Annotated in this window: 58 protein-coding genes and 1 pseudogene (2 of these 59 running past the window's edge); 43 read left to right on the top strand and 16 right to left on the bottom strand. The window is 66.3% G+C overall.

Going from position 1 to position 56,687, the window contains the following annotated elements; all coding sequences use genetic code 11:
* Together A5658_RS07150 and A5658_RS07145 are read right to left on the bottom strand one after the other, a co-directional pair.
* Positions 1 to 468, bottom strand: the start of a protein-coding gene (locus tag A5658_RS07150) for a CocE/NonD family hydrolase (RefSeq protein ID WP_067332701.1). Its footprint begins 1,179 nt before the window's first position; 468 of the gene's 1,647 nt are visible here — the first part of the coding sequence; it begins with the start codon at positions 466 to 468; the stop codon falls past the left edge of the window.
* A gap of 35 nt (positions 469 to 503) precedes the next feature.
* Complete coding sequence (locus tag A5658_RS07145) at positions 504 to 1,085, bottom strand: DUF3558 domain-containing protein (RefSeq protein ID WP_067332698.1); 582 nt, start codon at positions 1,083 to 1,085, stop codon at positions 504 to 506.
* 199 nt (positions 1,086 to 1,284) lie between these two features.
* Here A5658_RS07145 and A5658_RS07140 point away from each other — a divergent pair, with 199 nt between their 5' ends.
* From A5658_RS07140 to truB, 3 genes are read left to right on the top strand one after another with little or no spacing between them, the layout of a single operon-like run.
* Complete coding sequence (locus A5658_RS07140; protein WP_067332696.1) at positions 1,285 to 2,253, top strand: metallophosphoesterase; 969 nt, start codon at positions 1,285 to 1,287, stop codon at positions 2,251 to 2,253.
* 5 nt (positions 2,254 to 2,258) lie between these two features.
* Entirely contained in the window at positions 2,259 to 2,933 is a 675-nt protein-coding gene (locus A5658_RS07135; RefSeq protein WP_067332694.1) for a 4'-phosphopantetheinyl transferase, read from the top strand.
* The gene (gene truB / locus A5658_RS07130) at positions 2,930 to 3,808 is read left to right on the top strand and encodes a tRNA pseudouridine(55) synthase TruB (RefSeq protein ID WP_067332692.1); all 879 of its coding nucleotides are present in this window, start codon (positions 2,930 to 2,932) and stop codon (positions 3,806 to 3,808) included. Before A5658_RS07135 ends, truB begins: the two co-directional genes overlap by 4 nt.
* A gap of 7 nt (positions 3,809 to 3,815) precedes the next feature.
* Here truB and A5658_RS07125 read toward each other — a convergent pair whose 3' ends face one another.
* Complete coding sequence (locus tag A5658_RS07125) at positions 3,816 to 4,193, bottom strand: helix-turn-helix transcriptional regulator (protein WP_067332797.1); 378 nt, start codon at positions 4,191 to 4,193, stop codon at positions 3,816 to 3,818.
* A gap of 152 nt (positions 4,194 to 4,345) precedes the next feature.
* Here A5658_RS07125 and A5658_RS07120 point away from each other — a divergent pair, with 152 nt between their 5' ends.
* The 13 genes and pseudogenes from A5658_RS07120 to A5658_RS28395 all read left to right on the top strand — a co-directional run.
* Entirely contained in the window at positions 4,346 to 5,425 is a 1,080-nt protein-coding gene (locus A5658_RS07120; RefSeq protein ID WP_067332690.1) for a sodium:calcium antiporter, read from the top strand.
* Between the two features lie 36 nt (positions 5,426 to 5,461).
* Positions 5,462 to 5,842 carry a DUF732 domain-containing protein gene (locus A5658_RS07115; protein WP_156751300.1) on the top strand — a complete coding sequence of 127 codons (381 nt, stop codon included), beginning with the start codon at positions 5,462 to 5,464 and terminating at the stop codon, positions 5,840 to 5,842.
* A gap of 79 nt (positions 5,843 to 5,921) precedes the next feature.
* A complete protein-coding gene (locus A5658_RS07110; RefSeq protein ID WP_067332688.1) occupies positions 5,922 to 6,578 on the top strand; it encodes a TetR/AcrR family transcriptional regulator in 657 nt (218 codons plus the stop codon).
* A gap of 101 nt (positions 6,579 to 6,679) precedes the next feature.
* Positions 6,680 to 7,870 carry a lipid-transfer protein gene (locus A5658_RS07105; RefSeq protein ID WP_067332686.1) on the top strand — a complete coding sequence of 397 codons (1,191 nt, stop codon included), beginning with the start codon at positions 6,680 to 6,682 and terminating at the stop codon, positions 7,868 to 7,870.
* A 2-nt stretch (positions 7,871 to 7,872) separates the two neighbouring features.
* Complete coding sequence (locus A5658_RS07100; RefSeq protein WP_067332680.1) at positions 7,873 to 8,313, top strand: SRPBCC family protein; 441 nt, start codon at positions 7,873 to 7,875, stop codon at positions 8,311 to 8,313.
* 11 nt (positions 8,314 to 8,324) lie between these two features.
* Entirely contained in the window at positions 8,325 to 9,185 is an 861-nt protein-coding gene (locus A5658_RS07095; RefSeq protein ID WP_067332678.1) for a MaoC/PaaZ C-terminal domain-containing protein, read from the top strand.
* 18 nt (positions 9,186 to 9,203) lie between these two features.
* Positions 9,204 to 10,073: an SDR family oxidoreductase gene (locus A5658_RS07090; protein ID WP_067332676.1), complete on the top strand. Its 870-nt coding sequence runs from the start codon at positions 9,204 to 9,206 to the stop codon at positions 10,071 to 10,073.
* A 14-nt stretch (positions 10,074 to 10,087) separates the two neighbouring features.
* Positions 10,088 to 11,332, top strand: a complete 1,245-nt coding sequence (locus tag A5658_RS07085) for an acyl-CoA dehydrogenase family protein (RefSeq protein WP_067332675.1) — start codon at positions 10,088 to 10,090, stop codon at positions 11,330 to 11,332.
* Positions 11,332 to 12,297 carry an alpha/beta hydrolase gene (locus A5658_RS07080; RefSeq protein ID WP_082992989.1) on the top strand — a complete coding sequence of 322 codons (966 nt, stop codon included), beginning with the start codon at positions 11,332 to 11,334 and terminating at the stop codon, positions 12,295 to 12,297. The genes A5658_RS07085 and A5658_RS07080 overlap by 1 nt, the downstream gene beginning before the upstream one ends.
* On the top strand, positions 12,294 to 13,880 hold the full coding sequence (locus A5658_RS07075; RefSeq protein WP_082992988.1) for an acyl-CoA synthetase: 1,587 nt from the start codon (positions 12,294 to 12,296) through the stop codon (positions 13,878 to 13,880). Before A5658_RS07080 ends, A5658_RS07075 begins: the two co-directional genes overlap by 4 nt.
* A gap of 8 nt (positions 13,881 to 13,888) precedes the next feature.
* Positions 13,889 to 14,719 carry a short-chain dehydrogenase/reductase gene (locus tag A5658_RS07070; RefSeq protein ID WP_067332671.1) on the top strand — a complete coding sequence of 277 codons (831 nt, stop codon included), beginning with the start codon at positions 13,889 to 13,891 and terminating at the stop codon, positions 14,717 to 14,719.
* Positions 14,716 to 16,182, top strand: a complete 1,467-nt coding sequence (locus tag A5658_RS07065) for an NAD(P)/FAD-dependent oxidoreductase (protein ID WP_067332793.1) — start codon at positions 14,716 to 14,718, stop codon at positions 16,180 to 16,182. Before A5658_RS07070 ends, A5658_RS07065 begins: the two co-directional genes overlap by 4 nt.
* A pseudogene (locus tag A5658_RS28395) lies at positions 16,179 to 16,274 on the top strand (short-chain dehydrogenase); the annotation flags it as partial. The gene A5658_RS07065 and the pseudogene A5658_RS28395, both read left to right, overlap by 4 nt.
* A 204-nt stretch (positions 16,275 to 16,478) precedes the next feature.
* On the opposite strand, the gene mntR reads toward A5658_RS28395, so the two are convergent.
* Entirely contained in the window at positions 16,479 to 17,183 is a 705-nt protein-coding gene (gene mntR, locus A5658_RS07055) for a manganese-binding transcriptional regulator MntR (RefSeq protein WP_067332667.1), read from the bottom strand.
* A 79-nt stretch (positions 17,184 to 17,262) separates the two neighbouring features.
* On the opposite strand from mntR, the gene A5658_RS07050 reads away from it, so the two are divergent.
* The 5 genes from A5658_RS07050 (at position 17,263) to A5658_RS07030 (ending at position 23,633) form a co-directional block, all read left to right on the top strand.
* Positions 17,263 to 18,237, top strand: coding sequence for a bifunctional riboflavin kinase/FAD synthetase (locus A5658_RS07050; protein ID WP_067332665.1), 975 nt, complete (start codon positions 17,263 to 17,265; stop codon positions 18,235 to 18,237).
* Positions 18,238 to 18,357: 120 nt separating this feature from the next.
* A complete protein-coding gene (gene rpsO, locus A5658_RS07045) occupies positions 18,358 to 18,627 on the top strand; it encodes a 30S ribosomal protein S15 (protein WP_067332662.1) in 270 nt (89 codons plus the stop codon).
* Positions 18,628 to 18,978: 351 nt separating this feature from the next.
* Positions 18,979 to 21,273, top strand: coding sequence for a polyribonucleotide nucleotidyltransferase (locus tag A5658_RS07040; RefSeq protein WP_067332661.1), 2,295 nt, complete (start codon positions 18,979 to 18,981; stop codon positions 21,271 to 21,273).
* Positions 21,251 to 22,606: a pitrilysin family protein gene (locus A5658_RS07035; protein ID WP_082992987.1), complete on the top strand. Its 1,356-nt coding sequence runs from the start codon at positions 21,251 to 21,253 to the stop codon at positions 22,604 to 22,606. The genes A5658_RS07040 and A5658_RS07035 overlap by 23 nt, the downstream gene beginning before the upstream one ends.
* Positions 22,607 to 22,610: 4 nt before the next feature.
* Positions 22,611 to 23,633 carry a nitronate monooxygenase gene (locus A5658_RS07030; RefSeq protein WP_067332660.1) on the top strand — a complete coding sequence of 341 codons (1,023 nt, stop codon included), beginning with the start codon at positions 22,611 to 22,613 and terminating at the stop codon, positions 23,631 to 23,633.
* Between the two features lies 1 nt (position 23,634).
* Here A5658_RS07030 and ald read toward each other — a convergent pair whose 3' ends face one another.
* Entirely contained in the window at positions 23,635 to 24,753 is a 1,119-nt protein-coding gene (gene ald, locus A5658_RS07025; protein WP_067332658.1) for an alanine dehydrogenase, read from the bottom strand.
* A gap of 68 nt (positions 24,754 to 24,821) precedes the next feature.
* On the opposite strand from ald, the gene A5658_RS07020 reads away from it, so the two are divergent.
* Genes A5658_RS07020 through A5658_RS07005 form a run of 4 tightly spaced genes read left to right on the top strand, consistent with a single transcriptional unit; the run spans position 24,822 to position 29,184 of the window.
* Positions 24,822 to 25,337 carry an Lrp/AsnC family transcriptional regulator gene (locus tag A5658_RS07020; protein ID WP_067332656.1) on the top strand — a complete coding sequence of 172 codons (516 nt, stop codon included), beginning with the start codon at positions 24,822 to 24,824 and terminating at the stop codon, positions 25,335 to 25,337.
* Between the two features lie 46 nt (positions 25,338 to 25,383).
* Entirely contained in the window at positions 25,384 to 26,304 is a 921-nt protein-coding gene (locus A5658_RS07015; protein ID WP_067332791.1) for a metal-dependent hydrolase, read from the top strand.
* Positions 26,305 to 26,318: 14 nt separating this feature from the next.
* Positions 26,319 to 28,100: an SDR family oxidoreductase gene (locus A5658_RS07010; protein ID WP_067332649.1), complete on the top strand. Its 1,782-nt coding sequence runs from the start codon at positions 26,319 to 26,321 to the stop codon at positions 28,098 to 28,100.
* A gap of 7 nt (positions 28,101 to 28,107) precedes the next feature.
* A complete protein-coding gene (locus A5658_RS07005) occupies positions 28,108 to 29,184 on the top strand; it encodes a 2Fe-2S iron-sulfur cluster-binding protein (protein WP_369830493.1) in 1,077 nt (358 codons plus the stop codon).
* Here the strand turns inward: A5658_RS07005 and A5658_RS07000 are convergent.
* Entirely contained in the window at positions 29,181 to 29,597 is a 417-nt protein-coding gene (locus tag A5658_RS07000) for a hypothetical protein (RefSeq protein WP_067332645.1), read from the bottom strand. The genes A5658_RS07005 and A5658_RS07000 overlap by 4 nt on opposite strands.
* A gap of 230 nt (positions 29,598 to 29,827) precedes the next feature.
* Between A5658_RS07000 and dapB the strand changes: the two genes are divergently transcribed.
* The 3 genes from dapB to A5658_RS06985 are packed head-to-tail and all read left to right on the top strand — an operon-like array spanning position 29,828 to position 31,478.
* Complete coding sequence (gene dapB / locus A5658_RS06995) at positions 29,828 to 30,565, top strand: 4-hydroxy-tetrahydrodipicolinate reductase (protein ID WP_067332644.1); 738 nt, start codon at positions 29,828 to 29,830, stop codon at positions 30,563 to 30,565.
* Positions 30,562 to 31,026 (top strand): hypothetical protein, encoded by a 465-nt coding sequence (locus A5658_RS06990; protein ID WP_067332638.1) that lies wholly within the window; start codon positions 30,562 to 30,564, stop codon positions 31,024 to 31,026. The genes dapB and A5658_RS06990 overlap by 4 nt, the downstream gene beginning before the upstream one ends.
* Positions 31,023 to 31,478, top strand: coding sequence for a flavodoxin family protein (locus A5658_RS06985; RefSeq protein ID WP_067332636.1), 456 nt, complete (start codon positions 31,023 to 31,025; stop codon positions 31,476 to 31,478). The genes A5658_RS06990 and A5658_RS06985 overlap by 4 nt, the downstream gene beginning before the upstream one ends.
* Before the next feature lie 3 nt (positions 31,479 to 31,481).
* Here the strand turns inward: A5658_RS06985 and A5658_RS06980 are convergent, their stop codons facing one another.
* From A5658_RS06980 to A5658_RS06970, 3 genes are read right to left on the bottom strand one after another with little or no spacing between them, the layout of a single operon-like run.
* Positions 31,482 to 32,042 (bottom strand): cupin domain-containing protein, encoded by a 561-nt coding sequence (locus A5658_RS06980; protein ID WP_067332634.1) that lies wholly within the window; start codon positions 32,040 to 32,042, stop codon positions 31,482 to 31,484.
* 9 nt (positions 32,043 to 32,051) lie between these two features.
* Entirely contained in the window at positions 32,052 to 32,729 is a 678-nt protein-coding gene (locus tag A5658_RS06975; RefSeq protein WP_067332631.1) for a cupin domain-containing protein, read from the bottom strand.
* A 32-nt stretch (positions 32,730 to 32,761) separates the two neighbouring features.
* The gene (locus A5658_RS06970) at positions 32,762 to 33,055 is read right to left on the bottom strand and encodes a hypothetical protein (protein WP_067332629.1); all 294 of its coding nucleotides are present in this window, start codon (positions 33,053 to 33,055) and stop codon (positions 32,762 to 32,764) included.
* A 156-nt stretch (positions 33,056 to 33,211) separates the two neighbouring features.
* On the opposite strand from A5658_RS06970, the gene A5658_RS06965 reads away from it, so the two are divergent.
* The 6 genes from A5658_RS06965 to A5658_RS06940 are packed head-to-tail and all read left to right on the top strand — an operon-like array spanning position 33,212 to position 41,277.
* Positions 33,212 to 36,418, top strand: a complete 3,207-nt coding sequence (locus A5658_RS06965; protein ID WP_067332627.1) for a carboxyl transferase domain-containing protein — start codon at positions 33,212 to 33,214, stop codon at positions 36,416 to 36,418.
* Positions 36,415 to 37,233 carry an SDR family oxidoreductase gene (locus A5658_RS06960; RefSeq protein ID WP_067332625.1) on the top strand — a complete coding sequence of 273 codons (819 nt, stop codon included), beginning with the start codon at positions 36,415 to 36,417 and terminating at the stop codon, positions 37,231 to 37,233. The genes A5658_RS06965 and A5658_RS06960 overlap by 4 nt, the downstream gene beginning before the upstream one ends.
* On the top strand, positions 37,230 to 37,991 hold the full coding sequence (locus A5658_RS06955; protein WP_067332624.1) for an SDR family oxidoreductase: 762 nt from the start codon (positions 37,230 to 37,232) through the stop codon (positions 37,989 to 37,991). Before A5658_RS06960 ends, A5658_RS06955 begins: the two co-directional genes overlap by 4 nt.
* Positions 37,988 to 39,172 carry an acyl-CoA dehydrogenase family protein gene (locus A5658_RS06950; protein ID WP_067332622.1) on the top strand — a complete coding sequence of 395 codons (1,185 nt, stop codon included), beginning with the start codon at positions 37,988 to 37,990 and terminating at the stop codon, positions 39,170 to 39,172. Before A5658_RS06955 ends, A5658_RS06950 begins: the two co-directional genes overlap by 4 nt.
* Before the next feature lie 5 nt (positions 39,173 to 39,177).
* Positions 39,178 to 40,275, top strand: a complete 1,098-nt coding sequence (locus A5658_RS06945) for an acyl-CoA dehydrogenase family protein (RefSeq protein WP_067332790.1) — start codon at positions 39,178 to 39,180, stop codon at positions 40,273 to 40,275.
* 12 nt (positions 40,276 to 40,287) lie between these two features.
* Complete coding sequence (locus A5658_RS06940) at positions 40,288 to 41,277, top strand: aldo/keto reductase (protein WP_067332619.1); 990 nt, start codon at positions 40,288 to 40,290, stop codon at positions 41,275 to 41,277.
* On the opposite strand, the gene A5658_RS06935 is transcribed toward A5658_RS06940, so the two are convergent.
* Positions 41,252 to 42,280, bottom strand: a complete 1,029-nt coding sequence (locus tag A5658_RS06935) for a TIGR03617 family F420-dependent LLM class oxidoreductase (protein ID WP_067332617.1) — start codon at positions 42,278 to 42,280, stop codon at positions 41,252 to 41,254. The genes A5658_RS06940 and A5658_RS06935 overlap by 26 nt on opposite strands.
* A 28-nt stretch (positions 42,281 to 42,308) precedes the next feature.
* Positions 42,309 to 43,283, bottom strand: a complete 975-nt coding sequence (locus A5658_RS06930; RefSeq protein WP_067332615.1) for a GlxA family transcriptional regulator — start codon at positions 43,281 to 43,283, stop codon at positions 42,309 to 42,311.
* 108 nt (positions 43,284 to 43,391) lie between these two features.
* Between A5658_RS06930 and A5658_RS06925 the strand changes: the two genes are divergently transcribed.
* Both A5658_RS06925 and A5658_RS06920 read left to right on the top strand, forming a co-directional pair.
* Positions 43,392 to 44,042: an HD domain-containing protein gene (locus A5658_RS06925; RefSeq protein ID WP_067332613.1), complete on the top strand. Its 651-nt coding sequence runs from the start codon at positions 43,392 to 43,394 to the stop codon at positions 44,040 to 44,042.
* Positions 44,043 to 44,059: 17 nt separating this feature from the next.
* Entirely contained in the window at positions 44,060 to 44,764 is a 705-nt protein-coding gene (locus A5658_RS06920; RefSeq protein ID WP_067332612.1) for a nitroreductase family protein, read from the top strand.
* Between the two features lie 6 nt (positions 44,765 to 44,770).
* On the opposite strand, the gene A5658_RS06915 is transcribed toward A5658_RS06920, so the two are convergent.
* Positions 44,771 to 45,508: a dienelactone hydrolase family protein gene (locus A5658_RS06915; protein WP_067332610.1), complete on the bottom strand. Its 738-nt coding sequence runs from the start codon at positions 45,506 to 45,508 to the stop codon at positions 44,771 to 44,773.
* Between the two features lie 98 nt (positions 45,509 to 45,606).
* Here A5658_RS06915 and A5658_RS06910 point away from each other — a divergent pair, with 98 nt between their 5' ends.
* From A5658_RS06910 to A5658_RS06885, 6 genes are all read left to right on the top strand, one after another.
* Positions 45,607 to 46,407 (top strand): thymidylate synthase, encoded by an 801-nt coding sequence (locus A5658_RS06910; RefSeq protein WP_067332607.1) that lies wholly within the window; start codon positions 45,607 to 45,609, stop codon positions 46,405 to 46,407.
* The gene (locus tag A5658_RS06905; protein ID WP_067332605.1) at positions 46,404 to 46,889 is read left to right on the top strand and encodes a dihydrofolate reductase; all 486 of its coding nucleotides are present in this window, start codon (positions 46,404 to 46,406) and stop codon (positions 46,887 to 46,889) included. The genes A5658_RS06910 and A5658_RS06905 overlap by 4 nt, the downstream gene beginning before the upstream one ends.
* The gene (locus tag A5658_RS06900; RefSeq protein WP_067332603.1) at positions 46,886 to 48,112 is read left to right on the top strand and encodes a winged helix-turn-helix domain-containing protein; all 1,227 of its coding nucleotides are present in this window, start codon (positions 46,886 to 46,888) and stop codon (positions 48,110 to 48,112) included. Before A5658_RS06905 ends, A5658_RS06900 begins: the two co-directional genes overlap by 4 nt.
* Positions 48,113 to 48,178: 66 nt before the next feature.
* Positions 48,179 to 48,931: an FAD-dependent thymidylate synthase gene (thyX, locus tag A5658_RS06895; protein ID WP_067332789.1), complete on the top strand. Its 753-nt coding sequence runs from the start codon at positions 48,179 to 48,181 to the stop codon at positions 48,929 to 48,931.
* A 70-nt stretch (positions 48,932 to 49,001) separates the two neighbouring features.
* Positions 49,002 to 49,904 carry a 4-hydroxy-tetrahydrodipicolinate synthase gene (gene dapA, locus A5658_RS06890; protein ID WP_067332601.1) on the top strand — a complete coding sequence of 301 codons (903 nt, stop codon included), beginning with the start codon at positions 49,002 to 49,004 and terminating at the stop codon, positions 49,902 to 49,904.
* Between the two features lie 18 nt (positions 49,905 to 49,922).
* Positions 49,923 to 51,599, top strand: a complete 1,677-nt coding sequence (locus tag A5658_RS06885) for a ribonuclease J (RefSeq protein ID WP_067332599.1) — start codon at positions 49,923 to 49,925, stop codon at positions 51,597 to 51,599.
* On the opposite strand, the gene A5658_RS06880 is transcribed toward A5658_RS06885, so the two are convergent.
* From A5658_RS06880 to A5658_RS06865, 4 genes are all read right to left on the bottom strand, one after another.
* Positions 51,586 to 52,023 carry a hypothetical protein gene (locus A5658_RS06880; protein WP_067332596.1) on the bottom strand — a complete coding sequence of 146 codons (438 nt, stop codon included), beginning with the start codon at positions 52,021 to 52,023 and terminating at the stop codon, positions 51,586 to 51,588. The genes A5658_RS06885 and A5658_RS06880 overlap by 14 nt on opposite strands.
* 64 nt (positions 52,024 to 52,087) lie before the next feature.
* A complete protein-coding gene (locus A5658_RS06875; RefSeq protein ID WP_082992986.1) occupies positions 52,088 to 52,960 on the bottom strand; it encodes an SAM-dependent methyltransferase in 873 nt (290 codons plus the stop codon).
* Position 52,961: 1 nt separating this feature from the next.
* Positions 52,962 to 53,795: a mycofactocin-coupled SDR family oxidoreductase gene (locus A5658_RS06870; RefSeq protein ID WP_067332592.1), complete on the bottom strand. Its 834-nt coding sequence runs from the start codon at positions 53,793 to 53,795 to the stop codon at positions 52,962 to 52,964.
* A complete protein-coding gene (locus A5658_RS06865; RefSeq protein ID WP_067332590.1) occupies positions 53,795 to 54,109 on the bottom strand; it encodes a putative quinol monooxygenase in 315 nt (104 codons plus the stop codon). The genes A5658_RS06870 and A5658_RS06865 overlap by 1 nt, the downstream gene beginning before the upstream one ends.
* 157 nt (positions 54,110 to 54,266) lie before the next feature.
* Here A5658_RS06865 and A5658_RS06860 point away from each other — a divergent pair, with 157 nt between their 5' ends.
* Positions 54,267 to 56,687 carry the 5' portion of a DNA translocase FtsK gene (locus tag A5658_RS06860; RefSeq protein WP_067332588.1) on the top strand. The gene runs 93 nt beyond the window's last position, so only the first 2,421 of its 2,514 coding nucleotides appear in the window; the start codon lies at positions 54,267 to 54,269; the stop codon falls past the right edge of the window.

Genomic DNA, 56,687 nt, shown 5'->3' with positions numbered 1-56,687 from the left:
CGGCGGATCTTGCAGCAGCGCGAACTGGGTGAAGCCCAGATACGAGATTCCGACGGTGGCGAAGCGACCGGTGAACCATGGCTGGCGGCGCATCCACTCGACGGTGTCGGCGCCGTCGGCGGCCTCGTTGACCATCGGCGAAAAGTCACCGCCCGACCCGAATGTCCCTCGCACGCTCTGCAGCACCACGCGATACCCGCGGGCGGCATGCAGGTCGGCGAACACCATCGAGAACGGAAATGCGCGACCGTAGGGGCCGCGGGCCAACAACGTGCCGACGACCTCTCCCGTGGGTTCGTAGACGTCTGCGACCAGCTCGACGCCGTCGCGCATCGGGATCTTGACCTCGCCGACGGTGTAGCTCGTGGTCGGCGATTCCAGTCGTAACGTCCGGGCGAGCGCGCGGGTGACCAGTCGTCGGGGCAGGGTGCGCAGCGTCGACGGGGCGGGCCGGTAGGCGGTTGTCACCGCATCAGGTTATGGGGGCGACGGCCGTCACGGGATTAGAACTTGTAGTACGGCGAGAGCTCGTTGGCGCGCTGCAGGTTGGTCGCCGGGCAGTCGACCTCCGGAGAGGAGTAGATCGTCGAGTAGAACAGCGACTGTTGGATGACGCCGTAGCTGGTCTTGAAGGCCACCATGCAGGAGAAGTAGAAGTAGCTGTTGTGGTAGGTCGGCTTGAGATTCCACCATTGCGCCGCACGATGGCCGTTGATGGTGGTCTCGATCGCGTCGGCCGGCAATGATTGCTCGTAGGTGCGCCAAATGATCGGCTCGACGGCCAACTGGTAGTTGCCCGCGTCGAAGTGGCAGCGCAGCCCTTCTTCGGGAATCGGCGGAGTGAAGCCCAGGCCCAACCGCTGGACCACGTCGAACGGGATGTCGCGACACGGGTCGAACGGGCTCGGATCGGTGGTCGCCACGATCGGGCTTTTCATCGTGGTCGGCGGATCCATCGGGGCCGCGGTGGAGCGAAGCTCGACGCTGGGTCGGCCGACGGTGGCCGGCGGAGCGCTCTGCCACGTCACGATCACGGCTGTGAACAGGGCACCGAACGCCGCAAGCAGACGAAGCTTGCCGACCATGACACCCCCTTCTGGGCCTGACAGCCCGACTCCTCCTTGGCCCGCTGTGCGGGCCCCATCGTCGTCGGACGTGGCTCCACTACTGCGGGGAGTTTACAAGTCACCCCCGTGCCGCCACAGAGTAAACGAGAACCTGTTCTAGTCCGCGCGCCGCCTCGCTGGCGGAGCCGATAGTGACCAGCCGTTAGGCTGGGGAGTCGTGGCTTGGCAAGAACACGGGCAGCAGCCCCCGACCGCGCGACAGCCGACGCTGTGGGCGGTATCGGATCTCCACACCGGCCATGTCGGCAACAAGCCCGTCACCGAATCCCTGTACCCGTCGACACCGGACGACTGGCTGATCGTGTGCGGCGACGTCGCCGAGCGGACCGACGAGATCCGCTGGGCGCTCGACCTGCTGCGGCGACGGTTCGCCAAGGTGATCTGGGTGCCCGGCAACCACGAGCTGTGGACCACCAACAAAGACCCGATGCAGGTCTTCGGGCGGGATCGGTACGACTATCTGGTCGACATCTGCGACGAGCTGGGTGTGGTGAGTCCCGAACATCCGTTCCCGGTCTGGACCGAGCGGGGCGGCCCGGCGACGATCGTGCCGATGTTTTTGCTGTACGACTACTCGTTCCTGCCGAGAGGTGCGACGACGAAGGCCGAGGGGCTGGCGATCGCGCGGGAGCGCAACGTCGTGTGCACCGACGAGTTCCTGCTCTCACCGCAGCCGTACCCGACCCGTGAAGCGTGGTGCCATGAGCGGGTGGCCGCCACCCGCAAGCGGCTCGACGAGCTGGACTGGATGAATCCCACCGTGCTGGTCAACCACTTCCCGATGGTGCGCCAACCCTGCGACGCGCTGTTTCTCCCGGAGTTTTCGCTGTGGTGCGGCACCACCGAGACCGCCGACTGGCACACCCGCTACAACGCGGTGTGTTCGGTGTACGGGCATCTGCACATTCCGCGGACCACGTGGTACGACGACGTCCGATTCGAAGAGGTGTCGGTGGGTTATCCGCGCGAGTGGCGCCGCCGCAAGCCGTACAGCTGGCTGCGGCAGATCCTGCCCGATCCGCAGTACGCGCCCGGCTATCTCAACGACTTCGGTGGCCACTTCGTCATCACCGCGGAGATGAAGGCGCAGGCACAGCAGCTCCGAGACCGGCTGCGTCAGCGGTAGCCGCAATGACATTGACTACCTTGATGTCTGCGGTGCTGCCCAGCATGCCAGACCTGGCCTGTGCCGAGTTGTATTCCGACCCACCGGGTTTGACACCGATGGCCGAAGAAGAGCCGTTGATCGAACGGTCGGTGGCCAAGCGGCGTAACGAGTTCATCACCGTCCGGTACTGCGCGCGAATTGCCCTGGGCGAACTTGGATTTCCTCCGGTGCCGATTCTCAAGGGGGAGAAGGGTGAACCATGCTGGCCCGATGGCGTGGTCGGCAGCATCACCCACACGGCCGGCTACCGTGGCGCGGTGGTCGGGCGCGCCGGGTCGGTCCGCTCCCTGGGTGTGGACGCCGAGCCTCACGACGTATTGCCCGACGGGGTGCTCGACGCGATCAGCCTACCGGCCGAGCGCACCGAGATCGCGGCCCTGCCACCGGCTATGCACTGGGACCGAATCCTGTTCTGCGCCAAAGAGGCAACCTACAAGGCGTGGTTCCCGCTGACCAAGCGCTGGCTCGGCTTCGAGGACGCGCACATCACCTTCACCGTCGATGGATCGGGCACCGCCGGCGGTTTCGAATCGACGATTCTGATCGACGGGGACACGCTGTCGGGTCCGCCGTTGAGCACGCTGGCCGGGCGGTGGTCGGTGGGCCGCGACCTGGTGCTGACGGCCATCACGCTATGAACCCGGGTCTCGTCATCGTCGACAAACCGCCGGGCATGACGAGCCATGACGTCGTGGGCCGCTGCCGACGCATCTTCGCCACTCGGCGGGTGGGTCATGCCGGGACGCTCGATCCGATGGCCACCGGCGTTTTGGTGATCGGGATCGAGCGGGCCACGAAGATCCTGGGCCTGGTGACCGAGACCTCGAAGTCCTACACGGCCACGATCAGGCTGGGCCAATCGACGTCCACCGAGGATGCGGAAGGCGAAATCACGCAACAGGTTTCGGCCCAAGGCGTGACCGACGACGCGATCGAGGCGGCGATCTCCGGATTGCGCGGCGACATCGAGCAGGTCCCCTCGGCGGTCAGTGCCATCAAGGTCAGCGGCCAGCGTGCCTACCGGCTCGCCCGCGAGGGCCGGGCCGTCGAGCTGTCCGCCCGGCCGGTACGCATCGACCGCTTCGACCTGCTGGCCGTGCGCCGCCACGGCCAACTCGTCGACGTCGAGGTCGAGGTGGACTGCTCGTCGGGGACCTACATACGTGCCCTGGCCCGCGATGTCGGCGCGACACTGGGGGTGGGTGGTCACCTGACCGCGTTGCGTCGCACCCGGGTTGGCCGGTTCGACGTCGCGCAGGCCCGCTCGCTCGAGGACTTAGCCGACCGACCCGGTGTGAGCCTGACCCTCGACGAGGCGTGCCTGCTGCTGTTTGCCCATCGAGAACTCACCGAGGACGAGGCGGACTCGGCTGCCAACGGCCGAACTCTGAATTCGGCTGGCATCGAAGGCGTTTACGCCGCACACACCGCCGACGGCCGGGTGATGGCCCTGCTGCGGGACGCGGGTTCGAAGACCAAGTCGATCGTCGTGATCCGGCCGGCCACGCTGTAACGGCGCCTCAGACGGCCGGTGGCGGGTCGGGTGCGAGGCTCCCGTCCGGCGCGATGTGGGCGAAGATCTGCTGGACCAGCGTCAAGATATGCGGGTCGTCGACGGTGTAGATGTGGCGCCGCCCTTCTCGGCGGGCGCTGATCAGGCCGGCCAGCCGGAGCTTGGTCAGGTGCTGACTCATGGTCGCCACTCCGAGGCCGGTGCGCTCCGCGAGCGCGGTGACGTCGTGGCTGTTCTGGGCTGCCAACCAGAGCACATGCAGCCGAGCCGAATTGCTCAGCAGTGCGAATGTGCTGGCCGCGGAGTCGAGCTGCGGCCTCGTCGGCTCGGCCGATAGCGCATCGCGCTGCACGGTTTCGGACGGCCGATCTTTTGGTTGCGCCATATCGGTATCCATTCTGACGCGTGCCCCACGGCGTGTTTCGCCATATCGAAATACTTTAACATTTGCGAAACTATCAAAATGAGGGCAGCATGGGCTAAGCCCGATCGCACGAGACTGCGTTCGCCCCGAGACGTGAGAAAGGCGGAGCTCACATGGTGCACATGGTGATCCTGCTCGCCTGCGCGGTCGCGATCTACGTCTCCTGCGAGTGGTTCGTCAACGCCGTGGAATGGCTCGGGCAGCGACTCAACCTCGGCACGATGGCGGTCGGAACCGTGCTGGCCGCTTGTGGCACCGCGCTGCCGGAATCGGTCGTCACCCTCGTCGCGGTGACGACTGGTCCAACGGCTGATGTCCGCAACATCGGCGTAGGTGCGGCGATGGGCGGCCCGTTGGTGCTGGCCACCGTCGCCTACGGCGTGACGGGGGCCGTGCTGCTTCTGCGCCGCCGGGCCCGCAGCCGAGAGAAAGTCTTGGTCGGCGTGGGCGCAGCGAGCCTCGTCAAGCGCTCCATGGTCGAGCCCGACGACGCGCAGGGGCCTGAGGCAGCATGGTTCACCGCTTCCCAGGGCGAGCGCCTGGCGCGCGACCAGCGCTGGTTCATCGCTGTATTCGTGGTCAAGGTCGCGCTGGGCCTGGTGGCATTCGCGGTGAAGCCGTGGCTGGGCGTGCTGTTCTTCGCGGTCTACGGGGCCTACTTCTGGCGCGAGATTCGCCGCGGTCAGGACGGCGACGCCGTCGAGGATCTCGAGCCGCTCAAGCTACAACCGCGCGCGACAAGGCCGGCCAACGCGGCCGTGCTGGTCCAGACGCTGGGCGCATTGGTGGTGATCTTCGTGTCATCGCAGCTGTTCGTCCACCAGCTCGACGTCATTGCCCCGATGCTGGGATTGTCCGGTGCGGTCACCGCGCTGCTGTTGTCCCCAGTCGCCACCGAGCTTCCCGAGATCATGAACGCGATCATCTGGGTCCGGCAGGGCAAAACCCAACTCGCGCTTGCCAACATCTCCGGCGCCATGATGATCCAGGCCACCGTGCCCAGCGGCCTGGGCCTGATGTTCACCGACTGGCACCTCGACCACGCCCTGCTGTGGTCCGGTGTCATCACCATGGCCGCCATCACCTACCTGCTGGTGACGATGCGCGCCAACAGCCTCACGCCCAAGCGGCTGGCCATGTCGGCGATGTTCTACCTAATCTTTGCCGCAGGCCTCGTTCCCATCCTCACCTGACATTGACCAAACACTCATCGGAGATCGGAGGCTGAAATGACATTCCTATTCGCACAGGCGCCCGCCGAGGTCGGTATCCCCAAAGCGCATTCGTTCAGCCTTGTGCGATCGATGCTGGCGGGCCTTGCCGTAGCGGCCGCGACGGTCGGTGTCGTGGGACCGCTGACGCCGGCCGCGTCCGCCGATGCCGACAACAGCACCAACTTCCTGGGAGCACTCACTGCGCGAGGCATCACCTTCACGTCCGGTCCGGCGGCGATCGCCGCCGGGCGCGAGGTCTGCAGCGAACTCGATCAAGGTAAGCAGGCGAGTGACGTCGCCAACGATGCGATGTCACAGACGAAGTTGGATGCCTATCACGCCGGGTTTTTCGTGGGAGCCAGCATCGCCGCGATGTGCCCACGCCATATGCAGTAGGGGATCACCGATTCATCCGGTGCACTCATCGCGACTCCGCTAACATAACATTCTGACTGGAATGTAAGTTGGCCGGAAGATGCAGGCGGTAGGCGAGGTGGCGGAAGTCAGCGAACGACGGATTCGGCGCACCCAGGCGGAACGCAGCGCCGCCATGCGCGCGCGCCTTCTGGACGCCACCATCGAGTGCCTGGTGACCTACGGCTATGCCGGGACGACCACGCCACGAGTCGCCGAACTTGCCGGTGTCACCCGCGGTGCGCAGATCCATCATTTTCGCTCCAAAGAAGATCTGGTGGTGGCCGCGATCGAACATCTCGCTCAGCAGCGTGTGCAGGGCGCCATGCGCGAGTTCGGCCGCATGGAGGCCAGTACCGATCCGGTCTCGACGGTGCTGGAGTTTTTGTGGGAGGCCCACCAGGGCCCGATGTTGGTTGCCACGGTTGAACTTTGGGTGGCGGCGCGCACCGACTCGGTTCTGGCCGGTCACGTCGAGCGGGTCGAGCCGTTGGTCAACAGCACGCTGGTTTCGGCGATCGCGCAGCTGGTGCCCGATCATGCCGCGCGCAAAGATCTGCGCAACTTCGTCTACACCGCGATGGACGCACTGCGGGGGATTTTGCTCGCGAGCTTCGTCGACAGCGACACCGACCGCGCGCGCAGGCGGTGGGACCGTGCCTGTGAGCACCTACGGATCGTCGCCGACGGCCTGCTCACCGCCGACGCCTTGGACTGATCACGCTCTTGTGGCTCGAAACGCTCAGTGCTGCCCCATTGCAAAGATACAATCAGGTGTGTATGTTTTAACACGAAGCTGACAGAGTTCAAGGGAGCGCTATGTCAAACAAGGTCTACGTCATCGGCGTGGGGATGACGAAGTTCGAAAAGCCGGGCCGCCGGGAGAATTGGGATTATCCCGACATGGCGCGCGAGTCCGGCACCAAGGCGCTCGCGGACGCCGGTATCGACTACGCGGCGATCGAGCAGGGCTACGTCGGCTACGTCTACGGGGAGTCGACCTCGGGTCAGCGGGCGCTCTATGAGTTGGGGCTCAGCGGTATTCCAATCGTCAACGTCAACAACAACTGTTCGACCGGGTCCACCGCGCTCTACCTTGCCGCGCAAGCGATTCGCGGTGGGCTGGCCGACTGTACGATCGCGCTCGGCTTCGAGAAGATGAAGCCCGGATCGCTCGAGTCGACCTACGACGACCGCGCCAACCCGATGGACAAGCACGTGATGGCGATGGCCGAGATCTCCGAGGTGCTCTTCCCGCCGGCGCCGTGGATGTTCGGGGCGGCCGGCCGCGAGCACATGCAGCAATACGGCAGCACCGCAGAGCATTTCGCGAAGATCGGTTACAAGAACCACAAACACTCGGTCAACAACCCGTACGCCCAATTCCAGGAGTCCTACTCGCTGGAGGACATCCTGGCCGCCCGGATGATCTACGACCCGCTGACCAAGCTGCAGTGCTCACCCACCTCAGACGGGTCGGGCGCTGCGGTCCTGGCCTCGGAGGCGTTCGTCGACAAGCACGACCTGGCGGGGCAGGCGGTCGAGATCGTCGGGCAGGCGATGACGACCGACTTCGCCAACAGCTTCGACGGCACCTGCAAGGGCCTGATCGGCTACCACATGAATGTGCAAGCCGCTCAACGGGTTTACGACCAGTCCGGTCTGGGACCCGAGGAATTCCAGGTCATCGAGTTGCACGACTGCTTCTCGGCCAACGAACTGCTGCTCTACGAAGCTCTCGGCCTGTGCGCCGAAGGCGAGGCGGCCAAACTCATCGACAACGGCGACGTCACCTACGGCGGACGATGGGTGGTCAACCCGTCCGGCGGCCTGATCTCCAAAGGCCACCCACTGGGCGCAACCGGTCTGGCGCAATGCGCCGAACTGACCTGGCAGTTGCGCGGTACGGCGGACAAACGACAGGTCGACAACGTCACGGCCGCACTGCAACACAACATCGGACTCGGCGGAGCAGCCGTCGTCACCGCATACCAACGAGCGGAGCGTTGAACATGGGACACATCGAGGCAACCCGCGAACTGTCGGCCAGCCCGGAAGCACTCTGGGGGACCGTCACGGATCTGGCCAACTGGGACAAGTGGTTCACCGTCCACGAGAAGTGGCTCGAGGGCCCGCCCGACACGCTGACCGAAGGCGCCAAGCTAACCGCCAAGATCGTGATGCTGGGGATGGCCAACAAGATCGAGTGGACGATCGAGTCGGTGGCGGCTCCCCGCACGTTGGTGCTCTCGGGCACAGGGATGGCCGGTGTCAAGGCCAAGTTCACCTTCACCATCGACTCGGCCGACAAGGGTTCGAATTTCACGGTTTTCGGTGACTTCGAGGGTGCGATGATCAAGGGGGCGCTGGGTAAGGCGGTCGAGAAGGACGGCGTCAAACAGCTCGCCAAGACGCTGGACCAACTCGACGCGCTCGCGTCGGCATCTGCATAGCGCCCGAATCCATGACCGAGACACTGGAATTCGACGACAGCGGCCTGGGTCGGTGGACCGAAGACGAGCGGTTCGAGGTGACCAGGGAGCGGCTGGCCGAGTATGCCGCCGCTACCAACGACCCAATCGACGCGCACCGCACAGGCGACGTTGCGCCTCCGGTGTTCGCTATCGTCCCGGTTTTCGAGGCGCTGCTGACCCCGGCGGTCGAGGTGATGCCGGTCGAGGCCATCCCGCGAATCGTCCACGGCGAACAGGACTTCCACTTTCATCGAGCGATTCGCCCGGGTGACAAGTTGGTCTCGCGCGGCAAGATGATCGGTTACCAGGGCCTGGAGAAGGGAACCCGTGCCGCGATCCTGCTCGAATGCCGTACCGAGGATGGCGAATTGGTCAACGAGCAGTACGTCACAACCTTCGTGCGAGGCATGACGGTGGGCAAGGCGATCGGCGATCTGAGCCCTGAACACAAGTTCGACGACGCATTGCGCGAACAGGCGCCGGTGGCGAAGGTCGTGCAGCACGTCGACCACGACCAGACCTTCCGCTATTCGCCGGCAGCCGGTGACCCGATGCCGATCCATCTCGACGACGAAATCGCCCGTTCCGCGGGTCTTCCCGGAATCATCGCGCACGGACTGTGCACGATGGCCTTCACCTCGTGGGCGGTGCTCACCGAGCTAGCCGGTTCGGATGTCAACCGGCTCAAGCGATTCGCGGTCCGCTTCTCCAAGCCGGTGATTCCCGGCGACGACCTCGAGACCAGGATCTGGAAGGTCGGCAGCAGTAACGCAGCGACGAGCTACGCATTCGAAACGGCCAGGGGCGAAGACTTCGTCATTACCGACGGCCTGGCCGTTCTGTCCCACTGACACAAGGAGTTTCAACCGATGGGTGCATTGGAGGGCCGGGTCGCGGTCATCACCGGCGCGGGCCGCGGTATCGGACGCGAACACGCACTGCTGTTCGCCAAAGAAGGAGCCAAGGTCGTGGTCAACGATCTCGGCGGCAGCAACGAGGGCGAGGGCGCCGATTCCGGGCCGGCCCACGAGGTGGCCGACGAGATCACCGCGGCCGGCGGAACCGCAGTCGTCAACACCGAGAACGTCTCGACCTGGGCGGGCGCGGAAAGCGTTGTGCAACAGGCCATCGACGAGTTCGGCGGGCTTGACGTCCTGGTGAACAACGCCGGCATCCTGCGTGACGCGTTCATCGCCGGTATGGAAGAAGCCCAGTGGGACGCGGTGATCGCGGTCCACTTGAAGGGACACTTCGCGACGCTGCACCATGCGGCGGCCTACTGGAAAGCGCAATCGAAAGCCGGCGATCAGCCCAACGCTGCGGTGATCAACACGGCCTCGGGTTCCGGTGTGACATTGCCCAATCCGGGCCAGGCCAACTACGGTTCGGCCAAGGCGGGGATTGCGGCGCTGACGCTGATCGCGGCCGAGGAACTCGAGCGCTACGGTGTGCGGGTGAACGCGATCGCGCCGATCGCCCGTACCCGGCTCACCCTGGCCACGCCTGGCATGGGTTCGCTGATGTCCGAGCCGGAAGAAGGCGAGCTCGATCTGTTCAGCCCGGCCAACATCTCGCCGCTGGTCGCCTACCTGGCCACCGACAAGTGTCCGATCACCGGCAAGGTGTATGCGGTTCAGGGCGGGGCGATTTCGTCCCTGTCCGGCTGGCATGACGTCGACACCATCGAGGCCGATGGTCCGTGGCTGATCGACGACATCGCCGCCCGGCTGCCGCAGTAACCCAGGAGCACAACATGTTCGAATGGTCTGACACCGACCTGATCATGCGGGATGCCGTCCGTGGGTTCATCGACAAGGAGATTCGACCACACCTCGACGCACTGGAAACCGGTGAGATCTCGCCGTATCCGATTGCGCGCAAGCTGTTCAGCGAGTTCGGCCTCGACGTGATGGCCGCTGAGGCGGTCAAGACGATGCTGGACAAGGAGCGGGCCAGGCAGGAAGGTGCCACCGAGAAGAAGTCATCGGGCGGGCTCGCCGGAATGGGTGCGCAAGCCTCGATGGCGGCCGTGCTGGTCTCCGAGCTCGCCGGGGTGAGCCTCGGGTTACTCAGTGCGGTCGGTGTCAGCCTCGGCCTGGGCGCGGCGACGATCATGAGCCGCGGCACGCTCGCCCAAAAGGAGCGCTGGCTACCGGAACTCATGACGCTGGAGAAAATCGCGGCGTGGGCGATCACCGAGCCGGACTCGGGCTCCGACGCCTTCGGCGGGATGAAGACGACAGTTCGGCGCTCCGGCGACGAAGACGGGGCCTACATCCTCAACGGGCAGAAGACATTCATCACCAACGGCCCCTACGCCGACGTGATGGTCGTCTACGCCAAGCTCGACGACGGCTCAGGTGACAAGCGCAACCGGCCGGTGCTGACGTTCGTGCTGGACGCCGGCATGGCAGGTCTGGTTCAGGGTAAGCCGTTCAAGAAGATGGGCATCATGTCGTCGCCGACCGGTGAACTGTTCTTCGACAACGTCCGCCTGTCACCCGACCGTCTGCTCGGCGAAACCGAGAACCACACCGGGGGAGACGGGCGGGACAGCGCGCGGGCCAACTTCTCCGCCGAACGGATCGGCGTCGCACTGATGTCGCTGGGCATCATCAACGAATGCCACCGGCTCTGCATCGACTACGCCAAGACCCGCACGTTGTGGGGCAAGAACATCGGCCAGTTCCAGCTGATTCAGCTCAAGCTGGCCAAGATGGAAGTCGCGCGGATTAACGTGCAGAACATGGTGTTCCAGACCCTCGAAAAGGCCCGGGCCGGCAAGATGCCGTCATTGGCCGAGGCCTCGGCCATCAAGCTGTACTCCTCGGAGGCGGCCACCGACGTCGCGATGGACGCCGTGCAGCTGTTCGGCGGCAACGGCTATATGACCGAGTACCGGGTCGAACAACTGGCCCGAGACGCCAAATCCTTGATGATCTACGCGGGCAGCAACGAAGTTCAGGTGACACACATCGCCAAGGGCCTGCTCGCCTGATGTCAGCGGCGGCGGCGGCAAAAGGGTTGCGGCGCGGCGCACTGCTCGCCGTCGACCGGGTCAGCTATCTGCCGATCTCGCGGCTGGGCTTCAATGCGATGCTCGACGTGCTGGTGTCGCAGCGGTGGCTGCTGGCGGCGTTGCGCCCGACGGCCGACTACGTGATCTCTCGCACCGCCCCCGTGGTTCCCGGTACGCGGATCAAGGCCGTTGCCGGGCCGGTGTCGGGGGAGTGGGTCCGGGCCCCAGAGGCCGACGATGCGCCCGGGGTGGTGCTGGTTCTTCATGGCAGCGGCTACTTGATCTGCTCGGCTCGCACCCATCGCGGTTTCGCATCGCACCTGTCCGAATACTCCGGCATGCCGACGTTCGCCATCGACTACCGGCTCGCGCCCGAGCATCCGTTCCCTGCCGCTGAGGACGACGCACTGGCGGCCTATCGCTGGCTGCTGTCGGAGGGCCACGATCCGGGAAAGATCGTGGTTGCCGGGGATTCGGCGGGTGGACACCTCGCGGTCGGGCTCGCGTTGCGGCTGCGCAGTGAAGGGCTACCCGCCCCCGCGGCGCTGTCGCTGTTCGGCCCGCTGATCGATCCGTCGTACCGGGCCTGCATCGCCGACAGGCGTACCCGGCGGCAACCGCTGGATCCACGTGCGGCCGCGCGTGCCGTCGCGCTGTATGTGGGCGATCATGACCCGACGGACCCCCGGCTGTGCCTGCTGAATGCGGAGCTGGCAGATCTGCCGCCGATCCAAATACACTATGGCTCAAGAGAAGTCATGCGGGCTGATGCCGAGGCATTCGCAGCACTCGTCACCGCGGCGGGCGGTCGCTGCGACGAGCAGATGTGGCCCGGCCTCATGCATGGATATTGGCTGTGGCCGCGCGACGGGGGGCTGACCAGCTTGCAAGTCGCCGGGCAATTCATCCGCTCATCGGTCGCCGAGGCGAACACCGCATCGTGAATCGGCCCGACGTCACCCAGATACGCGACCGACTGGCCGCCGCACGAGTGTTGGCGCGCCGCGGAATGATCGACCTACGCCGGCCCGACGAGGCGGTCCGGGCACTGCTCGCCATCCGCCGCTACGGAGCGTTCGGCGGGCTGATCGACCACACCGCCGCGCACTACCGCGACGCCCCGGCCATCACCGACGACCAGGGCACGGTCAGCTTTCGTGACCTCGACCAGGCCTCCAACGCGTTGGCACGTGGCTTGATGGCCAAGGGGATTCGGGCCGGCGGCGTCATCGCCACAGTGCACCGAAACAGCCGCGACGTCATGGTGACCATCAGCGCGAGCAACAAAATCGGGGTCCGCACCGTGCTGATGAACACGGGATTCGCCGCCCCGCAGCTCGCCGACGTATCGGCTCGGGAACACGTCAGCTGCATTCTGGTCGACGACGAATTCGAGGACATCCTGACTACGCTGCCGCCGCAGACCTTACGGTTCACCGGCAGCCGGCTCGGCGAGTTGACCGACAACCAGTCACCGTCGCGACTGCCCGCACCGCGACAGCCGGGCGGCCTGGCACTGCTGACCAGCGGTACCACCGGCACCCCGAAAGGCGTGCCCCGCAACCGGATCGATCCATCGCAGTCCGCGCAGCTGCTCGACCGCATTCCGTGGCCGCGTGACGGCGCGTATTACATCGCGGCTCCGCTGTTCCACGCGACGGGTTTGGCGACGTGTGCGCTGGGTCTGGTGCTGGGCAACCGCATCGTGATGGCACGACGCTTCGACCCCGAGGCGATGCTTCAGGCTATCGCCGAATATCGCGTCGGCGCAGTGGTGTTGGTGCCGACGATGCTGCAGCGCATCCTCGATCTCGGCCCCGATGTGCTGGCCAAATACGACACGTCGGCGCTGAAAGTGCTGTTCGCCGCTGGCTCTTCGCTGTCACCCGCGCTCTGTCGTCGTACCCACGACGCCTTCGGCTCGGTGCTGTACAACCTATACGGATCCACCGAGGTTGCGGTCGCCGCCGTCGCCACACCCGACGAACTGCACCGTGCCCCCGGCACGGTCGGTCGTCCGCCCGTCGGTTGCAGGGTGGTCCTTTACGACGAGAATCGGCGCCAGGTCACCGAACCGGGCAAGGTCGGAACGCTGTTCGTGTCAAGTGGTTTGAGCTTCACCGGATACACCGACGGTGGCAACAAGGAAATCGTCGACGGTCTGTTGTCGACCGGGGACACCGGGCACTTCGACGAGACAGGGTTGTGGTTCATCGACGGCCGCGACGACGACATGATCGTCTCGGGCGGGGAGAACGTCTTCCCGCTGGAGGTCGAGAATCTGCTCGCCGAACATCCGGACGTCGTCGAGGCGTCGGTGGTGGGCGTCGACGACGAAGACTTCGGGAAGAGGCTCGCGGCGTATGTGGTCAGCCGGCCCGAGTCCGGACTCGACGCCGATGCCATCAAGTCGCACATACGCGCCCACCTCGCTCGGCACAAGATCCCGCGTGACGTGGTCTTCATCGAGCGATTGCCGCGCAATGAGGCGGGCAAAGTCCTGCGAAGGCAGCTCACCGGCAACTAGGAGTCAGCATGAGGGTGAGTCGCAATCTGAGCAGCAAAGTCGTGGTGATCACCGGTGCGGCCCACGGCATCGGCGCGCAGGTGGCCCGCGACCTGGTCGGTGTCGGCGCGCGCGTTGCGGTACTCGATCGTGACGCTCTGGGTGCGCAGCGGCTGGTAGCCGAACTAGGTTCCGCCGCAGCGGCATTCGAAGTCGACGTGACGTCCGCGGAATCGGTGCAGACGGCGTGCGATGCCGCCGCAGCGCATTTCGGAGCCATCGATGTCGTGGTCGTCAACGCCGGTATCGCAGGTCCCGGCGTGACGGTAGCGGCGGTCGATCCGGCCGACTGGCGCCAGGTCGTCGACGTCAATCTGGTGGGTGCTTTCCATACCATCCGGGCCGCGCTGCCGCACCTGGTGGCGAGTCGCGGCTACACGATGGTGGTGGCCTCGATCGCCGCCGTGATACCGGGTCCGCTGGTGAGTGCCTACGTCGCGTCGAAGGCCGGCGTCGAGTCGTTGGCGCGTGCGGCACGCATCGAGGTCGCCGGCGACGGAGTCGGCGTAGGGATCGCGTATTTCGGGCTGATCGACACCGGGCTGGCCAACGACATGCTGGCCCGGTCCGGGCTGGGTGCCATCCTGCCTGGGCCACTCGGAAAGCTGGCCCCGGTCGAAGTCGCCGCCGCGGCCATCACCGCCGGGATCGCGCGTCGCGCGCGACGGGTCTACGCGCCGTGGTGGGTCGCGCCGATGCTCGACCTGCGACCGTTGCTGTTTCTGGCAGACCGACTCCTTGCGGTATTGCCGAGCACGCGCCGCGCGATCAGCGTGGCCGACCGGCGGGAGATCGACTGATGCAACGGCAACCGTCGGTGGGCATCATCGGGGCGGGCATGTCGGGGTTGGGTCAGGCCATCCTGCTGCGCGAAGCCGGTATCACCGACGTCACGATCTACGAGAAATCCCACGACGTCGGTGGAACCTGGCGCGACAACACCTATCCGGGGCTGTCCTGCGACGTGCCGTCGCGGTTCTATCAATTCACGTTCGCGATGAAACCCGATTGGACACAGCTCTTCTCGCCTGGCGCGGAGATTTTCGAATACTTCCGTCGGCTGACCGACGAGTACGCGCTGAGGGAGATCATTCGCTTCGGCGTCGAGGTCGTCGACGCGCGCTTCGCCGAAGGCCGCTGGCGGCTCGCGACTGCCGCTGGGGAGGCGATGACGCATGACTTCCTGATCGCGGCAACCGGTGTCCTGCGCGTGCCGCGCACCCCAGCGATCGAGGGGCTGGCCGAATTCGACGGCCCTGTCATGCATTCCGCGCGCTGGGATCACACGGTCGATATGACCGGCAAGCGGGTCGCGGTGGTGGGAACCGGATCCACCGGCGTCCAGATCGTTTGCGGCCTGGCCGGTTCGGCCGGACGCCTCGAGCTGTTTCAGCGCAGCGCACAATGGATTCTGCCGCTGCCCAACCCGCACTACCGCAGCTGGTCAGCCCCGGTACACCGAAGGGTGCCTGCGCTCAGCTCGATGGCGTACTACGGGTACCACTTGATGTTCGAGTGGTTGGCTCGCGCGTTGGTGAAGCCAGGCTGGCGTCGTCGCCTGATGGGCGCCGCTTGCCGGGCTAACCTGCGTTCGGTCCGCGACCGCGATTTGCGGCGCCGCCTCACGCCGGACTACCAGCCGATGTGCCGGCGGCTGGTCATGTCGGCGGGCTTCTACCCGGCCATACAGCGCGACAACGTGCACCTGGTCGATTCCGGCATCGATCACGTCGAACACCGTGGCATCGTCACCGCCGACGGCGAATTGCACGAACTCGACGCGATCGTGCTGGCCACCGGTTTCGATGCGCACGCCTTCATGCGGCCAATGTCGTTGGTGGGCCGCGACGGTCTGACCCTTGAGCAGCTGTGGAATGAAGGGCCCAGGGCGCTCTTGGGCGTGGCGTTGCCCGGTTTCCCGAACTTCTTCATGTTGATGGGCCCGCACAGTCCGGTCGGCAACTACTCGCTGACCGCGATCGCCGAGGCGCAGGCCAATCACATCCTCGGCTGGATCCAACGTTGGGGCACGGGCGAATTCGACAATGTCGCGCCGACCCGTCGTGCCACCGACGCCTTCAACGCGAGCATGCGGCAGGCCCTGCCCGGCACGGTGTGGGCAACGGGATGCACGAGTTGGTATCTGGGCGCCGATGGCCTGCCCGAACTGTGGCCGTGGACGCCGCACGAGTATCGGCGCCGACTCGCGGCGGTACCCGATATCAACGATTACGACATCGACACATTGGCGAGGACAGCATGAAAACGGATTTGCGCGGACGCGTCGTGGCGATCACTGGCGGCGCGCGGGGGATTGGCCTGGCCACCGCGAAAGCGTTTGCGGCCGTGGTGGCTGCCACGCGCAATCACCGCGCCGTGTCCTATGTGCCGCGTCGAATGCAATTCCTGTTACGGACCGCGCTTTTCACGCCGCAACGGCCGCGCAGATTCCTCGGCCGAGTGACCCGTACCGACCGGGTATTTCTCGCGATGGACCAAGCTACCCGCGATGCCTACCATGCCAGGGCAGTTGCCGCCGAGTAGGTGTCGCGGAATACGCTAGCGAGCGACCATCCAAATCGCTTGCGCGGCTGGGCTTCCCAAATCGACCGTGGTGGGTCCGCCGTCGGCCGACTCGACCGCGACCGAAATCATCCCGGCGAACTCGCGGCGGGTGAGCACCCGCAGCCGCGAGTCGAGGCTGATGCCGATGCTGTCGAAGTAGCGCAGCATCTCGGGATCCTTGTCCGATATCCGCGCCACGGTTCCCGCGTCGCCGTCGGCGCATGACCACAGCTGACGGGCCGGCGGGGTCGGCACCCGACCGTCGGAGCCCGGGATCGGATCGCCATGCGGATCGCGCTGCGGGAAGCCGAGCTTGGCGTCGATGCGGGCGATCAGCTGATCCGACACGGCGTGCTCGAGCACCTCGGCCTCGTCGTGCACCTCGTCCCAGCCGTAGCCGAGTTCGGTGACCAGAAACGCCTCCAACAGCCGGTGGCGCCGGACCATCGCCAATGCCGCACGGCGGCCCGAGTCGGTCAACGTGACCGCCCCGTATTTCTCGTGATCGACCAGACCTTGCTCGGCGAGTTTGCGGATGGACTCCGAGGCGGTGCTGGCCGATACCCCGAGCTTGTCGGCCAGCATCTTGGTGCTGACCTTCGCACGAGACCATTCCTGGGCGTTCCAGATGGCTTTGAGGTAGTCCTGGGCAACCGTACTGAGTCCGGACGGCTCCTCGGCGGCTGGTTCGGGGCGCACAACGGAAGTTTAAGCAATCCTCACCTGATCTGCGGCTCTCGCACGACCACGCGCTACCTCGCCCCGTACGCTTGTCGTTGTGCAACGGTGGCGCGGCCAGGACGAGATCCCCACGGACTGGGGCCGATGCGTGCTCACGATCGGGGTGTTCGACGGGCTGCACCGCGGCCACGCCGAGCTGATCGAACACGCGGTCAAGTCGGGTCGCGCCCGGGGCGTGCCGACGGTGTTGATGACGTTCGATCCGCATCCGATGGAAGTCGTGCATCCGGGTAGCCATCCCGCACAGCTGACCACCCTGACCCGGCGCGCCGAGCTGGCCGAGGAATTCGGCATCGACGTCTTTTTGGTGATGCCGTTCACCACGGCGTTCATGAAACTCACGCCCGAGCGCTACGTCCACGAACTTCTCGTCGAGAACCTGCACGTGGTGGAAGTCGTGGTGGGGGAGAACTTCACTTTCGGCAAGAAGGCCGCCGGAACGGTCGACACCCTGCGCAGTGCCGGCGCTCGGCTCGGGTTCGCGGTGGAAGCGATGTCGCTGGTGTCCGAGCACCACAACAGCGAGACCGTGACGTTCTCGTCGACCTACATCCGGTCTTGCGTCGACGCCGGTGACGTGGTCGCGGCCGCCGAAGCATTGGGTCGGCCGCACCGGGTCGAAGGCGTGGTGGTGCGAGGCGAGGGACGGGGCACCGAGTTGGGTTTCCCCACCGCGAACGTCGCTCCGCCGATGCACTCGGCGATCCCGGCCGACGGCGTCTACGCGGCCTGGTTCACCGTGTTGGGTCACGGCCCGGTAACCGGGGCGGTCGTGCCGGGCGAGCGCTATCAGGCCGCGGTATCGGTGGGCACCAACCCGACCTTCTCCGGGCGTACCCGAACGGTCGAGGCGTTCGTCCTCGACACCGCCGCCGACCTGTACGGGCAGCATGTCGCGCTGGACTTCGTCGCCCGGATCCGTCGGCAGAAGAAGTTCGGCTCGGTGAGCGACCTGGTCGAGGCGATGAACAAGGACACCAAGCGCGCCCGCAAGCTACTTTCCGCCGGCTGAGCTGCGTATTTCGGGCTCAAGCGACGCCCGCTGCTAGACTTCCCCGCGATACGGGCGTGCTGCAGTTCGCGGTGGCCGCACCTAGTTGAATGTTCGCGGACCTATTGATGGAGATACTTCGTGGCGCTTACCGCCGAGCAGAAAAAAGAAATCCTGGGCTCCTACGGCCTGCACGCGACCGACACGGGCTCGCCCGAGGCGCAGGTCGCGCTGCTGACCAAGCGGATCGCGGACCTGACTGAGCACCTCAAGCAGCACAAGCACGACCACCACTCGCGACGCGGACTGCTGCTGCTGGTCGGTCGTCGTCGTCGTCTGCTCAAGTACGTCGCTCAGGTCGACGTGGAGCGCTACCGCTCGCTGATCGAGCGGCTCGGCCTGCGCCGCTGATCCTGAGGCCGCGGTATGGCCGCGGCTTAAGGAATCGCCAGGTCGGCGTGTAGAGTCAAAGGCGTTTTGGGCCCATCGGCCCGAGCAAGGTGCGGCGCGCGCGATCCGCGCGCACCGTTCCAGCGAGGCACAACAGGACTACGAAGGACGACACGTCTGTATCGCGCGGTCTTCGGTAGTGGCTGCCGAGCTCCCCGAATCCGGGGTAGGTCGGCCGCTTCGATCGACGGCCGTCGCCGCTTCCAGACTGTGTCTTTCGACGGCCCCTCCGGGCCAGTCCCCGCAACCCTCCGGGTTGCGCGTGCCTGCGCGAAATAGCTGAACAAATCCAGAGAGGCTGCACGGACGCACATGTCTGCTGCTGAAATTGACGAAGGCGTGGTCGAGTCGACCGCCACCATTGACAACGGGAGCTTCGGCACCCGCACCATCCGTTTCGAGACCGGCCGGCTGGCCAAGCAGGCCGCCGGCTCCGTCGTCGCCTACCTCGACGACGAGACCATGCTGCTGTCGGCCACCACGGCCAGCAAGACCCCGAAGGAGCACTTCGACTTCTTCCCGCTCACGATCGACGTCGAAGAGCGGATGTATGCCGCGGGGCGCATCCCCGGGTCGTTCTTCCGCCGCGAGGGCCGTCCCTCCACCGACGCGATCCTGACCTGTCGTCTGATCGACCGTCCGCTGCGGCCCACGTTCGTGTCCGGGTTGCGCAACGAGATCCAGGTCGTCGTGACCATCCTGAGCCTGGACCCCAAGGATCTCTACGACGTGCTGGCGATCAACGCCGCGTCGGCGTCGACCCAGATCTCGGGTCTGCCGTTCGCCGGCCCCGTCGGCGGTGTGCGCGTCGCGCTCATCGACGGTCAGTGGGTCGCGTTCCCGACGGTCGAGCAGCTCGAGAACGCCGTGTTCGACATGGTCGTCGCGGGCCGCAAGGTGGGGGATGACCCCAAAGATATTGCGATCATGATGGTCGAGGCCGAGGCCACCGAGAACGTCATCGAGCTCGTCGCCGGTGGCGCGGGTGCGCCCACCGAGAGCGTGGTGGCCGAGGGCCTGGAGGCCGCCAAGCCGTTCATCGCGGCGCTGTGTACCGCGCAGCAGGAGCTGTACGACGCCGCGGGCAAGGAAACAGCCGACTACCCGCTGTTCCCGGACTACCAGGACGACGTCTACTACTCAGTGGCCTCGGTGGCCACCGAGGAGCTCTCCAAGGCCCTCACGATCGCCGGCAAGGAAGAGCGTGACGCGCGCACCGACGAGCTCAAGGGCGAGGTGCTCGAGCGGCTGGCCGGAACCTACGAGGGCCGCGAGAAGGAAGTCAGCGCCGCATTCCGGTCACTGACCAAAAAGCTTGTGCGCCAGCGGATTCTGTCCGACCACTTCCGCATCGACGGCCGTGGTATCACCGACATCCGCGCCCTGTCGGCCGAGGTCGCGGTGATCCCGCGGACGCACGGCAGTGCGCTGTTCGAGCGCGGCGAGACCCAGATTATGGGCGTCACCACCCTCGACATGGTCAAGATGGCCCAGCAGATCGACTCGCTGGGACCGGAAACCTCCAAGCGCTACATGCACCACTACAACTTCCCGCCGTTCTCGACCGGTGAGACCGGCCGGGTCGGCTCGCCCAAGCGGCGCGAGATCGGCCACGGTGCGTTGGCCGAGCGGGCCTTGGTGCCGGTATTGCCCAGCATCGAGGAGTTCCCCTACGCGATTCGCCAGGTCTCGGAAGCCTTAAGCTCCAACGGTTCCACGTCGATGGGCTCGGTGTGTGCTTCGACACTGTCGCTGCTGAACGCCGGTGTGCCTTTGAAGGCCCCGGTCGCCGGTATCGCGATGGGCCTGGTGTCGGACGACATCGAGACCGACGGCAAGACCGAGCGCCGCTTCGTGACGCTCACCGACATCCTGGGCGCCGAAGATGCCTTCGGTGACATGGACTTCAAGTGCGCGGGCACCAAGGAGTTCGTCACCGCCCTGCAGCTGGACACCAAGCTCGACGGCATCCCGTCGCAGGTGCTGGCCGGTGCGCTGGCGCAGGCCAAGGACGCGCGACTGACCATCCTCGAGGTGATGGCGGAGGCGATCGACGAGCCCGACGAGATGAGCCCGTTCGCGCCTCGCATCACCACGATCAAGGTGCCGGTCGACAAGATCGGCGAGGTGATCGGGCCCAAGGGCAAGATGATCAACTCGATCACCGAGGAGACCGGCGCGCAGATCTCCATCGAGGACGACGGCACGGTGTTCGTCGGCGCCAGCAACGGCGAGTCGGCGCAGGCCGCGATCGACAAGATCAACGCGATCGCCAACCCTCAGCTGCCCAAGACCGGCGAGCGGTTCCTCGGGACCGTCGTCAAGACGACCGATTTCGGTGCGTTCGTCTCGCTGCTGCCGGGTCGCGACGGGCTGGTGCACATCTCCAAGCTCGGTCGGGGCAAGCGCATCGCCAAGGTCGAAGACGTCGTGAGCGTCGGCGACAAGCTTCGTGTCGAGATCGCCGACATCGACAAGCGGGGCAAGATCTCGCTGGTGCTTGTCGACGAGGATGCCGCCGGTGATTCCGGCGGGGCTTCCGGCAGCGATAACGACGCCGCAAGCCCGGAGACCGCGCCCGCCGATGCCGCGACGGCCAGCAGTTAGTCCAGCGACGCGACCGCTGCGCCGCGGTCGGCAGGGTTCTGAGCCTTCCGCGGCGTTCCGGCGCACCACGCTTCCCGGCGGCCTGCGCGTCGTCACCGAATACCTGCCCGGGGTGCGCTCTGCCTCGGTCGGGGTGTGGGTCGGGGTCGGATCGCGCGACGAAGGTGCCACGGTCGCCGGCGCCGCGCACTTCCTGGAACACCTGTTGTTCAAGTCGACTCCGACGCGCACCGCTGTCGACATCGCGCAGGCGATGGACGCGGTCGGCGGCGAGCTGAACGCGTTCACCGCCAAGGAGCACACCTGCTACTACGCGCATGTGCTCGACAGCGATCTCGCACTGGCCGTCGACCTGGTCAGTGACGTCGTGCTCAACGGGCGTTGTGCCGCAAGCGATGTCGAGCTGGAACGTGACGTCGTCCTCGAAGAGATCGCGATGCGCGACGACGACCCCGAAGATGCGCTGGCCGACCAGTTCCTCGCGGCCCTGTTCGGCGATCACCCGGTGGGCCGCCCGGTGATCGGCAGCGTGCAGTCGGTGTCGTCGATGACGCGCGCCCAGCTGCATTCGTTCCATCAGCGGCGCTACACGCCCGAGCGGATGGTCGTCGCGGTGGCCGGAAACGTCGACCACGACGACGTGGTGGCCTTGGTGCGCGAGCACTTCGGGCCGCGGCTGGTCCGGGGCCGCCACGCGATAGCACCCCGCAAGGGTGCCGGTCGGGTCAGTGGTCGCCCCCGGCTGACTGTGGTCAACCGGGACGCCGAGCAGACCCACGTGTTTCTCGGCGTGCGCACCCCGGGTCGGCACTGGAAGCATCGCTGGGCGCTGTCGGTGCTGAACACCGCGCTGGGCGGCGGCCTGAGTTCGCGCCTGTTCCAACAGGTTCGGGAGTCTCGTGGGCTGGCTTACTCGGTGTACTCGTCACTGGACACGTTCTCCGATTCCGGCGCGATGTCGGTGTACGCCGCATGTCTGCCCGAACGGTTCGCCGAAGTAACGCGGGTGACCGCCGACGTGCTCGCGGACGTGGGCCGCGACGGCATCACCGAGACGGAATGCCGGATCGCCAAGGGCTCGCTGCGCGGCGGGCTGGTGCTCGGCCTGGAGGACTCCAGTTCGCGGATGAACCGCATCGGTCGTGGCGAACTCAACTACGCTGAGCATCGAAGCATCGATCGGACCCTGCAGGAGCTCGATGAGGTCACGCTGGACGAGGTCAACGCGGTTGCCCGTCAACTACTCAACAAGCCCTACGGCGCTGCGGTCCTCGGACCTCATCAGTCGACGGGAAAGTCACTGCCGCAACAGCTTCGGACAATGACAGGGTAGCGCGATGGTACTGGGCTTCTGGGATCTCGACGTGCCGATCGTGGGAGCGCCGATGGCAGGCGGACCCGGCACACCCGCGCTGGCCGCGGCGGTGTCCAACGCCGGCGGCCTCGGCTTTCTGGCCGGTGGCTACATCAGCGCCGACCGACTGGCCAACGACATCGCCGCGGCGCGCGCCGCGACCACCGGCCCGATCGGTGTGAACCTGTTCGTCCCTCAGCCCAGCGTCGCCGACGTCATCGCGTTGGACCATTACGCCGAGGCGCTCGACGAGCTGGCCGAGCACTACGACGTTCATGTCGGCTACCCGGAATTCGGCGATGACGACGGCTGGCAGCAGAAGCTCGAGGTGGTCGCCGATATGCGACCCGAGTTGGTGTCGTTCACGTTCGGCGCGCCGTCGCCGGATGTGTTGCGCCGCTTCGGCGCCATGGGCATGTTGCTCTACGTCACGGTGACGTCGGCATACGAGGCCGGGGTGGCTGTCGCCGCCGGCGCCGACGGCCTCGTCGTGCAGGGCCCGGACGCCGGTGGGCACCGCGGCACGTTCGCCCCGGACATGAGTCCGGGCACCGAGCCGCTCCACGCCCTGTTGGATCGCATCGGCCACGCCCACGATGTTCCGCTGATCGCGGCCGGCGGATTGTCCAGCACCGAAGACGTCGCCGCGGCACTGCGCAGGGGAGCGGCGGCCGCGCAGATCGGCACCGCGCTGCTGCTGTCCGACGAGGCCGGCACCAACACCGCGCATCGCTCCGCGCTCACTCATCCGCAATTCGACAACACCGTTGTCACCAACGCGTTCTCGGGCCGCTACGCCCGTGGCCTGGCGAATGACTTCACCCGGTTGATGGATCAGATCGCGCCGCTGGGCTATCCCGAGGTCAACCAGATGACGTCGCCGATTCGCAGAGCCGCGGTCGAAATGGAAGACCCGCACGGCACCAACCTGTGGGCAGGGACGGGGTATCGGAAGGCTCAGGCCGGGCCGGCGAAGGACATCGTCGACAAACTCGGCCACGTCTGACTCAGCGACTTAGCATGTCCGCGGGGTCGGTGTAGGGCAACGTCAGGTCGGCGGCAACCCGCTGACAGAGCAGCGCTCCGTTGTGCGTCGAAAGCCCCTTGGCAAGAGCAGGATTCGACCTACATGCCCCGCGCCAGCCCTGGTCGGCAAGCTCGAGCACATACGGCAGGGTCGCATTGGTCAGTGCGACCGTCGACGTGGCGGGAACGGCGGCGGGCATGTTGGCCACGCAGTAGAACACGGTGTCGTGAACTGCGAAGGTCGGGTCGTCGTGAGTGGTCGGCCGCGAATCTTCGAAGCAGCCGCCCTGATCGATCGCGATGTCCACCAGGACTGCGCCTGGCTTCATATGAGCGACAAGGGAATTCGATACCAATGTCGGCGCTTTGCCGCCGGGCAGCAACACCGCGCCGATCACCAGGTCGGCGGCCTTGACCGCTTCTTCCAGTCCCAGTGCGGTGGAGTAGCGAGTCTGCGCCCGGCCGCTGAACGCCTGGTCGACGTGTCGCAGCTTGTCGATGTTCACGTCGAAAACCGTGACGGCCGCTCCCATGCCGTGCGCGACCCGGGCGGCGTTGTATCCCGCGGTCCCGGCGCCGATCACCACCACCGAGGCCGGCTCGACGCCCGGCACCCCGCCCATCAGCACGCCGCGACCGCCGTGGGTGCGCATCAGGTGGTACGCGCCGACCTGAGCCGAGAGCCGACCCGCGACCTCGCTCATCGGGGCCAGCAGCGGCAAGGCGCCATCGGCCGTCTGCACGGTCTCGTACGCGATCGACGTGGTGCCAGACGCCAGCAGTGCCTCCGTGCACGTCCGTGACGCGGCGAGGTGCAGATAGGCGAACAGTGTCTGGCCGCGCCGCATGCGCGAATATTCAACCGGCAGGGGCTCTTTGACTTTGAGCAGTAGATCGGCGTCGGACCACACGTCCTCGGCGGTGGAGACTACTTGCGCACCAACGGCTTTGAAGTCGCTGTCGGCGATCGCCGAACCTTCACCGGCTCCCGCCTGTATCAGGATTTCGTGACCGCGGCGGGTCAGTTCGGCGACGCCGGACGGGGTGATCGCCACGCGGAACTCGTTGTTTTTGACTTCGGTTGGGATGCCCACACGCATACCGTTGATTGTGAAGAAACTTCGCCCAGCACGCAAAGATCCTGAAGACACAGCGATATCATCGCCAAATGAGCGAAGAAATATCGGGAGTTCTCGGGCATGCGGGTGCACCGCCGAAGGATCTTCGACCAGCCGATTTGGACCGTATCGATCGCAGAATCCTCGGCCTGCTGCACGCCGATGCCCGGATGACCAACAGCGCGCTGGCCGAGGAACTCGGGATCGCGGCGTCGACCTGTCACGGCCGGGTTCGTCGGCTGCAGGAGTCCGGCGTTATCCGCGGCTTCTACGCCGACATCGATCCCGCAGCGGTGGGTTTGCCTCTGCAGGCGATGATTTCGGTGAGCCTGCAGTCCCACGCCCGCGGCAGGATCCGCGACTTCATTCAGCAGATTCGGCGGCGACCGCAGGTGATGGACGTCTACTTCCTGGCCGGCACCGACGACTTCATCCTGCACGTCGCCGCCCGCGACACCGAGGACCTGCGTTCGTTCGTGGTGGAGAACCTCAACGCCGACGCCGACGTCGCCGGCACCCAGACTTCGCTGATCTTCGAGCACCTGCGGGGGGCCGCGCCGGTCTGACCGCGGCGTATTCCCGATACCAGCGGTACCGGGTATGCTGCTGCAGATGTTCACGGTCAACGACGAGGCGGTCGGTCCGCACCTGCAAGCCGGCGCGACCGGATTCGACCACGAACGACTGGTCCTCGAGGCGCGCGACGTCGCCTTCGACTGGACCAAGCTGCCGTTTCACTACGTGCCCGGTGAGCCGTTCACCACACACATGCTCAACGTGCTGCACCTGCTGCTGCCGGCCGGGGAAGAGTTCTTCGTCGACCTGTTCAAGCAGGCGCTCCCGCTGATCAAAGACGACGAGCTGCGCCTCGACGTGCAGGGCTTCATCGGCCAAGAGGCGATGCACGCCCAGGCTCACACCGGGGTGCAGGAGTACTTCGCCGCCAACGACGTCGACGTGACACCGTTCACCGACCAGATCAGCTGGCTGTTCGCCAAGCTGCTCGGTGACCGGCCGCGCTGGAGTGTGCGGCGTCAGCACAGCTGGCTGCTCGAACGCGTCGCGCTGGTCTCGGCGATCGAGCACTACACCGCGATCCTCGGCGAGTGGATCCTCGACACCCCGCAGCTCGATGCGATCGGCGCCGACCCGGTGATGCTGGACATGCTTCGCTGGCACGGCGCGGAAGAAGTCGAGCACAAAGCGGTGGCCTTCGACCTGATGAAGCACCTGCGGGCCGGCTACCTACGACAGGTTCGCACCCAGCTGGTTGTGACGCCGATGATGTTTCTGGTGTGGGTGCGCGGGCTCCGGTTCATGTACTCCATCGACCGGCAGCTGCCGCCGGGAACCAAACCGCGCTGGCGTGACTACTTCATCGCGGCCCGACGCGGATTGATGCCGGGACCGATGCGATTCATCCGGGTCATCGCCGCCTACTACCTGCCGCGCTTTCACCCGTCGCAGCTGGGCGGGGTCGAGAAAGCGGTTGACTACCTGGCGATCTCGCCTTCCGCCCGCGCCTCGCGTTGAGCCGAGAGGAACCCATGACCACTGCTTCGGCCACTAGTTGCCACGCGCCGACCCGCAGCACCGTAACCGCGTCCGACGGCATCGCTCTGGCTGTGCACGCCTACACCGACATCAATCCGCAACGGCCGACGGTGCTGGGCGTGCACGGCTATCCCGACAACCATCATCTGTGGGACGGAGTGGCCGAGTGTCTCGGTCACCGATATAACTTCGTGGCCTACGACGTTCGCGGCGCCGGTGAGTCCGAGCGACCGGCGAAGCGGTCGGATTACCGTTTCGCTCAATTGATTTCGGACATCGGCACGGTCATCGACAGCCTGGGTGTCGGTCGCGTGCATCTGCTGGCGCACGACTGGGGTTCGATCCAATCCTGGGCCGCGGTCACCGACGAGACGGTGATGAGCAAGGTGGCGTCGTTCACCTCGATATCCGGCCCACACCTCAACTACGCGGGCAAGTTCTTGCGATCGGCGCGCTCTCCGCGCGCTCTGGCCCACGTGATCCGGCAACTGTTCGCATCGGGCTACATCTGGTTCTTCCTGACCCCTGGCCTGCCCGAAGTGCTGATCCGGGCTAGGGTGGGCGTGAAAGTTATTGAGGCGTTTGGCCGTATCGGCAACTCGAGTACGCACAGCAGACCCGGTGATCCGGTCCGCACGACCGCGGATTACGTCAACGGTCTCAACCTTTATCGCGCCAACATGCCCGGGCCGTTCATGGCTCCCGGTGCAAAGTTGCCACACACTACCGTGCCGGTGCAGGTGCTGGTGCCGCGAATGGACATGTTCGTTACCCCGGCGCTACAACGATTCACCGGCTCGATCCCGTTGGGCAGCAGGGTCGTTCCGATTGAGGGCGGCCACTGGGTGGTCACCGCCCGACCGGACGTCATTGCGCGACTGGCCGGAGAGTGGATCGACCGGAACGTCGACGGTGCCGCACTGGCGATCGCCGGCACCGTGCAGCCCGGGCCACGCGACGTCCGGGGCAAACTCGCGCTCGTCACCGGGGCGGGTGCCGGCATCGGCCGGGCCACCGCCCTGGAGTTAGCCCGTCAGGGTGCTGACACCGTCGTGATCGTCGACCGCGATCTGGCCGCCGCGCAGCAGACCGCCGCGGCGGTTCGCGAAACAGGCGCCGGCGCGGCGGCCTACCAGGCCGACGTCAGCGACGAGGCTGCGGTCAATGCGCTTGCCGCACAAGTCAACAGCGACCACGGTGTGGTCGACATCCTGGTGAACAACGCCGGCATCGGAATGGCCGGCCGATTCCTCGAGACCACCGCGGAGCACTGGGACAACATCCTGGGTGTCAACCTGCGCGGGGTGCTCAACGGAAGTCGGGCCTTCGCGACGCAGATGGTCGACCGCGGCCAGGGCGGCACCATCATCAACGTGTCATCGGCCGCGGCTTTTCTGCCGTCGAAGTCGATGATCGCCTACGGCACAACAAAAGCCGCGGTGCTGGCGTTCAGCGAATCGTTGCGGGCCGACCTCGCCGACGACGGCATCACCGTCACCGCGGTCTGCCCGGGATTCGTCAACACGAACATCGCCAAGACCACCGTCTACGCCGGGATGACGGCCGGCGAGCAGGACACCGCGCGGCACAAAGCCGACGCGGCCTACCGCCGTCGGAACTACACCCCGGAAGCCACCGCGAAGGCGATCGTCAAAGCGGTCAAGAGCGGACCGCCGGTGCTGCCGATCGCGGCCGAGTCGCGGGTCGGCTACGCGTTGCGGCGGATCAGCCCGTCGTTGATCCGGCTGTTGGCCCGCTACGACATCCGGCCTTAGGGTGGTTGTGTCGCAAAGCATTTGGTCCAGCCGGCCCGCAGACATCTACGGCCGTCGCAAGCGCGACCGTCTCTACACCGCGGTCTGCGGTCTGGTCGCGGTACTGAACGGGTTTTCGCTGGCGAGCCGGTGGAAGCCGTCCCGCGTGGTCCCGGTCGGCCGCACCCACACCGCGGTCATCACCAAACGCGAACAGCTCAGCCCGGACGTCGTCGCGCTGACGTTCGCCGACCCCGACGGCGGATTGTTGCCGTCGTGGACTCCCGGCAGCCACATCGACGTGCAACTACCGTCGGGCCGCCGTCGCCAGTACTCATTGTGTGGGCCGCCCGGCCGGCGCACCGACTACCGTATTGCGGTGCGCCGCATCGCCGATGGTGGTGGCGGGTCGGTCGAAATGCACGAGGCGTTCGCCGTCGGCGACCCGCTGGTGTTCGAAGGTCCGCGCAATGCGTTCTATCTCGGTGGTGACGAGCGCGACGTGCTTTTCGTCATCGGTGGGATCGGGGTGACACCGATCCTATCGATGATGCGGGCAGCGCAGCAACGCGGAATGGATTGGCGCGCAGTCTATGCCGGCCGCAGCAGGGAATACATGCCGCTGCTGGACGAAGTCCTGTCACTGGATGCCGACCGGGTCACGGTGTGGGCGGACGACGAGCGCGGACGCATCGCCACCTCCGACGATCTGCTCGTCGCGGCGTCACCGACCACCGCGGTCTACGTCTGCGGCCCGACCGGGATGCTGGAAGCGGTGCGCATCGCCCGCAATGAGCACGCCAACGCGCCGCTGCACTACGAGCGGTTCAGTCCGCCGCCGGTCGTCGACGGCGTCCCGTTCGAACTCGAGCTCGCGCGCTCCGGGCGGGTGCTCGAGATCCCGGCGAATCGCTCGGCGCTCGACGTCATGCTCGACCACGACCCGACTGCCGCGCATTCCTGCCGGCAGGGCTTCTGTGGCACTTGCAAGGTCACCGTGCTCGGCGGCCAGGTCGAGCGTCGCGGCCGGACCGCAGAGTCGGACGGCGAGATGCTGGTGTGCGTCTCCCGGGCGAGGGGCGGTCGCGTGGTGATTGACGCCTAGGGCGCCGGTGCCAGGTGTAGCTTGTTGGTCTCCTGGTAGCCCGCCGGGTTGCCGCACGCCGCCACGTTGTTGGTGATCTGCACGTTGCCGTCCAGCGTGTTCGCGTCCCAGGTGTAGTGGAAGTTGATCGCGTCGTGCACGTCCCCACCCTGCTCACAGGACACGCCGCCCTTGCCATCCAGCGTCCAGGTGTTGCCGTCCAGATGCGCCTGGCCCAGGTGCTGGATGTCGGCGCAGCCGTCGCCACACGGGGTGATGTACCAGTCGCTGGGCGGGTCCTGGTGACCATCGGGGTAGGTCTCGGTCTCGATGTAGTGGCCGTTCAGCGGGTCTGCTGAGGACACGGGGGCCGTCAGTACCAGGGCGAGACCGGCGAACATCGCGCCAGCGGCCAGGCCGCTTGTGATCCTCATGTTCCGGGTCCTTTCGTCGAGCTGGTCAGTGGTTCGGTTGCTAAGTATCTTCAGCACGATTTCAGTTCGCGCAGGTTTGACACAAACCCATCCTCGGTGAACGTACGGTGACGAATGGGTGAGTGAATTCGACTCCTGACCTGCTGTTGTGGGGAAATCAATCCGGAGCGTAACAGTCGTGCCCATCGGCTAGTGGCGAGTTCAGGTACGCCAGGTTCTAGGGTGAAACCATGCGGGTGGCGGTGCTGGGATCCAAGGGCAAAGTCGGTACGACGATGGTGCAGGCCGTTCAGGCTGCCGACGATCTGACCCTGTCCGCGGAAGTCGACGCCGGCGACGCGCTGAGCCTGTTGACCGACAACAAGACCGACGTGGTCATCGACTTCACCCATCCCGACGTCGTCATGGGCAATCTCGAGTTCCTGATCGACCACGGCATTCATGCGGTCGTGGGCACCACCGGCTTCACCGACGAGCGGCTGCAGCAGGTGCGGGCATGGCTGGCCGCCAAACCCGGCGTCTCCGTGCTCATTGCACCCAACTTCGCCATCGGCGCTGTGCTGTCGATGCATTTCGCCAAACAGGCCGCCCCGTTTTTCGAGTCGGTCGAGGTGATCGAGTTGCATCATCCTCAGAAGGCCGACGCCCCGTCGGGGACGGCCGGCCGCACCGCCGCCTTGATCGCCGAAGCGCGAAAAGACTTGCCGCCCAACCCAGATGCCACCAGCACCAGTTTGCCCGGCGCCCGCGGTGCCGACGTCGACGGCGTGCCGGTTCATTCCGTTCGGCTCGCCGGGTTGGTCGCCCATCAGGAAGTGTTGTTCGGCACGTTGGGGGAGACCCTGACGATCCGGCACGACAGCATCGACCGCACCTCGTTCGTGCCCGGTGTGCTGCTGGCGGTCCGCCGCGTTGCCGAATACCCAGGCCTGACAATAGGAATCGAATCGCTGCTCAATCTGCAATGACCCAGAACGCGCGCGGTCTGCGCATCCAGATACTGATCGCGCTGATGTGCGCGGCGCTGCTGATGTACATCGTGCTGCTGGGCAGGACCGCCGTGGTGATGATCGGCTCCGGCCGCGGCGTAGGGATCGCATTGGGTTGCGCGCTGCTGGTCTTGCCCGCGATCGGGCTGTGGGCAATGCTCGCCACGTTGCGCGCCGGCTTCGCGCAGCAAAGGCTGGCCCGTCTTGCCGCCGAGGACGGGATGGAACTCGACACGACTAATCTGCCGCGGCGGCCGTCCGGGCGCATCGAACGCGACGCGGCGGACGCGTTATTCGCTGACGTCCGAGCCGAATTGGAGAGTGATCCGGACAATTGGCACCGCTGGTATCGGCTGGCGCGTGCCTATGACTATGCGGGAGATCGCGGCCGCGCCCGAGAAGCCATGAAGAAGGCCGTCGAGATGCAGGGGCGCGAATGAGCAAGACGCTGTTGATTGTTCATCACACGCCGTCACCGGCCACCCGTGAACTCCTCGAAGCCGTGCTGGCTGGGGCCAACGACCCGGAGATCGAGGGCGTGGACGTGATAGTGCGACCCGCACTGGCCGCGACCGTTCCCGATATGCTCGGCGCCGACGGCTACTTGTTCGGTACCCCGGCCAACCTCGGATACATGTCCGGGGCACTCAAGCACTTCTTCGACACGGTGTACTACCCGAGCCTGGACCACGTGGCCGGACGGCCGTATGGCCTTTGGGTGCATGGCAATAACGACACCGTGGGCGCGGTGTCGTCGATCGACCGGGTGGTCACCGGACTGGCGCTGGCCAAGGCTGCTGACGCGCTGGAGATCACCGGCGAGCTCGACGCCGGCACCCGTGAGCGTGCCTACGAGCTGGGCGGCACACTCGCCGCGACGCTCATGCAGTGACGATCAGTGCGCTCGCAGGATCGTGATCGCGCTGTCGAATTTCTTGAACTTGTCGAACGTCTCGGCGGGAACGCCGAAAACGGCCGACAGCGTTTGGGGCGGAAGCTGACTCAGTGACTCGGCGATGCCTATGTTGTCCTTGTCCTCGGCTGCGCTGGAGTTCTGGATGATCAGCACCTCTAGATCTTCCTTGCCCAGGTTTTCGAAGTAGTGCAACGAACCCTGCGGGGCGAACACCAGATCGTCGACGTGGGCATCGAAGCTTTCGTGGTTGCCGTTCCCGTCGATGAGGACCCAGCTCGCAACGCCTTTGGTGACGATGTTGATCTCCCACGCGCTGGGGTGCCAGTGCGGTTCGCGAATGCCGCCGGGCTGCAACGTGATCAGCTGGATGCTGGCCTCTTGACCGGTGAGGATCGGGAAGTTCTCTTCGTGCGCCTGTTGTTGTGACCCGCCGTCGTATGCGGCGGGTGGCAGGGCGCCGAGCCGGAACAGGTGCGAGTTGTTGGTGATCGTCTCGGCGGGTATGCGCGGATTGCCGAAGCGCTCGGCGTCATCGGTCATTGCACGTTCCTAATGCTTCCGCAGGATGATGGCAGCTTTGTCGTACTTTTTGAACTTGTCGAACGTCTCGGCGGGGACGCCGAAGATCGCGGACAACACCCGCGGCGGCAGCTTGCTGACCGACTCACCGATCCCGATGTTGTCGTCGGATTCGGCCGCGCTGGTGTTCTGCACGATGACGATTTTCATGTCGTCGGTGCCACGATTTTCGAAGAAGTGGAACGAGCCCTGGGGTGCGAACACCACGTCGCCGACCTTCTGGTCGAAGCTTTCGTGGTTACCGTTCCCGTCGACGAGGACCCAGTAGGCGACGCCTTTGGTGACGATGTTGATCTCCCACGCGCTGGGGTGCCAGTGCGGTTCGCGAATACCCCCGGGCTGCAACGTCAGCAACACGATGCTGGCCTCTTGACCGGTGAGGATCGGGAAGTTCGCTTCGTCCGCCTGCTGAAACGAACCTCCGTCGAAGCGGGTGACCGGCGAAGCCCCGAGGTGGAACAAGTGCGATTTGTTGGTGATCGTCTCGGCGGGTATCCGCGGATCGCCGAAGCGCGCCGCGTCGTTCGCCGACGACGCGTCCTTCTCGGTGCGGTAGCCGGAAACCAAGCGATCGACGCCGACACCGGTGGCCGCGGCCGCGCCGGCCAGGCCGGCGCCACCCAAGACCTTGCGACGGTTGATTGACACCGGCTGAAGTTACCGCAGCGGACAGTCCGGTGCTACGGGTCGATGTGTGTCGGCGGCGTCATCATGACCGGGTTCGCCTCCTTCGGAGGATTGCCCGCACTCATCGTGTCGCAGTCGACCGTAGCGGGGTTCAACGGACCACCCGGGTAGTCGGTCAGACAGCGTTCCCACCAGCCGTCGCCGTCGACGGGGCTGTCACACATCTGTGCCATCGGAGCAAGGCCAGGCGGGTTGACGCATCCGGCGCTGGCCGGGGCCGCCGTTGCGGTCAGTCCCGCGGTTGTCAGTAGTGCTCCCAGGGCTGCGATCAGGTAACGCTTGGTCATCGTGTCCTCTATTGGGTTGGTCAATCATCGACGCAGCAATAAAACTACTAGCTCTTCTATCAAAGAGGGGCCGATAATCAGGTAATCGCGGTGGCGGCATGATGAGATCGGGACGGACGCTGGGTCCATACTGGTCGACATCGAGAAGGACCGCACGTGACGCGACTGCTGATCGCTAACCGCGGTGAGATCGCGCTCCGAATCATCCGCACGGCAACGGAGTTGGAGCTCGGCACGGTCGCCGTCTACGCCGAAGACGATGCCGACAGTCCCCACGTCCACATGGCCGACGAGGCGATCGCACTCTCCTGCGCCGGCCCAGCGGCCTACTTGGACCACGCGGCGATCCTGGCGGCGGCCAAGAACGCCGGCGCCGAACTGGTCCACCCCGGGTACGGCTTCCTCAGCGAACAGCCCGAGTTCGCGCGGGCCTGTGCCGACGCCGGGTTGACGTTCGTTGGGCCCGACGCCGCCGCCCTCGACCTGTTCGGCAACAAGTCATCAGCCCGGCGTGCGGCGGTCGCGGCCGGGGTGCCGGTGCTACCCGCGATCGACGGGCCCGCCGACGTCGACGATATCCGTGCATTCGCCGAGGCCCAGGCCGGGCCGATCGTGATCAAGGCGCTGTCCGGCGGCGGTGGTCGCGGCATGCGAATTGTCCACAGCGCCGAGCAGATTGACAACGCCTACCGGCAGTGCGCCGCCGAGGCCGAACTCGGGTTCGGCGACCCGGCGCTGTTCGCCGAGGCGCACCTGGCCGACGCCCGGCACATCGAGGTGCAGATCGTCGCGACACCGTCGCGGGCGCTCGCGCTTGGCGATCGCGACTGCAGCATCCAGCGCCGCCACCAGAAGCTGATCGAAATCGCGCCAGCACAAGGTATTTCGCCGTCGTTGCGGCGTGACCTGCACCGAGCAGCGGCACTACTGTGTGCGCACGCCGACTACCGCGGAGTGGCCACGGTCGAGTTTCTGGTCAGCGGCGAGCAATTCGTGTTCCTGGAGGTCAACCCCCGGATTCAGGTGGAACACACGGTGACCGAAGAGGTCACCGGCGTCGATCTGGTCGCGGTGCAGCTGCGCATTGCCCAAGGTTCGTCGTTCCATCAACTGAGGCTGCCGGCGGGCATCGTTGCCGACGGCGACGACGTGGTCGGCGCGCTGGCCGCGGTGCGGGGAATTGCCATCCAGACGCGGGTCAACATGGAGACGATGGATGTCGACGGGTCGGTGCTGCCGACGGCCGGGACTCTCGCGGTATTCTCGCCGCCGAGTGGCCCCGGGGTGCGTGTCGACACCTTTGGCCGCGCCGGGCTCACGCCGAGCCCACGCTACGACTCGTTGCTGGCCAAGGTGATCACCCGGGTGCGCGGATCGTCGTTTTCGGCCGCCCTGCGCAAGGCGCAGACAGCGCTGGACGAATTCGCCATCGAGGGCATCAGGACGAACATCGGATTCCTGCGGGAAATCCTGTCGGACGGCCGCATTCATGCCGGTCCGGTCACAACGAGCTTTGTCGACGAGAACCTGCCGACTTTTGCCGGTGCCGCGCAGTCCCGCCGCCACGAGACGCGGTCGGCACCGCCGGAACTGTATCCGGGCGAGGAGGTGCTGCGGGCCCAGCTGGCCGGCACCGTGGTCGAGCTTGCCTCGGAGGGACAGGAGTATGCCGGCGGCGCGCAGCTCGTCGTGCTCGAAGCCATGAAGATGCAGCATGTGCTGACCGCGCCGGACGCCGTACGCGCGGTCCGGACTTTGGTGGCCCCCGGGCAGGTGGTCGGAACCGGTGAGCCGCTGCTGGTGTTCACCCGCACCGGTCGCAGCGCGCGGAGCGACGACGTGGCTTCACTCGACCTCGACCGGCCTCGCGACGATCTCGAAGAGGTTCGCCGTCGTCACCTACTGACCCTCGACGAAGGCCGTCCGACCGCAATCACCAAGCGGCACAATCAGAATCGACGCAGTGCGCGCGAGAACATCGACGACCTAGTCGATGCGGGAAGCTTCGTCGAATACGGCGCGCTGGCGGTGGCCGCGCAGCGCAGCCGACGCTCGGAAGAAGACCTGATCGCCAATACCCCGGCCGACGGCTTGATCGCAGGGGTGGCGACGATCGGCGGCGCCCAGGCCGCCGTGCTGTCTTACGACTACACCGTGCTCGCGGGTACGCAGGGCATGCGCAACCACGCCAAGACAGATCGTGTCTTCGAACTGGCGGCCCGACACCAGCTGCCGGTCGTCCTGTTCGCCGAAGGAGGTGGCGGCCGCCCCGGTGACACCGATGTGGCGAACATCGCCGGTCTCGACGTGCCGACGTTCCGGGCGCTCGGCGCACTCAGCGGTCGGGTGCCGCTGGTGTCGATCGTCTCCGGCCGATGCTTCGCCGGTAACGCGGCGTTGGCCGGAACCTGCGACGTGATCATCGCGACTCCCGATGCGAACATCGGGATGGGCGGGCCGGCGATGATCGAGGGCGGCGGGCTGGGCCAGTACCGGCCCGAAGACATCGGGCCGATCGACGTGCAGCGGCGCAACGGGGTGGTCGGGCTGGCCGCGCGAGACGAGGCGCACGCCGTGGCGCTGGCCAAGCAGTACCTGTCCTATTTCGGTGGCGGCCAGCACGAGTGGGAAGCCCCCGACCCGCGGCGGGCGCGACATGTGGTGCCGGAGAACCGGTTACGGGCCTACGACGTGCATCACGCGATCGACTCGGTGGCCGACGTCGGGTCGGTCATGGAGTTGCGGGCCGACTACGGAGTCGGCGCGGTCACCGCGCTCGTCCGCATCGAGGGTGCGCCGTTCGGGTTGCTCGCCAACAGCAGCCACCACCTCGGCGGCGCGATCGACGCCGAGGCGGCCGACAAGATCGCCGATTTCCTGACATTGTGCGAATCGGCTGGGCTGCCGATCATTTCGCTGTGCGATACACCCGGCTTCATGGTCGGCCCGGATGCCGAGGTCGACGCCGCCGTTCGGCGCTTCAGCCGGCTGTTCATCGTCGGCGCGCGACTGACCGTGCCGTTCGGGATGGTGATCCTGCGCAAGGGCTACGGGCTGGGCGCTATGGCGATGGCCGGCGGCTCTTTTCACGCGCCCGATTTCACTGTGGCCTGGCCCACCGGGGAGATCGGCGGCATGGGTCTCGAGGGCGCGGTCCGCCTGGGATTCAGCAAGGAACTGGCCGCCGTCGCCGATCCAGCCGAACGCCAGAACCTGTTCGACAAGTTGGTCGAGGCGGCCTACCAACACGGTAAGGCGCTCACTTCGGCGACGACGTTCGAACTCGACGACGTGATCGACCCGGCGGATACCCGGGGCTGGATCACCCGGCTGCTGCTCCGACAACAAGGGAGGCGCTCGTGAAAGTTGCCGACAAGGTCGCGATTGTCACCGGCGGCGGCAACGGAATCGGCGCGGCGCTGGCCACCAAGCTGGCGCAGCGGGACGCCCGCGTCGTCGTCGCCGATCTGGACGGCGATGCCGCGCGGGCAGTGGCCGACCGGATCAACGCCGAACGGCCCGGGGCGGCCGTAGCGTCGGGCGGTGACGTCTCCGAGACTGCGCACATAGGGCAGTTGATCGCGTTGGCGGACAACGCATTCGGACCCGTCGACCTGTATTTCGCCAATGCGGGTATCACCGGTGTCTCGGGTTTGGACGTCACCGACGACGAGTGGGACCAGTCCATCGACGTGAACCTGAAGGCGCATATCCGCGCGGCCCAACTGCTGGTGCCCGGCTGGGTCGAACGCGGCGAGGGCTACTTCGTCAGCACCGCGTCGGCGGCCGGGCTGCTCACCCAGCTCGGCTCGGCCACCTACTCGGTGACCAAGCACGCCGCGGTCGGCTTCGCCGAATGGCTGAACATCACCTTCGGCGACCAAGGCGTACGGGTCAGCTGTTTGTGCCCGATGGGCGTCAACACCAAACTGCTGTATTCGCCAGGGGAGTCCGACGACCCGCTGGCACGGCTCGCGACGCGTGCCGTGACCTCCGCCGGCGACGTGATCGAGCCGGACGACGTCGCCGACATCGTGCTGGCCGCGGTCGACGACGAACGGTTCTTGATCCTCCCGCATCCCGCCGTGCTGGAGATGTACCGGCACAAGGGCGCCGACTACGACCGCTGGCTGCGCGGCATGCGTCGTTACCAGCACAGCCTGATGGAGGGGTTATGACCGCGTCACAGTTCAACGGCCGCACCGCAATTATCACCGGAGGTTCGCGGGGGATCGGTCTGGCGATCGCGCAGCGGCTGGCCGAAGGCGGCGCGAATATCGTGCTCACATCGCGCAAGCAGGACGCCGCCGATGTCGCGGCCCAGCAGGTCGGTGGCAACGCGGTCGGGGTCGCCGCACACGCCGTCGACGAGGACGCCGCGCGGCACTGCGTCGATCTGACCCTCGACCGGTTCGGCAGCATCGACATCCTGGTCAACAACGCCGGCACCAACCCTGCCTACGGTCCGCTGATCGATCAGGACCACGCCCGGTTCGCCAAGACCTTCGACGTCAACCTGTGGGCGCCGCTGCTGTGGACCTCGTTGGCGGCCAAGGCCTGGATGCGCGAACACGGCGGGGCGATCGTCAACACGGCGTCGATCGGTGGCATGCATCAGTCGCCGAACATGGGGATGTACAACGCGACCAAGGCGGCGCTGATCCACGTCACCAAGCAACTGGCACTGGAACTTTCGCCGAAGGTGCGAGTGAACGCGATCGCCCCGGGCGTGGTGCGGACCAGGCTCGCCGAAGCGCTGTGGAAGGACCACGAAGGTCTGGTGTCGGCAGGCATGGCGCTGGGACGGATCGGTGAGCCGCCCGACGTGGCGGCCGCAGTCGCCTTCCTGGTGTCCGACGAGTCGAGCTGGATCACCGGCGAGACGCTGGTGCTGGACGGCGGTCGTCTGCTCGGCGATCCGGAGGGCTTTCGGTGAACGCCGACGACCTGCACGCCCGAGTGCGGACGCTGCTCGAGGAGCATGATCCGGCAACCACCGATCCGCACGAATTCCTCGGCGCGCGTTTCGATGCCGGCTTGGCGTGGGTGCACTTTCCGGTGGGCTCGGGTGGGCTGGATCTGGCGCGTAGCCTCCAGGCTCAGGTCGAGGACGAGCTGACCGCGGCGGGTGCCCCGCCGGGTGGCGGGGGCGCGCGCAACGGCATCGGGATGGGCATGGCCGCGCCGACCATCGCCGCGTTCGGCACCGAGCAGCAGCGCCGGGAGTTCTTGCGGCCATTGTTCACCGGTGAACACGTCTACTGCCAGCTGTTCAGCGAGCCAGGTGCGGGATCCGATCTGGCCGGCGTGGCCACCCGCGCGGTCCGCGACGGTGACGACTGGATTGTCAACGGGCAGAAAGTGTGGACGTCCAGCGCCCAGAATGCGCAGCGAGCGATCCTGGTCGCCCGGACCGATCCGACCGTGCCCAAACACCAAGGGCTGACGTATTTCGTCCTCGACATGACCGATCCCGGCGTCGACGTGCGGCCACTGCGGCAGATCACCGGCGAAGCCGAATTCAACGAGGTGTTCCTCACCGATGTCCGGGTGCCCGACGCCAATCGGCTGGGCCCGGAGGGTGGCGGTTGGAAAGTCGCCACCACCACACTGAACAACGAGCGGGTGGCCATCGGCTCGATGGCCGGTGGCGCACGAGAGAACGGCATCATCGGCAAAGTCACCGCGGCCTGGCGCTCGCAACCCGAAGTGCGCAACGCCGCCATGCACGACGAGCTGATGCGGTTGTGGGTGGAGGCCGAAGTTGTCCGCCTGACCGGCCTGCGGCTGCGCCAGCGGCTGGCGGTCGGCCAACCCGGACCCGAGGGAGCCGGGATGAAGGTGACGTTTGCCCGTCTGGCCCAAGCGGTGTCGGGGTTCGAGATCGAATTGCATCCGGAACTCGGCTTGCAGTACGACGACTGGACGATGCGCCAGCCCGACTCGGTCGACTTCATCGGCCGCGAGCCGGGGTACCGCTACCTGCGCGCCAAGGGTAATTCGATCGAGGGCGGCACTTCGGAGATCCTGCGCAACACGATCGCCGAACGCATTCTCGGATTGCCGCCGGAGCACCGGGTCGACAAGGACGTGGCTTTCAAGGACCTGGAGAAGTGAGTCAGATGAGCGATCTGCTGTACTCCGACACCGAGGAAGCGTTACGGGACAGCGTCCGTCGGCTGTTCGCCGACCGGTGCCAACCCGAAGCGGTAACGTCGGTGTACGACCCTGCGCCACACGACTTTTCCGGCCTCTGGCACACCCTGGCCGCCGAACTTGGCATGGCCGGCCTGCTGATACCGGAGGGCCTCGGCGGTGCGGGGGCCACCGCCCGCGAGGCCGCCGTGGTGATGGAGGAGATCGGCCGCGCCGTCGCGCCGGTGCCGTATCTGTCGAGCGCGGTGCTCGCCACCGTTGCGCTGCTGCAGGTGGGGGACCGCGACGTGGTCCCGCAATTGGCGGCGGGTTCGCGGACCGCGGCGTTGGCGGTCCCGATGTCGACCGCTCCCGGTGACACCGTTACCGGACTCAAGGCCGGCGGCAACGGAGTCACCGGGCGGATCACCAGCGTTGCGGGCGTGCTCGAGGCCGATGTGCTGGTGGTGCCGGTTGCCGGACCGGACGGCCTGGAGTTGCACACCGTGGCCCGCGACGACGCTGGTGTCAAGGTGTCGCCGGTGCTGAGCCTGGACATGACGAGACCGCTTGCGAATCTTGACTTCTCGGGTGCGGCGTCATCCCGCGTCGGGGCCGCCCCGGCCGATGCCGCGATCGCCGCCGCCCTGCAGACCGGTGCCGCGCTGCTGGCGTCCGAGCAGCTGGGCATCGCGCAATGGTGTTTTGAGACCACGCTGGCATATACCAAGGAGCGCAAGCAGTTCGGCCGGGCGATCGGCTCGTACCAGGCGATCAAGCATCGACTGGCCGACCTGTGGGTCGAGCTCAATTCGGTGGGGGCGGCGGCCCGATACGCCGCCGACACCTGCGCCCGCAACGACGCTGACGTCGCGATCGCGACGGCTGTCGCGCAGGCCTATTGCAGCGGTGCCGCGGTGCATGCGGCCGAGGAATGTGTCCAGTTGCACGGCGGACTCGGCATGACGTGGGAATATCCGGCGCACCTGTATCTGAAGCGGGCCAAGAGCGATCAGCTGGCGTTCGGCACCGCCTACCGTCATCGCGCCCAGTTGGCCACGCTGGTGGATCTGCCGGCATCGTAGAAGGAGTAACAGATGGACAAGCGCATCCTGGGTGGCACCCTCGAAGTCTCGGCAATCGGCTTGGGCTGCATGGGAATGAGTCGCGGCTTCGGCCCGTCCGGACCCAAAGCCGACATGATCGCGGTGCTGCGCGGGGCGGTCGAGCGCGGTGTCACGTTCTTCGACACCGCGGAAGCGTACGGGGACAACGAAGAACTGGTCGGCGAAGGCCTCGCGCCATTTATCGATCAGGTGGTGATCGCGACCAAGTTCGGGTTCGCCTTCGACGCCGACGGCAACGTCAACGGGGTGAACAGCCGTCCCGAGCACATCAAGGAGGTCGCCGACAATTCGTTGCGCCGATTGAATGTGGAGACCATCGACCTGTTCTACCAACACCGCGTCGACCCGGAAGTTCCGGTCGAGGATGTCGCCGGAACGGTCAAGGAGCTGATCGAGGCGGGCAAGGTCAAGCACTTCGGGATGTCGGAGGCCTCCGCAGAGAACATCCGTCGCGCCCATGCCGTGCAGCCGGTGACGGCGCTGCAGAGCGAGTATTCGTTGTGGTGGCGCGAGCCGGAGAGCCCGGAGACCGGCGTGCTGTCCACGCTGTCCGAACTCGGCATCGGCTTGGTGCCGTACAGCCCACTGGGCAAGGGCTTTCTCACCGGAAGCATCGACGCGAGCACACAATTCGACAATGCGGACATCCGCAACGTCATCCCGCGTTTTGCCGCCGACGTCCGCGATTCCAATCGAGCCGTGGTGGAGCTGCTCCAGGCGATCGCGGACCGTAAGGGCGCCACGCCAGCGCAGATCGCGCTGGCGTGGCTGTTGGCTCAGCGGCCGTGGATCGCGCCGATCCCGGGCACGCGGCGCCTCGAGCGTCTCGACGAAAACCTCGGCGCGGCCGCGGTCGAGCTCAGCGACGACGACCTGCGCGAGATCGATGCCGCCTCAGCCGCGATCGAGGTGCAGGGTGAGCGTTACCCCGAGTTCATGCGGCGGATGATCGGCCGCTGACCTGGCGGGCGACCTCGCCGTACCGCTCGAATTGCTCGGGATCGCCGACCGCGTTGTAGAGCACTAGGCGGGTGGCTATCCCGGCGTACTTGTCGATCAGCTTGTCGGCCAATGCATCCCAGGTCGACTCGGTGGCGAACGCGGCGACATGGTCGTCGCTGACCTGCGCCGCCATCCCGGCGAAGTCGCCGGCCTTCTGCTTCTCGCGGATCCGGGCGGTGGTGCCCTCGAACCCGGCCTCGTCCCAGATGAACGCGTAGTTGGGCGTGCTCCCGTAGAACGCCATGCTGGCGCGCACCGATTCGCGTTGCCTGTCGCGCTCTTCCTCAGTGTCGCCGACGATCGTCAACACCGGCACGATGATCGCCACGGCCGACGGTGACCGGCCCGCTTTCCGTGCTCCCTCAGCGACTTTCGGTATCACATGGCGGGCGAGGTAACCCGGCTCGCCGATCGGGTGGACATGCACCCCGTCGGCCACCTCGCCGGCCATCCGCAGCATCCACGGATTCACCGCGGCGATATCGACTTTCGGGTCGGGCGCGTCGATCGGGCCCGGACTCCATTGCGGGGTAATGAAATCCAGGTTGTAGTAGTCGCCGTGATGATCCAGCGTGCCGGATCGAAACGCCGCGAAGCAGGCCTTCACCGACAGCAGGTAGTCCCGCAATCGCGGGCCCGGCCGCTCGAAATCCACGCCGTAACGCCGCACCACGTGGGTGCGGACCTGCGTGCCCAGCCCCAGGCGGAAGTTGCCGCCGGACGCCTCCTGCAATTCCCACGCCGCGGCGGCGGTGACGAACGGGCTGCGCGGAAACGCCACTGCCACACCGGTTGACAACTCCAGACCCGGCGCGGCCTGTGAGGCCACCGCGGCGTTGAGATAGGCCGTGCGGCCGGTCTCGGTGAACAGCAGCCCCGAGAAGCCGGCGGACTGCGTCCGCCGGGCCAGGTCACCGATCTGGCCGAGCGGCTGCGGAACCGTCATCGCATCAACGTGCATGGCGGATCAGTATGCACCCCCGGTGACGTCAGCCACGCGACGCCGTGCGGAATCTCTCGCGGTAGGCCTTCGGGGAGACGCCGAGGTGGTCGACGAATACACGTCGCAGGCTTTCGGGGCTGCCGAACCCTGCCACCCGAGCGGTGTCGGCGACCGTGTGGCCGGCGTCGAGCGCGGCACGGGCGGCATCGATGCGCACCATCTCGACGTAGCGGGCGGGTGTGGTTCCCAGCTCGGACTGGAACAGTCGCGTCAACTGTCTGGTGCTCAGCGAGGCCTGCGAGGCAAGGCTATTCACGCTGTGATCGGCTGCTGGAGCGGCCGAGATGGCGTCGGTGAGCTTGCGCAGCGGTGACTGCGGCGGAACGGCGGACTCCACCAGCACCGAGAACTGCGATTGGCCGCCCGCCCGTTTGAGATAGACGACCAACCAGCGGGCCACCGAACGGACCAACTCGATGCCGTAATCCATCTCGACCAACGCCAACGCCAGGTCGATGCCCGACGAGATCCCCGCCGACGTGTAGACATCGCCGTCGCGGACGAAGAGCGCATCGGGCTCGACGCTGATGTCCGGGAATGCCCGTGCAAACGATCGGACGGCATGCCAGTGGGTGGTCGCGCGGCGTCCATCGAGGAGGCCGGCCTGGGCCAGCACGAACGAGCCCGTGCAGATCGACGCCAGTCGCCGGGTCCGGCCCGAGAGCGACGTGATCGCCTCGACCAGGTCGGGATCGATCGGCCGCCGGGGCAAGTCGTCGCTGCCGGCAACCATCACGGTGTCGGCCGACCCTATCGACGCGATGGAGTCCGTGACGCCCAGTCGGGTCCCGATCGAGCTGGTCACGTCGCGCCCGTCGACGGAGGCGACCTTGAGCTGGTAGTGGGCCCCAAACCGGTTGGCCTCGACGAAGACTTCGCCCGCGCCCGCGACATCCAACAGCGTCACGCCGTCGAACGCGACGATCACCACGACCCGCGGGTGCGCTCCGGATTCGCCCACTAAGCCATTGTGTCGGATTTTGTGGAAAAGACGGCAGAAAGGACATGGGTCGAATCGCTGATTTGGTCGTTGACTCCTTACAACGGTCCACGCAGAAGGAGACGAGACATGACCACCAGTTCGATCGACACGGTCGCCGGCATCCGGGTACCCGACAGCGCGCTGGCGCGCGAAGTCACCGAGTACATCCGCGACGTCGAAGACGACTTGCTGTTCAACCATTCCCGACGGGTGTTCTTCTTCGGTGCACTGCAAGGTCTGCGCCGCGGAGTGCAGCCTGATCTCGAATTGCTGTACACCGCAGCGATGTTCCACGATCTCGGGCTGACCGAGCGCTACCACACCTCGACGATTCGCTTCGAGGTCGACGGTGCCAACGCGGCACGGGACTTCCTGGCGGCCCGCGGGTTCGACGAAGCCGGCGTCGACAAGGTGTGGCTCGGCATCGCCCTGCACACCACTCCCGGCGTGCCCGAATTCATGGCGCCCGAAGTCGCCCTGCTGCAGGCCGGAGTCGAGGTCGACGTCATCGGTGTCGGGCGGGAGCAGCTGGCTCCCGAGGAACTGGCCGCGGTGACCGCCGCCCACCCACGCCCACAGTTCAAGCGGAGCATCCTGGCGGCGTTCCACGACGGCATGAAGCGGCGTCCACAGAGCACCTTCGGCACGATGAACGCCGACGTGCTGGCGCACTGCGATACCGCCTTTGAGCGCGTCGACTTCGTCGACTTGATCCTGAACAACAGCTGGCCGGATTAGCAGACAGGAGAAGACAAATGGACGTCTATGAAGCGCTCTACACCACGAGGATGATGCGGCGGCTGCGGCCCGATCCGATCCCGCTGGACACCCAGGCTCGCATCCTGGATGCGGCGGTCCGAGCCCCGAACGGTGGAAACACCCAACGTTGGCACTTTGTGGCCGTTGACGATCCCAAGCTGATCGGCCGATTCGCGGATCTCTTCCGCCGTGCCCGCGCCATCGAGTACGAGAAATTCCAGGCGGGGGACGGACCGATGGTGACCACGGCTCCCGGCGCGGATCCGGTCGCCCACGCCGAAACGATGCGCCGCATGAAGGGCTCGGGCGACTACCTGGCCGACCACTTCGAAGAGATCCCGCTGTTGCTCTTCGTCTACGCCATCGACGACCTGGGCGGCGCCAACATCTACCCGGCGATCTGGAGTGCGCTGCTCGCCGCCCGCGCCGAGGGCGTCGGAGGAGTCATGACGATGGTGCTGCGCAATTTCGCCGACGAAGTGAACGAGTTACTGGGCGTGCCCGTCGAGGAAGGCTGGTCGATGGCGGCCATGCTGACGCTCGGCTATCCACGGGGGAAGTGGGGCGTTGCCGCCAATCGGCGTCCGGTGCACGAGGTTTCGTCGCGAAACCACTGGGGTGCGCCGTTCGGTGTCGACGTACCGCAGCCGCTGTGGCCGCATCCTGACGACACGGCCACAGACCTGGCTGCGACGGGATAGCGGCCGCTACCCGAGGTTCGCGCCGAACACCTCGCGCATCGTGGTCCAGTGCCGCTCCGCGGCAGCCTCGTCGTACGGGGCATTGTCCGGTACCGCAAACCCGTGGCCGGCCGCATACGTCTCGATCTTGTGCTCGACCCCGGCCGCGGTCAGGGTCTTCTCGAGCTGCTCGGCGTGGTCAGCGGTGAACGACGCATCGTTTTCCGCGCCGCCGACATAAACCGACGCCTGAATCTTGTCCGCTCGCAGGTGCGGGCTGTCGGGGCTGTCGGTGACCAGCCCGCCACCGTGGTACGACGCCGCGGCGGCGACCCGGTCGGGGACGAGACCCGCGATGGTCAACGCCGCACGACCACCCATGCAGTAGCCGGTGATGCCGAATTTCGAACCGCTGACCTCGGGCCGCGCGGCCAGATAGTCGAAATATGCGTTGGCATCCGAGGCCCAGTGCTCCGGGGTGATGCTGCCGATGAATTTGAACAGGCGATTGCGTTCCTTCTCGTCGGTGAACGCGGTCTTCATGTCGAAGGGAGCCCAGTCGCCCTGGCGGTAGTACACGTCGGGCAGCAGCACCGCGTAACCGTAATCGGCCAGGTGCGCGGCCATGTCGAAGAACGTCTGCCGGACTCCGCCGGCATCGGGGATCATGACGACGCCGGGCCAGGGGCCCTGTCCCTCGGGCGTGAACAGGCGGACCGGGCAGGAGCCATCGGCGGTGGTGACGGTGTCGGAGATGTTCGGCATGCCATCCGTTCTACTCCCCGGCATTGAACGCTAGATAAATGGCGTCGACCCGCCGCGTCCGGCTTCGCCGGCCTTGCGATCGCCGCTAAGGTGAACCCGTGCCGATCCCCACCCCGTACGAAGATCTACTGCGGCTGGTACTCGAGCAGGGCACACCCAAATCCGACCGCACCGGAACCGGTACCCGCAGCCTGTTCGGGCACCAGATGCGCTTCGACCTGTCCGCGGGCTTCCCGCTGATCACCACCAAGAAGGTCCATCTGAAATCGGTGGTCTACGAGCTGCTGTGGTTTTTGCGCGGCGACTCCAACATCAGATGGTTGCACCAGCACGGTGTGTCGATCTGGGACGAATGGGCTAGCGAGACAGGCGATCTCGGCCCGGTGTACGGGGTCCAGTGGCGGTCGTGGCCGACGCCGTCGGGCGATCACGTCGACCAGATCACCGCGGCGCTGAATTTGCTTCGGACCGACCCGGATTCCCGGCGCATCATCGTGTCGGCCTGGAACGTCGGCGAGATCCCGCAGATGGCGCTCGCGCCGTGCCATGCGCTGTTCCAGTTCTACGTGGCCGACGGCCGGCTCAGCTGCCAGCTTTACCAGCGCAGCGCCGACCTGTTCCTCGGCGTGCCCTTCAACATCGCGAGCTACGCGCTGCTGACCCACATGATGGCCGCGCAGGCGAAGCTGGGTGTCGGCGACTTCGTCTGGACCGGCGGCGACTGCCACATCTACGACAACCACGTCGAGCAGGTCACCGAACAACTCAGCCGCGACCCGCGACCGTATCCGAAACTTGTTCTGGCACAGCGCGATTCGATCTTCGACTACACCTTCGACGATGTCGTCGTCGAGGACTATCACCCGCACCCGGCGATCAAAGCGCCGGTCGCTGTATGAGCGAACTGGGGCTGATCTGGGCGCAATCCACGTCCGGAGTCATCGGGCGTGACGGCGATATCCCCTGGCAAGTCCCCGAGGATTTGATTCGCTTCAAAGAGCTCACCGTCGGTCACACCGTCGTGATGGGCCGACGGACCTGGGATTCGTTGCCGCCACGGTTCCGGCCGCTGCCGGGACGCAGAAATGTCGTACTGACCCACCAGACTGACTTCATGGCTGACGGGGCGACGGTGGTGCACCACCTGGACGACGCGCTGACCGATCCGGACACCTGGGTGATCGGCGGCGAACAGATCTACACGCTGGCGTTGCCACGGGCCAACCGGTGTGAGGTCACCGAAATCGATATCGAGCTGACTCGCGACGACGGCGATGCCGTGGCCCCGGTGCTGGACGAGCAGTGGGTCGGCACGTCGAGTGAGTGGCACGCCAGCCGCGCGGGTGTGCGATACCGGTTTCACAGCTACCTTCGCGCGTGAGCGCACTCAGCGCCGTACAGGCCCGGCGAATCGCTGTGGCCGCGCAGGGCTTCGCTGAGGCGAAACCCAACGGTGCGGTCACCCGCGCGCACCTGCGTCGACTGATCTCGCGCATTCACGTGCTGCAGCTGGATTCGGTGTCGGTCGCGGTCCGGGCCCACTACGCGCCCGTCTTCAGCAGGCTCGGACCGTACAACCGCGACGTGCTGGACCGTGCGGCGTGGGCGCACAGCGCGCGCTCGCCGCGGCTCCTGGTCGAGTACTGGGCGCACGAGGCAGCTTTGATGGCGGTCGACGACTGGCCGCTGATGCGATGGCGGATGAGGCAATACCGACACGGGCGCTGGGGCACCCACATCGTCAAGGCCAACCTGGAACTCGCCGACAAAATCGTCGAGGCCGTGGCCGAGCTCGGACCCAGCACCGCGGGGCAGATCGAAGAACACCTCGCCACCGGGCCGCGCGGCCCGCGCGGGCATTGGTGGGGGAGCCGCACCGACACCAAGTGGGTGGCCGAGGCGCTGTTCGCCGCCGGCACGCTGACCACGGCGACCCGGGTCGGTTTCGCCCGGCACTACGACCTGGCCGAGCGGGTGCTGCCGGCGGAGGTGGTGGCGCGCGAGGTCGACGAAGACGACGCGGTTCGCGAGCTGGTGCGTCGGGCCGCCGCCGCGCTGGGGGTGGCCACCGAACCGGACCTCAGGGATTATTTCCGACTGGCCCCGAGCCAGGCGAAGCCGGCCGTAGCGGCGCTGGTCGCCGAGGGTGAGTTGGAGCAAGTCGAGGTCGACGGATGGTCGGCGCCCGCGTATCTTCCTGCAGGACAGACGATTCCGCGGCGCGACCGCGGGACGGCGTTGCTGTGTCCGTTCGATCCGTTGATCTTTTTCCGTCCGCGGGTGGAGCGCCTGTTCGGATTCCGCTACCGCATCGAGATCTACACCCCGGCCAACAAGCGGCAGTTCGGCTACTACGTGTGGCCGTTTCTGCTCGACGGCGAGTTGGTGGGACGCGTCGACCTCAAAGCCGATCGCTCAGCGGACGTCTTGCAGGTGGTAAGTGCGTTTGTCGAGGCGGGCCATTCGCCTGCGCGGGTCGCCGAGGCACTGGCTCGGGAATTGCAGACGATGGCGGGTTGGTTGGGTCTGTCCGGCGTGACGGTCGGCAAGCGCGGCGATCTGGCGGGCGCGCTGCGCAAGGCAATTGGCATTGCGCGGACGTGAAGTTGGCTTCACGTTCCGCGTCGAGCGTGCAACTACCTTCGCTCGGCACGCACTAGGGTGTTCGCCGTGGCCGAGACCGCGCCGTTGCATGTGCAACTGATTGCCAAGACCGACTTCGTCGCGCCGCCCGACGTGGACTGGAGCACCGACGCGGACGGCGGCCAGGCACTGGTCGAATTCGCCGGCCGGGCCTGTTACCAGAGCTGGTCCAAGCCGAATCCCAAGACCGCGACCAACGCCGGCTATCTGCGGCACATCATCGACGTCGGGCACTTCTCGGTGCTCGAGCACGCGAACGTCACGTTCTACATCACCGGCATCTCGCGATCGTGCACCCACGAGTTGATCCGCCACCGGCACTTCTCCTACTCCCAGCTGTCGCAACGCTATGTGCCAGAGACGCAGTCCCAGATCGTCGTCCCGCCGGGCATGGAAGACGACGACGAGTTGCAGCGCATCCTCACTGAGGCCGCCGACGCCAGCCGCGCCACGTACACCGAACTGCTGGACAAGCTCGAAGAGAAGTTCGCCGATCAACCCAATGCGATCCTGCGTCGTAAACAGGCCCGCCAGGCCGCCCGAGCGGTATTACCCAACGCCACCGAGACCCGCATCGTGGTCACCGGCAACTACCGCGCGTGGCGTCATTTCATCGCGATGCGGGCCAGCGAGCATGCCGACATCGAGATTCGGCGCCTGGCCATCGCATGCCTGCGGCAGCTGGTCGACGTCGCACCTGCGGTGTTCGGCGACTTCGACATCGCCAGGCTGGCCGACGGCTCTGAGGTGGCCACGAGCCCGCTGGCCACCGAGGCCTGAGCACTTAAGGCCTGAGGAAACGGCGCCGCGCCGGCAAACCCGTTTGGTACCGCCAGGTAACCTTGGGTCCGTGAGTACGGGCGGATTCGACGTGTATGCACGCTTGGGAACGCTGCTGACCGCCATGGTGACCCCGTTCGCCCCGGACGGCTCCCTGGATCTGCCCGCCGCGGCCCGACTGGCGACACACCTGGTCGACGCCGGCTGCGACGGTCTGGTGATATCCGGAACCACCGGCGAATCACCCACCACCACCGACGCCGAGAAGCTCGCGCTGCTGCGGGCTGTGCTCGAAGCCGTCGGCGACCGCGCCCGCGTGATCGCCGGCGCCGGCACCTACGACACCGCACACAGCGTCCACCTCGCGAAGGCCAGCGCGGCCGAGGGCGCGCACGGTCTGCTGGTCGTCACGCCCTACTACTCGCGGCCGCCGCAAGCCGGTTTGCTCGCGCACTTCACCGCGGTCGCCGACGCGACCCCGCTGCCGGTGCTGCTCTACGACATCCCGCCGCGCTCGGTGGTGCCGATCGAATACGAGACGCTGCGCGCCCTGGCAGCGCACCCGAACATCGTCGGCGTCAAAGACGCCAAAGGCGATCTACACGCCGGTACCCAGTTGATGGCCGAAACCGGTCTGGCCTACTACTCCGGTGACGACGCACTGAATCTGCCCTGGCTGGCAATGGGCGCAACCGGTTTCATCAGCGTCATCTCCCACGTGGCGCCCGGCCAGTTGCGGGACTTGTTGACCGCCTTCGCTTCTGGCGACCATGCCACCGCACGCAAAATCAACGTCGCGGTCGCGTCGCTGTGCAACGCGATGAGCCGGCTGGGCGGAGTCACGTTCTCCAAAGCGGGATTACGCCTGCAGGGCATCGAGGTCGGCGATCCGCGGCTGCCGCAGGTCGCCGCGACTCCCGAGCAGATCGACGCACTGGCTGCCGACATGCGCGCAGCTTCGGTGCTCAGGTAACCAGAGGGTCGCCCGCAGGTGGAACCAGACCTTAAGCCGCCGGGTCCGTTGGCCGTGGGTGGTCTGCGGGTGACAGCGCTCGGCGGGATCAGCGAAATCGGCCGCAACATGACGGTTTTCGAGCACTTGGGCCGGCTACTCATCATCGACTGCGGGGTGATGTTTCCCACCCACGACGAGCCCGGCGTCGACCTCATCCTCCCCGACCTTCGTCACATCGAACACCGGCTCGACGACGTCGAGGCCCTGGTGCTCACCCATGCGCACGAAGACCACATCGGGGCGATTCCGTTCCTGCTCAAGCTGCGCCCCGACATTCCGGTCGTCGGATCGAAGTTCACCCTGGCGTTGGTTGCGGCGAAATGCCGTGAGCACCGGGTCAAGCCGGTGTTCGTCGAAGTCGCCGAGGGGATGCGCACCACCCACGGCGTATTCGAATGCGAGTACTTCGCCGTCAACCACTCCATCCCCGACGCGTTGGCCATCGCGGTGCGCTCCGGTGCCGGGACCGTCCTGCACACCGGCGACATCAAACTCGACCAACTTCCTCTCGACGGCCGGCCTACCGATCTGCCGGGCATGTCCAGGCTCGGCGACGCCGGGGTCGATCTGTTCCTGTGCGATTCGACCAACGCCGAGATCCCCGGTGTGGGCCCGTCGGAGAGTGAAGTCGGGCCGTCGCTGCACCGGCTGATCCGCGGCGCGACGGGACGCGTCATCGTGGCGTGCTTCGCGTCCAATGTCGATCGCGTGCAACAGATCGTCGACGCCTCGGTGGCGTTGGGCAGGCGGGTGTCGTTCGTCGGACGATCCATGGTGCGCAACATGGGTATCGCGCGAGAACTCGGATTTCTCACGGTGGACGAGTCAGATCTGGTCGACATCGGCGCCGCGGAGATGATGTCGCCGGACCAGGTGGTGCTGATCACCACCGGTACCCAAGGTGAGCCGATGTCGGCGTTGTCGCGGATGTCACGCGGTGAGCATCGCAGCATCACGCTGACCGCAGAAGACCTGATCATCTTGTCGTCCTCGCTGATTCCGGGCAACGAAGAAGCCGTTTACGGCGTCATCGACGAGCTGTCCAAGCTCGGTGCTCGTGTGGTCACCAACCAGCAAGTGCGCGTGCATGTTTCGGGTCACGCATATTCGGGCGAGCTGTTGTTTTTATACAACGGCATCCGCCCGCGCAACGTCATGCCGGTGCACGGAACCTGGCGGATGCTGCGGGCGAACGCGAAGCTGGCCGCCAGCACCGGGGTGCCCGAAGAGTCGATTGTATTGGCCGAGAACGGCGTTAGCGTTGACCTGGTCGGCGGAGCAGTGAGCATCGCCGGTGCGGTCCCGGTCGGCAAGATGTTCGTCGACGGCCTGATCACCGGTGACGTCGGTGACACCACGCTGGGCGAGCGGCTGATTTTGTCGTCGGGCTTCGTCGCGGTGACCGTGGTCGTGCGCCGCGAGACCGGCCAGCCCGCAGCGCCGCCGCAGCTACACTCGCGCGGCTTCTCCGAAGACCCCAAGGCATTGGAGCCCGCCGTGCGTAAGGTCGAGGCGGAGCTGGAATCGCTTGTGGCGCAGAATGTCATTGATCCGACCCGGATCGCGCAAGCAGTCCGGCGCACGGTCGGCAAGTGGGTGGGGGAGACCTATCGACGCCAGCCGATGATCGTGCCCACCGTCATCGAAATCTGACCTCTGCGTCGATGAGACCCATCGCTTCGATGATGTGGCCGAACAGCATTCCAACGAAGGCCGCGAGTTGACTCCGCGCCAGAATCAGTTGCTGCCGTAGCGGCGTCGCCTTGGTGAAGTCGCCGCCGGCCATCTGGTCGAGCAGTGCGATCCCGCCGATGTACTGGTTGCGAAGTTCGGCCACGCGTTGCCGCAGCGATCCCACCGCGTGCAGGCCGCCGGGCGCGACGTTCAACACCGATAACAGCCGGTCGACGTAAATCGTCGCGCGATGCTCATCGGGGTCATTGTGCGGCCCGAGATCCAAACGGAGAGTTGCGGCGTCGAGCACTGCCGCCTGATGCGGCGACAAATAGCGATACGCCGGTTCGGCACAAGCCCCCGGCAGTAAGCCCGGTAGCGGGACAGCCTCGTCGCTGGCCACGTGTCGAGTATCGCCCTTCCGGCGGTCGCGCAGTGGGAACGCCCACGTCACGGCGTGTCGGGGCCTACGTCTTCTCGGCATATGCGGTCCATTCGATCGGCGATGCGGTGAGGTGACGACCGGTCGGTTCGATGTAGCGCTGCGTGATCAGGTCCGGTCCGGCTTGCTCGCAGAGCTGCCACCCGTGTCCGGCCAGAAATGTGGCAACCTCCTGCGGCGGCAACCCGAAGTGCCACACCCGTTCGCGCTGCACGAACCTGCGATACAGGGGTTCGGCGCCGTAGAGGTTGATGCCGTCGATGAAATCTTGTCGGACATAGGTGAACACGAGCCGGCTTCCGGCCGGAGCCGACCGCAGCTTGTCCAGCGTGGTGTGCACCGCGTTCGGGCTCAGATATTGCGTCACGGCTTCCCAGACGAAAAAGGTGCGAGCGTCGGCGCGGTAACCGTGATCGGCCAGGACCGCCATCACGTCGTCGCGTTCGAAGTCGACCGGCACCAACCGAACCGAGTTGGGCTGCGCGCCCAGGGCCCGTCGCACGGCCGCGGTTTTGCGGGCGACGTTGACGGGCTGATCGACCTCGAAGATCGGAACGGGGGATGTTCTGGCCAATCGGTAAGCGAGCGTGTCGAATCCAGCACCCAGCACCACCACCGCATCGATATCGTCGAGCGCCGCGGTGACCTTCTCGGCGATGTAGCGTTTGCGGCAGATCATGCTGGCCCACAGCCCGGGCCCTTCGCGTTCCATTGCGGCGATCGTCAACCGCCGCAGTAGATTTAGCGGCGCGTAGGTCACCAGCCACCGAGTCGCGGCGGGCAGGAACTGCCGCGCCAGATCGTCGTCCACCAGTCGCCGGCCCGGCCGCTCGCTCTGCTCGACGGCGACGAGCGCCATCGGGCCGAAAGCCGTCTGTGCCGCCGGGTTTCGGGCCACGCTAACGCTTGTTCAGATAGCCGGCATCCACGGGCAGGGTGATACCGGTGATGTAGCGGGCGTGGTCGGAGACCAGCCACGCGACAGCGTTGGCGATGTCGTCCACCGTGAGAACCTGCACCGGCATCGCATTGCCCATATCCGGCGGCGAACTCGACTCTGCCAGCATGGCGGCCAGCCATTGCCGGGTGTGCTCATTGTTGATCATCGGGGTGTCGACGCCGGCGGGGTGCACCGAGTTGACCCGAATACTATGCGGGGCAAGGTGATTCGCGTATACACGCATGAGCCCGACCAGTCCGTGCTTGGCGGCCGCGTAGCCGATCGAGCCGGCGTCGGAGCTGCCGATACCGGCCAATCCGGCCGCCGAACTGATCAGGACTATCGAGCCGCCGTCGCCCTGGGCGACCATTGTCGGTATCGCCGCCTCCACGGTGTGGTGAACGCCGGTGAGGTTGACGTCGATGACGTCGCGCCAGCCGTCGGCGCCCGACTGCATGGGAGCGATCCCCGCATTGGCTACCACGATGTCGAGTCGGCCGAATTCGTCAAGACCGGCCTGCACCGCGGCGTCCAACGCTGCCCGGTCGCGCACATCGCCCTGCTTGGCGACGACGCGCGCGCCGGTGTCTTCGACGAGTTTGACGGTGGCGGCCAGATCGTCGGCGGTGGCCAACGGATACGGCACGCTGGCGATCTGCTCGCACAGATCGACGGCGATGATGTCCGCGCCCTCGGCCGCCAGCCGGACCGCATGCGCGCGGCCCTGACCGCGGGCAGCGCCGGTGATCAGAGCGACCTTGCCCGTCAGCGAGCCGTCCGGTGATGCGCCCATCAGTGGCGCAAGACTCCCTGCTCGAGGGTGCCTGCCGGTACCGGCTGCAGCATCTTGATGTCGGGCGCACCGGCCAGGTGCTCGCCCGCCGCGGCGAACATCTTGCCGATCGCGGGGGCGGTGCTGTGGGTCTTGAGCGCCTCTTCGTCGGCCCACTGCTCGACGAAGACGAAGGTCTCGCCGGACTGGTGCAGTGAATACAGCTGACAGCCCGGTTCGTCGTGCACCTCCTCGACCGCCTTGGTGAGAATGTCGCGGACGGTGTCGACCGACTCCGGTTTGACGGTCAGGGTGGCGACGACGACGACGGGCATGGGGGCCTCCTGCAGGCTTCTGAGCAGCGAGTTGCTACGTGACGGATGTCACCCTACTCAGCTGTTTCGGCCGCTGAGCCGCCGGTGGCATGGTCACGGCGAGGTAACCAGTGTGGCGGATGGTGTAGATGGTGCCTTTGCGATTAGGCTTGCCGTTATGGCTAGCAAGACTGTCGCGCGGTCCGGCGCTCGAACGAGCAGGTCAAAGGCGGCTCCGCGAGGCGGATCCCGGGCCGCGCAGCCGCGGAAGAAACCGGCCCGTCGGCCGGCCCCGGCTCGCCGGCCGGCCGGGCGGCGTCAGCACGGAGTGATGGCCGGCGCGGGCCTGACCGCGGGCCGGGCGGTGCGTGCGACGTGGCTGTTGCTGGCCAAGGGGACCGGTAGCACCGCACGGTCGGTGGGCCGGGCCCGCGACATCGACCCGGGCCACCGTCGCGACGGCATGGCGTTGGCCCTCCTCGGCATCGCGGTGGTGATCGCCGCCAGTTCGTGGTTCGACGCGGCGCGCCCGGTCGGCGCGTGGGTCGACTCCGTTGTCCGCATTTTCATCGGCTCGGCGGTCGTGGTGCTGCCGCTCGTGCTGGCGGCGGTCGCGGTGCTGCTGATGCGCACCGAACCGAACCCAGAGGCCCGGCCTCGGCTGGTGCTGGGCGCCGCGATGGTGGCGCTGCCGGTGCTGGGCCTGTGGCATCTGTGGGCCGGCTCGCCCGACACCCCGGCCGGGCGCGCACACGCCGCAGGGTTCGTCGGCTTCGCGATCGGGGGCCCGCTCTCCGAAGGGCTGACCAAGTGGATCTGCGCGCCGCTGCTCTTCATCGGCGCACTGTTCGGACTGCTGCTGTTGACCGGCACCACAATTCGCGAAGTGCCCGAGACTTTGCGGTCGATGTTCGGCACCCGGATGTTCGACGACCACGACGGCGACGACGGGTACTACGACGACATTGACGCCGAAAGTGGTGTCGCTGAAGACTTTTCCGACGGCTACTACGACGATGCCTCGGCCTACGGCGGCGACGAAGACCAGGCGTGGCCGTCGAGCGCCGAGTCGGCCACGCCGGACGACACCCCGACGGTGCCCGAGCCGGCGATCTCACGCAGCCGTAAAAAAGAAGCCAAATCCGTTGCCAAGCAAGACACTTTGGTGCTCGACCGGGTCGTCGACGGCCCTTACACACTGCCGTCGCTGAATCTACTGGTCGCCGGTGACCCGCCGAAAAAACGCAGCGCCGCCAACGACCAGATGGCCGACTCGATCACCTCGGTGTTGCAGCAGTTCAAGGTCGACGCCGCGGTCACCGGCTGCACTCGCGGGCCGACCGTGACGCGCTACGAAGTCGAGCTGGGCCCCGGCGTCAAGGTGGAGAAGATCACCGCGCTGCAGAAGAACATCGCCTACGCGGTAGCCACCGAAAGCGTCCGGATGCTGGCGCCGATCCCGGGCAAGTCCGCCGTCGGCATCGAGGTACCCAACACCGACCGCGAAATGGTGCGCCTCGCAGACGTTCTCACCGCGCCGTCGACCCGTCGTGACCACCACCCGCTGGTGATCGGGCTGGGCAAGGACATCGAAGGCGACTTCATCTCGGCGAACCTGGCCAAGATGCCGCACTTGCTGGTCGCCGGATCCACCGGTTCGGGTAAGTCCAGCTTCGTCAACTCGATGCTGGTGTCGCTGTTGGCTCGAGCCACTCCCGAGGAGGTCAGGATGATCCTGATCGACCCGAAGATGGTGGAACTGACGCCGTATGAAGGCATTCCGCACCTGATCACACCGATCATCACCCAGCCGAAGAAAGCGGCGGCGGCGCTGGCGTGGCTGGTCGAGGAGATGGAGCAGCGCTACCAGGACATGCAGGCGTCCCGGGTGCGTCACATCGACGACTTCAACGCGAAGGTCCGCAGCGGCGAGATCACCGCGCCGCTGGGCAGTCAACGCGAATACCGCCCGTACCCGTATGTGGTGGCGATCGTCGACGAGCTGGCCGACCTGATGATGACCGCGCCGCGCGACGTCGAAGACGCCATCGTGCGGATCACCCAAAAGGCCCGTGCCGCAGGCATTCACCTGGTGCTGGCCACCCAGCGGCCCTCCGTCGACGTCGTGACCGGCTTGATCAAGACCAACGTGCCGTCTCGGCTGGCCTTTGCGACGTCGTCGCTCACCGACAGCCGGGTGATCCTGGACCAGGCCGGCGCCGAAAAGCTGATCGGTATGGGCGACGGCCTGTTCCTGCCCATGGGCGCGAGCAAGCCGCTGCGTCTGCAGGGCGCGTACATCACCGACGAGGAGATCCACGCCGTCGTCACCGCCTGCAAGGACCAGGCCGAGCCCGAATACACCGAGGGTGTCACCGCAGCCAAGACCACCGGTGAGCGCAAGGACGTCGACCCGGACATCGGTGACGACATGGACGTCTTCCTGCAAGCCGTCGAGTTGGTGGTGTCAAGCCAGTTCGGCTCCACCTCGATGCTGCAGCGCAAGCTCCGCGTCGGGTTCGCCAAAGCCGGCCGGCTGATGGACCTGATGGAGACCCGCGAAATCGTCGGCCCCAGTGAAGGTTCCAAAGCGCGCGAC

Origin of the sequence: Mycobacterium sp. 1245111.1 (assembly GCF_001673405.1) — a bacterium.
In the GTDB taxonomy this organism is placed as follows: Bacteria; Actinomycetota; Actinomycetes; order Mycobacteriales; family Mycobacteriaceae; genus Mycobacterium.
Note: the sequence above shows the minus strand (reverse complement) of the source record. Positions and strands in the feature narration are given on the sequence as shown.

Bases quoted from the DNA above. Each gene is read 5' to 3' on its own strand.
- A5658_RS07145 (WP_067332698.1), bottom strand. From the start codon at position 1,085: ATGGTCGGCAAGCTTCGTCTGCTTGCGGCGTTCGGTGCCCTGTTCACA.
- A5658_RS07135 (WP_067332694.1), top strand. From the start codon at position 2,259: ATGACATTGACTACCTTGATGTCTGCGGTGCTGCCCAGCATGCCAGAC.
- truB (WP_067332692.1), top strand. From the start codon at position 2,930: ATGAACCCGGGTCTCGTCATCGTCGACAAACCGCCGGGCATGACGAGC.
- A5658_RS07125 (WP_067332797.1), bottom strand. From the start codon at position 4,193: ATGGCGCAACCAAAAGATCGGCCGTCCGAAACCGTGCAGCGCGATGCG.
- A5658_RS07120 (WP_067332690.1), top strand. From the start codon at position 4,346: ATGGTGCACATGGTGATCCTGCTCGCCTGCGCGGTCGCGATCTACGTC.
- A5658_RS07115 (WP_156751300.1), top strand. From the start codon at position 5,462: ATGACATTCCTATTCGCACAGGCGCCCGCCGAGGTCGGTATCCCCAAA.
- A5658_RS07110 (WP_067332688.1), top strand. From the start codon at position 5,922: ATGCAGGCGGTAGGCGAGGTGGCGGAAGTCAGCGAACGACGGATTCGG.
- A5658_RS07105 (WP_067332686.1), top strand. From the start codon at position 6,680: ATGTCAAACAAGGTCTACGTCATCGGCGTGGGGATGACGAAGTTCGAA.
- A5658_RS07100 (WP_067332680.1), top strand. From the start codon at position 7,873: ATGGGACACATCGAGGCAACCCGCGAACTGTCGGCCAGCCCGGAAGCA.
- A5658_RS07095 (WP_067332678.1), top strand. From the start codon at position 8,325: ATGACCGAGACACTGGAATTCGACGACAGCGGCCTGGGTCGGTGGACC.
- A5658_RS07090 (WP_067332676.1), top strand. From the start codon at position 9,204: ATGGGTGCATTGGAGGGCCGGGTCGCGGTCATCACCGGCGCGGGCCGC.
- A5658_RS07085 (WP_067332675.1), top strand. From the start codon at position 10,088: ATGTTCGAATGGTCTGACACCGACCTGATCATGCGGGATGCCGTCCGT.
- A5658_RS07080 (WP_082992989.1), top strand. From the start codon at position 11,332: ATGTCAGCGGCGGCGGCGGCAAAAGGGTTGCGGCGCGGCGCACTGCTC.
- A5658_RS07070 (WP_067332671.1), top strand. From the start codon at position 13,889: ATGAGGGTGAGTCGCAATCTGAGCAGCAAAGTCGTGGTGATCACCGGT.
- A5658_RS07040 (WP_067332661.1), top strand. From the start codon at position 18,979: ATGTCTGCTGCTGAAATTGACGAAGGCGTGGTCGAGTCGACCGCCACC.
- A5658_RS07035 (WP_082992987.1), top strand. From the start codon at position 21,251: ATGCCGCGACGGCCAGCAGTTAGTCCAGCGACGCGACCGCTGCGCCGC.
- A5658_RS07030 (WP_067332660.1), top strand. From the start codon at position 22,611: ATGGTACTGGGCTTCTGGGATCTCGACGTGCCGATCGTGGGAGCGCCG.
- ald (WP_067332658.1), bottom strand. From the start codon at position 24,753: ATGCGTGTGGGCATCCCAACCGAAGTCAAAAACAACGAGTTCCGCGTG.
- A5658_RS07020 (WP_067332656.1), top strand. From the start codon at position 24,822: ATGAGCGAAGAAATATCGGGAGTTCTCGGGCATGCGGGTGCACCGCCG.
- A5658_RS07015 (WP_067332791.1), top strand. From the start codon at position 25,384: ATGTTCACGGTCAACGACGAGGCGGTCGGTCCGCACCTGCAAGCCGGC.
- A5658_RS07010 (WP_067332649.1), top strand. From the start codon at position 26,319: ATGACCACTGCTTCGGCCACTAGTTGCCACGCGCCGACCCGCAGCACC.
- A5658_RS07000 (WP_067332645.1), bottom strand. From the start codon at position 29,597: ATGAGGATCACAAGCGGCCTGGCCGCTGGCGCGATGTTCGCCGGTCTC.
- dapB (WP_067332644.1), top strand. From the start codon at position 29,828: ATGCGGGTGGCGGTGCTGGGATCCAAGGGCAAAGTCGGTACGACGATG.
- A5658_RS06990 (WP_067332638.1), top strand. From the start codon at position 30,562: ATGACCCAGAACGCGCGCGGTCTGCGCATCCAGATACTGATCGCGCTG.
- A5658_RS06985 (WP_067332636.1), top strand. From the start codon at position 31,023: ATGAGCAAGACGCTGTTGATTGTTCATCACACGCCGTCACCGGCCACC.
- A5658_RS06980 (WP_067332634.1), bottom strand. From the start codon at position 32,042: ATGACCGATGACGCCGAGCGCTTCGGCAATCCGCGCATACCCGCCGAG.
- A5658_RS06970 (WP_067332629.1), bottom strand. From the start codon at position 33,055: ATGACCAAGCGTTACCTGATCGCAGCCCTGGGAGCACTACTGACAACC.
- A5658_RS06955 (WP_067332624.1), top strand. From the start codon at position 37,230: ATGACCGCGTCACAGTTCAACGGCCGCACCGCAATTATCACCGGAGGT.
- A5658_RS06945 (WP_067332790.1), top strand. From the start codon at position 39,178: ATGAGCGATCTGCTGTACTCCGACACCGAGGAAGCGTTACGGGACAGC.
- A5658_RS06940 (WP_067332619.1), top strand. From the start codon at position 40,288: ATGGACAAGCGCATCCTGGGTGGCACCCTCGAAGTCTCGGCAATCGGC.
- A5658_RS06935 (WP_067332617.1), bottom strand. From the start codon at position 42,280: ATGCACGTTGATGCGATGACGGTTCCGCAGCCGCTCGGCCAGATCGGT.
- A5658_RS06925 (WP_067332613.1), top strand. From the start codon at position 43,392: ATGACCACCAGTTCGATCGACACGGTCGCCGGCATCCGGGTACCCGAC.
- A5658_RS06920 (WP_067332612.1), top strand. From the start codon at position 44,060: ATGGACGTCTATGAAGCGCTCTACACCACGAGGATGATGCGGCGGCTG.
- A5658_RS06915 (WP_067332610.1), bottom strand. From the start codon at position 45,508: ATGCCGAACATCTCCGACACCGTCACCACCGCCGATGGCTCCTGCCCG.
- A5658_RS06905 (WP_067332605.1), top strand. From the start codon at position 46,404: ATGAGCGAACTGGGGCTGATCTGGGCGCAATCCACGTCCGGAGTCATC.
- A5658_RS06870 (WP_067332592.1), bottom strand. From the start codon at position 53,795: ATGGGCGCATCACCGGACGGCTCGCTGACGGGCAAGGTCGCTCTGATC.
- A5658_RS06865 (WP_067332590.1), bottom strand. From the start codon at position 54,109: ATGCCCGTCGTCGTCGTCGCCACCCTGACCGTCAAACCGGAGTCGGTC.